Origin of the sequence: Psychrobacter luti (assembly GCF_014192115.1) — a bacterium.
GTDB classification, from domain to species: domain Bacteria; phylum Pseudomonadota; class Gammaproteobacteria; order Pseudomonadales; family Moraxellaceae; genus Psychrobacter; species Psychrobacter luti.
Map to the genome: position 1 here is coordinate 1 of NZ_JACHXL010000009.1, position 49054 is coordinate 49054.

Sequence of the window (49054 nt, forward strand, 5' to 3'; positions counted from 1 at the left end):
TTGCCGATAGTATGCGATAACTTGCATTTTAAAGTCTAGATCGTAACGCATAAAAATACCCCATAAGTTGTGTCCAACTTATGGGGTTCAGTTCAGATAGGCGCTTTTTTTTATGTCTAAACTGAGTGCTCAGTAAATGAAGAAAAGCTAATTTTCTTAGTTACTGTCGAATTAAGCGGCTTGGCTGTGGCAGTAAGCTTATATCACTGACACGACAAGGATTGATATCGATACCACCACGGCGCGTATACCAAGCGCGAACTATCAGCTCAGTTGGCTGATAATACTGACTCAAATCAGCAAATATCTGCTCGACACACTGCTCATGGAAACCATTATGCTGACGGAAGCTTAAGATATAACGCAGGATGCTGGCTTCATTAATTGTTTTATTACTAGTTATAGAAACTGCCAACGTGCCCCAATCTGGCTGATTGGTCACCGGACAATTACTGCGCAACAAGTTAGAATAAAAGCTAAAGGGTTCACTACTGTTTTGAGAGCTTTTTTGAAAATCTTCTAAACTACGCTCAGTATCATTAGATAATAATGACACATCAGGATGTTCCGTTAGTGCTACTTTCTCGCTGCTATTTGCAAGCGCCTCATCAATACAGATGCCATTAGGCTGTGCAATCAACAGCCCTGTTGCCTCACCATATAAATCGTCATCTAAGTTAAACAACTCAACCTGTACCTCTGCTTGTACGCATGCTGATAAATCTTTGACTATCAGCGCTTGCACGTCGTCCCAGCTGGCAAATTCAGTAAAGTTAATACTGTTTAAGTAGAGCTTGAGTGATTTTGACTCAACGATAAATGGTGAGCTTGCTGGAATACCAAATCGGGCAATGGCAACTTGTGAGATACCTTGGGGATTCAACCAAGACAGCTCAAATGCTTGCCACCAATCAACGCCCACTGCTAGCCTTTCATCATGCCAGCTAATGACATCACGCCCCATACTACGAGCAATTGGATAAAGCGTCTCTGGACTATACTCAGTCGGATAGTCGGTAGTTTGCTCACCCAAGATACCGTGAATACTCATTTACCTTCCTAATATTAAAGCGTTAAAATTTAACAAAATATTTAATTACCAATCAGGTCAAATAGGCAGTAAAAGCATGACCTTTTAAACTGCAAATACTACAAGCGCACACGCGAGCCATTACTCAGCAAGCGATAAGCGATGGTATAAAATATCGCACAGAAGACAAAAATAGCTGCCATCGAATACCAGACATTGACATCAGAATACCCTAAGATGCCATAACGGAACGAATTCACCATATAAACAATCGGGTTCAATAATGAGATATTTTGCCAAAGTGGTGACAGATTCTCCATTGAGTAAAATACCCCACCAAGATAGGTCAGTGGCGTTAACACAAAACTTGGAATGATAGAGATATCATCAAAAGAGCGGGCAAAGACAGCATTAATGAAACCGCCCAATGAAAACAAAATAGACGTACCCAATACGGTAAATATCGTTACAAATAAATGCTCAATACCAAGGTCGGTAAAGAATAGCGCCACTATCGAGACTATAATACCAATTGCCAGTCCGCGAAAGATACCACCACTGATATAACCCATCAAAATAGCATGCTTGGACACAGGCGAGACCAAAAGCTCCTCGATACTGGCGGTAAATTTGGCACTAAAGAAGCTCGAAACCACGTTAGAATAGCTGTTGGTGATAATCGACATCATAATCAGACCAGGCACGATAAACTGCATATACGGCACGCCGCCCATTTCACCGACACGTGGTCCAATCATCTTACCAAAGATGACAAAGTATAGGCTCATGGTGATGACTGGTGGCAACAACGTTTGCGGCCAAATACGTAAAATCCGGCGCACTTCTTTGACTAAAATAGTACGAAATGCAATCCACTTTTGGGCAATGGTTAAGCCGTCATGAGGACGAGATACCTGTTGTGCTTTATTCATATCACTCATGTCCTGACTCATAGTCCTGCCTCCTTCATACTGTCTGCACTTTCGATATTTTTATCTACCAAGCGCATAAATAACTCTTCTAAGCGGTTGGCTTTGTTACGCATACTCGCTACGGTAATACCTTGCTCCGATAATTGGTCAAACACGCCGTTTAATGACTCGCCTTCTGTTAAGGTCACTTCCAGCGTCTGCTCATCAGGCTGCGACAATCCCGTTATCCCAGTCAAATCTAATTGACGAGTGAGGGGCGTGTCTAAATCAAAAACAAAAGTCTCAACTGACAATTGAGCAAGCAAGTCCTTCATTTCGGTATTAATACGAATCTCACCATGATCCAAAATTGCAATGCGCTTACACAGCTGCTCTGCTTCTTCTAGGTAGTGAGTGGTCAAGATAATAGTGGTGTTTTCTTCGATATTAATCTGCTGCATAAACTCCCACATAGAGCGGCGCAGTTCGATATCGACACCAGCCGTTGGCTCATCAAGAATCAATAGCTTTGGCTTATGAATCAAGGCGCGGGCAATCATCAAACGGCGTTTCATACCGCCTGATAATTCACGTGATTTACTATCACGCTTGTCCCATAGCCCAAGCGCCGTCAGTAAGCGCTTAGCCCGTGGACGTGCTTCTTTGGCAGAAATACCAAAGTAACCCGCCTGAGTAATCAAGATGTCTTCCACTTTTTCGAACTGATTAAAGTTAAACTCTTGCGGCACGACCCCAAGATATTGCTTGGCCATCGAAGGGTTCTCTAGCAAATCTGTTCCAAAAATCTTCACGCTACCAGTGGTAGGCTTAAAGAGTGAGCTAATAATGCCAATCATCGTTGACTTACCAGCACCATTTGGCCCAAGCAGCGCAAAAAAACCACCCTGCGGGACGGTTAAACTGACATCTTTGAGTGCCGAAAACCCATTGCTATAGGTTTTGGATAAATTCTGGATAGCAAGTGCTGGTACCTCAGACATGAATACCTCTTTATTGGTTATAAATTTATATGAACAGCGATTTTTGGCATACTGTTATTTTTAGTATACTAATATCTAGAAGAGACGATGTAATGTCATAAAATGAGGCTGCCAGCAATGAATTTCAACTGTGCCCTATGAGAAGTATCATATTGATAATACTCATCATTAAAAAAGCGCCTACCTCATTAAATGAAATAGACGCTTTATCAATGCAGGTGCTAAAGGGCTGAATAGACTTACTAGCAATAATCATGCTGATACGGTTTGATTAACCTAAAGCAGCAGTAATGCTAATAAATTTATAAGTCTACAAACCATTTGGCTAAATGCAGCTTATTAACTAATAAAAACTAGCTTGCTTCGTCAATCATATAATCAACCGCGCTTTGCACTTCTTCGTCAGGAATATCCGCGCCGCCTTTGGCAGGCATGGCGTTAAAGCCATTAATAGCGTGGGTATACAAGGTATCTTTACCTTTTGCGATACGTGGTCCCCAAGCGCCAGCGTCACCTAACATAGGTGAGCCAAGTAAGCCTGACGCATGACAAGTTTGGCAAACAGCGTTATAAACATCTTTACCATCACGAGGACCATCGCCTGCAGCTGGACCAGCAGAACGTGCAGTCACATCACACACTTCATCGTCTTCAAAACATACTTTGGCAACAGGCTGAATACGAGCAATCAAATTAGGATACAAAGCAATAAGCTTTTGTACTTGCGGCGTGTCCTCTGGAATTGGCTCTTCAGCAGCAGGTGCTGCAGCGGCATCAGCGCCGTCTGTTGCTGTTGCAGCGTCATCAGCAGGTGCAGCCCCATCGGTGGTATCTGCAGCCGCTTGGGTATCATCACCCAGTTTTTGCGGTGCATTTTCGACAACGTCTTGCCCTTCTGCAACATCAGATATGGTTACAGGAGTGTCTACAACACTTTCAGCTTGGCTCACAGCGATACTAGCGATTCCTAGAATGGCAGCTGCCGATAACATAACTACTTTTCTCATTCGTCACGTTCTCTTATTGCGTATACAAGGGCCGACACGGCTTGGACATTCTGTCTGTCCTCCTTTGACAACCAAACCAGTTATCAATAGCAAACAGCCATCCCGCATGCAGGCGCGCTTGTAATCGGTGATTATAAATATGGATTCTCCCTGACATTATAAGGGAAAAGACAGGTAGATTGCCATGCCTGTTTGCTGACTATAGTGTTTTTTCTTAAAAAACCTCAATAGCGACCTTCATTCGTTGGCTTTATGGCTTTTATTTGTTAGACTAAGCGGTCTTAATTTTTAGACGTCTCGCAGTATTAACGACAGCTAATTATCCTCGTTTATACAGGGCGTTAATTAGTACGGTTTTAGTCAATAAATTATGCGCTCGTAGCTCAGTTGGATAGAGTATCGGTCTCCGAAGCCGAGGGTCGTGGGTTCGATTCCCGCCGAGCGCACCAATCACCATAATCAGTAGTATTTTACCTTTTCCTAATCTCACCCATCACCTCTACAACAGCAGCTCTTGGCGTTCTTAACTGCTGCCTATAACTGTGCCCTAACGTCTATGAAATGTTGTACATAGAGTTGTTAAATCTACTCAATCTATATAATTCTACTCTGCATCCTGTAAATTCGCAGTTAATTGAGCGCGGCTAGGTACACGGTGATAATTAATCACGGGTACGTCACCCAAACGGCGCTGACCGGCGGCAATCTTTTTATCAATCGTAATCATGGCAATCTTTTTATCTTGCTTAGTGATAAGCAAATGATTGGCTTTACGATTGACACGGTAGTCAGGAAAATGCTGCTTTAACAACTCTGAGGTTTTTTGTATCGCATCATTTATCGGTATTTTCATACATTTTGACTTTGGACTATGCTTATCAGCGGTTTTCGGTGCGCGTGATTTTGCCAAAAACCATAATCCAACAACGACTGCGAACAATATGACAAGCCACCACATTCCATCTATCATAGAAGTCTATATCCATCGTTAATAAGGGTTAGGTCATGTTAGCAGAATTATCAGCAGCGTTAATAGCAGAAGTCGAACGTGCTGCCAAACTACTTGGGACAAAACGGCGTATTTGTATTTTAACAGGCGCAGGGATTTCGGCAGAAAGCGGTATTCCCACTTTTAGAGATAAGCAAACAGGCCTATGGGAAAACTACGGCGCTGAAGATTTGGCGACGCCTGAGGCCTTTGTACGTGACCCAAATTTGGTTTGGTCATGGTATCAGTGGCGCAGACAAGTGGTCGCTGATAAAAAACCAAATCCTGCCCATGACGCCTTAGCGCAGTGGCAATACCATAGCCACTCATCTGGCCAGCACATAACACTTATTACTCAAAATGTCGATGACTTGCATGAACAAGCTGGCAGTACGATCACTCATCTGCATGGACATTTATGGCGCAATCGCTGTAGCCAATGTAAGACACCTTATCAAAAGCAGTCTAGAGGCTCATATAGCAGCGCCGACACTATGGATTATAATGAGGAGCTGATTAGCTGCCCGCATTGTGATGGTTATATCAGACCGGATATTGTGTGGTTTGGTGAAGCGTTACCTGTGCAAGCATGGGAGACGGCAGAAGAGGCAGCGGCTAATTGCGAAGTGTTTATCAGTATTGGTACATCAAGTCTCGTCTATCCTGCCGCTGGGCTGGCACAACTAGCAAAAGATAATGCTGCCAAAATCATCGAGATAAACCCAAATCCGACACCCAATACTATTGTTGATATCAACTTAGCGGAAAAAGCAGGAATGGTGATGCCGTTATTAATCCAAAAAATCACGGCGCTGTAGTCGCTTAACCTTAAAAATAATAGCAAATGACAAAACAAAAGTCTTAAAGATTTATATCAACCGTTAAGCCTTTATTATTAAAGATATATGCAGTCAGTGCTTTATTCAATCAGTGCCTTACTAGATCAATGCTTATTGCAGCGCAAGATCAACTCTCGCTAAGTACGTTTCTTTTAATTCATCATCTATAAAAGAAGATCTAAAAGAGTTTTTTACCAAAGTAATGATATCGTTTTCCGTTAGTGGCAGATTCTTAACTAAATTGATAAAATTTTGATTGATATAGCCTTTGAAATAAGCAGGATCGTCGGAGTTGACACTCACATTAAGACCATAATCTAGCAGCGCTTTGATATTATGCTCTTGATAGCTGTCAAAAACTTTGAGCTCGATATTGGAATTTGGGCAAACCGTCAGCGGCATTTGCTCCTCTTTTAGGCGTTGCATCAATGTGGCACTTTTTATCGATTGCACACCGTGATCGATTCTGCTGATATCCAGTAAATCTAACGCTTCATAAATATACGAAAAATCTGCTTCTTCACCAGCATGAGCAACCAATTTAAAACCCGCTTCTTTTGCCTTTTTAAAGACTTCTTTAAACTTGGCAGGAGGGTTACCTAGCTCCGAAGAATCAAGACCAACACCGATAATATCGTCTTTAAATGCCATCGCTTCTTCTAAGGTCTCAAATGCGTCTTCTTGCGATAAATGGCGCAAAAAACACATGATAATGCAAGAGGTGATACCATACTTTTCTTTAGCATCAGCGAGCGCCTCTTTGATACCCGTAATAACGGCTTCAAAAGGCACGCCCCTTGCGGTGTGCGTTTGCGGATCAAAAAATATTTCTGTGTGAATGACGTTGTCTTCCACACATTTTAGAATATATTCCCACGTTAAATCGTAGAAATCGTCTTTGGTAATCAGGACATTGGCACCTGCATAGTAGATATCTAAAAAGGTTTGTAGATTGGTAAAATTATAGGCGCGGCGTACATCCTCAATGTCATTATAAGGGATGTCTATATTATTTTTTTTTGCCAATCTGAACATCAGCTCTGGTTCTAATGAGCCTTCAATATGTAAATGCAGTTCTGCTTTGGGTAATTTCTTTATTAATTCAATCATAGTGTTCCAGTAATGGCTTTTATTAAGCGCTGCGTTTGTCAGCGGTATATATTTATAAAGGCTATTATATTTCAATTGGCCGTAAAACCCTATAGACAAACAGCAAACCCTTGCATTCAGCTATAAACACGACTTCATAAAGGTGACTTTATAATAAGGGCTACTGCATAAAAGCCATTTCAAAAATATAGTATTAAAATACTACTTTAAAAATACCACGGTATCAGATAGCTCATTACCAGCCGGGTCATCGCCTAGATGATAATACTGGCGCAATAACTGACCTACCTCATCTAGCAGCTCCGCCAAGCTTTCTTCAGTTTTTTGATTGGCAATACCTGAGACCGCTTTTTCGCACATAGCGCGCCACACGGTCGGGCTCACATGCGTGCTGATACCGCGATCCGCGACGATTTCCAGCTTATGCTCGCAGATGTTGACGTATATTAAAACGCCAGTATTTTCTTCGGTATCCCAAACGCGATATTCACTAAACAAATCAATCGCCCGATCACGACAGTCAAGACGATAGGCATCTTGAATAGGTAAGTGATTTTCTATAATTAAAAACACCTCACCGCGATGCCCACGCTCAGCCAACGTCACCTGCTCTGTCAAGCGAGCTTTAGCCGCTGGCGTGAGCCATTTGCTATGCAGCATAGGGACAAACAGTACTTGACGCCACCAACGAGCAAAACTTGCCTGCGACGAATTGCTTTTTACCATTATATTATTTCCTCAAGTACGCCATTGCTGGCAGTCATCTAATGTCTGAACCTAACAAGCTTTTACCAAGAACCGCCCGCGCCGCCGCCGCCAAAGCCACCACCGCCACCTCCGAAGCCGCCGCCACCAAAACCACCGCCACTACTACCACCCATACCGGGTAAGAACACCATGCCACCGCCGCCGCGTCCTCCACGACCACCGCGCCCGCCACCTGAGCCGCGCGAAATTAAAAACAGCCATAAAAATATCGCCATAATTAAGGTCATAAAGAAACCGCCGCCCAAGGCAAGCGAACCTGCAAAGAAGCCACCGGCAGTCAGAATAGAGCCGAATATGCGACCAAAGATACTGGTAATAAAGCTACCAAATATCATCGCCATCACGAATAAAAACACCGGTGATGGACTGTCACCGAGATCACTTTGGCTTTGACTACGTTCAGACGCTTGCGCATCGGCACGTGCCAACACTTCAGGGTCAGCTGTCAGACGAGTTTGTAAGGCGCCAACGCCCGCCAATATCCCAGCTCCATAGTCATTTTGCTTAAATAGTGGTGTGATATCTTCACGAATAATACGATTGACCGCAGAATCAGGTAATACACCCTCTAGCCCATAACCGGTTAAAATATACATATCACGGTCGTTGACGGCAACGACTATCAGTAAGCCATCATCAATGTCTTTATTACCAAGCTGCCATTTTTCTGCAACCTGTAACGCATAATCAAATATCGGTATGCCATTAGTCGTCGGTACGATAACAACTGCGGCTTGCGCCAAGCCTTGCTGATAGATATTTCTTAGCTGCGCTTCTAAGCGTTGTTTTTCTTGCGGGTTTAAGATATTGGCTTGATCAATAACGGGTGAATTCAGGATAAGCTTATCAGCATCGACACTTTCGGCACTCGACTGCACAGGTGGTTTAGTGGCTGTCGACGCGCCTGCCGTATTGTCGCTATTACCATTATTAGCGTTTGCCGCATTGGGATTAATAGCATCATTGCCAAGGATAGCCTCATTAATTGCTTCGTTACCTAAGACGGCATCGTTAATGGCTTCGTTAGACTCGGCAGCTTTTGCAATCGCTACCAAATCCTCAACACTACGATTTTGCATATCTGAGGCGCTATCGCTAGCGACAGCAATATTATCGTTGGTATTAGCATCGGTATTGGGCGCAGCATGCAGCACAGAGCCACTAGCGATGCTTAGTGTGAATAACAATGCGGATAAAAGTGCTTTTGAATTATTCATCTAATCTATACCACCTCAAATAACATCTGGACTAAATTAATGGCTACAAAACCAAGCTAACGGCAACGCGGCGGATATGAAAGCCTTCAATAGACATACTCACTATAAACACTCCTTTTTATCCGCCACGATTTTATTTTACTGCACTTTACTGAGCTGTCTTCGTATTGTCATCACCAAAGTCTACACTAGGTGCAGTCGATATCTCTTTTTCATTGGCAACGCTAAAGTTTGGCTTTGCATCCATACCAAATACTTTGGCAGTGATATTGGTTGGGAACTGGCGCACTGTGGTGTTATAGCCTTGAACTTCTTGAATATAACGGTTACGCGCGACAGCGATACGGTTTTCCGTACCTTCAAGCTGAGCCTGCAAGTCTTGGAACAACGCATCTGACTTTAGATCAGGGTAACGCTCAGAAACCGCCATTAAGCGTGATAGTGCCCCAGTCATTTGGTCTTGGGCGGCAGCATAACGCTCCATCGCTTCAGGGTCATTGAGCAGCTCTGGAGTGATGGTGATACCGCCAGCTTGTGAGCGCGCTGCAGCAACTTGGGTAAATACTTCTTGTTCTTGCTCTGCATATTGCTGCACAACTTTAACTAAATTTGGCACCAAGTCTGAGCGGCGCTGGTATTGGTTGACCACCTCCGACCACGACGCAGTGACTTGCTCATCTTGCGCTTGCAGATTGTTATAACCACAACCTGTCAGACCAACGGTAGAAGTGGCCAATACGGCTGATAGCAACATAGGTTTTACGATAGATTTACGCGTCATTTTTGACTCTCCTAAAGATGATAAATAACAAACAAGACGTTTTTTTAAGCACTTTTTTAATCATACACATTTATATAGGCTTATATATCCTCCTCTACAAATGTGTCGCCTGAAATACATTGTGCTAATAATGGCGTTATCACGTTACTTTTACAATTCATCGTTACCAAAACACAACCGCAAAAGCACTGCTCCTAGCAAGAGTTTTAGCGCTTTTTTTGGCCTTTCATGATTCACAACTCCTAACGATATTTCCGAAAGCATCGAATAAGTATTAAAAAAAGCCTGATAAACAAAGGGTTCTATCACTCTCTATAAGAAAACCAGTTCCATTAAGCGCTACTATATAAATGCATTTATAAAGAAAATTCTAGTAATTGGCTAAAAAATATGGCAAATTGCAGTTACGTAGCCGTACGGTTTGAATACATTTGGTAGTGGACTTGTTACCTTTTTGGTACTAGAGGGCCGATAACAGCTCCTTAAAAAAGGATTGATAAGCGAACAGATGCTTGCTTATCAATATTAGCATAGAGATATAAGCGACCGATATGGCTCATAGAAAGTGGATTGCCATCACCTTGAGGATGGAGATTTAATATTATAACCGCCTGCTTTATCCGCTGGTCTATAGATAACTACTTAAGCATTTGTAATGTAATGACAAAATATCGTCGTTATCAGACCGCAAAAAGATAGATAAAAATAGCAACCGTCGCTCATTTATTACCATTTATAAATAAGCAGTTAATAAGGAGCGATTTTGATTACTAGCTAGTGCTAATAAGCGCTTGCCGACGATCAATATTGCTAATAGAGCCAGCGGATAAAGACAGAAAACTACAGTCCATTCTTAGTGGCTAAGCGCGTATGAGACTTAATTGATAGGTTTAAGTAGATGCCGATTATTTGAGAAGTTGGTTTTAATAAGGAAATTAAATAGCAAACTTACTCTAAGCATCATCATATATAGCCACTTTGAGACAGTACTAGGAATATATACATATGGAAAGTTTAGTTAATGTAGTAAACGGAATTATCTGGAGCCCGGCATTAATTTATTTATGCTTGGGCGCAGGTTTATTTTATTCCATCATGACGCGCTTCGTACAAGTACGTTTATTCAGTGAAATGATCAGCTTACTATTTAAAGGTAAGTCGAGTGCACAGGGTATTTCATCATTTCAGGCACTGGCCGTTTCGCTTGCGGGACGTGTGGGTATGGGTAACATCGCAGGGGTAGCAGCGGCTATCGGCTTCGGTGGTCCTGGTGCGGTATTTTGGATGTGGGTTGTGGCGTTCTTAGGCGCATCTACCGCTTATGTCGAATCAACCCTTGCCCAGATTTATAAAGAAAAAGACGTCATCACTGGCGAATATCGTGGTGGTCCCGCTTATTACTTTGAGCGTGCGCTTGGTCAACGCTGGTATGGCATTATTTTTGCCATCGCGTCTATCTTAGCTTGTGGTATGTTCTTACCTGGTGTGCAAGCAAACGGCGTTATCAATGCCTTTGCACAAGTCATGGGTGAAGGCACCGTGATGAATATCGGTAGCTTAGAAGTCGGCTCTATGCGTCTTGTCGCATTGGGCATCATTCTAGTGGTACTTGCGATTATTATCTTTGGTGGTATTAAACGTATCGCAACCTTTACTGAGTATGCGGTTCCTTTTATGGCGCTGGGTTATATCGGCCTAGCATTAGTCATCATGTTTACAAACTACCAGATGATTCCAGAAGTATTTGGCTTAATCATTGGTGATGCATTTACCGCTCAAGCTGGTTTTGGTGCGGCCATCGGTTGGGGTGTAAAACGTGGTATTTACTCTAACGAAGCAGGTCAAGGTACAGGTCCTCATGCTGCTGGTGCGGCCGAAGTTGAGCATCCATCACAGCAAGGTCTAGTACAGGCATTTTCAGTCTATGTCGATACCCTGTTAGTATGTTCTGCAACTGCCTTTATGATTTTGACCATGGGCACTTATAACATTCAAGGTACGCTACCTGACGGTCAGTTCATCGTACAAAATGTTGCTGCGGGCGTTGAGATTAACTCACCTGCCTTTACACAGATGGCAATGGAATCAGTATACGGTCAATTTGGTAACACCTTTATCGCTATCGCCGTATTCTTCTTTGCCTTTACCACCATCTTGGCTTACTACTATATCGCTGAAGTAAACGTTGCGTACTTAACGCGCTTTATCAGCCGCGGTGCCAATAAAACCGGTCTATTCTTAGTTAAAGTGCTAATCATGGTGATGGTTGCCTACGGTGGTCTTAACTCAGCTGGTTATATCTGGGCAATTGGTGATATCGGTGTTGGTCTGATGGCTTGGCTTAATATCGTTGGTATTTTGGTTATCTTCTTTGTGGCACGTCCAACGCTTACCATGCTTAAAGATTATGAAGCACAGCGTAAAGCTGGCGTGAAGCACTATACTTTTGATCCAGCAAAATTCGGTATCAAAAACGCGCCTTATTGGGAAGAGCGTCATCTAAAACAGCAACAAAGAATGGCGGCACAAGATCCGCTACATAAAGAGCGTCTATAATTCACTCTACTGTAGTGCTATCTAAGCCATATCGATGACATCAATAGTATTGCATTGATAACATTGATAGCATCGATAAAAACAAAAAGCCCGAGACCATTGTCTCGGGCTTTTTCATGCGCATAATTTTGTCATAAAGACAGTGACGTATTTTGCGATGAGACATTAAATAAGACATTAAATACAAAAAAAGCCCAGCTCGATGGCTGGGCTTCTTAGATACTTTTATTATTGTTTATAGCGATAAAATCAGCTTATTTAGGTAACAGTACATTATCAATAACATGGACTACACCATTGGTCGCCATCATATCTGTGCCAACGATATTGGCAGTGTTGCCGCTCGCATCAGTAATGACGTTAGCATCGCTGATAGAGAACGTTTGACCATTTGCGGTTTCGATAGCATCGCCATAAGGGATGTCAGCGGCTTTTACTACCATCGGTACGACATGGTAAGTCAGGACGCTAGTGAGCATTTCTTTATCTGCTAATAGCTGTTCTTTGGTGATATTAAGCTTGGTTAGTAAAGCAGCAAAGGCATCATCAGTTGGTGCAAATACTGTGTACTGACCTTCTGCCATCATCATATCATCAAGATCAGCGGCTTGTAGTGCTGCCGTCAAAATGGTTAGATTTTCATTGCCGGCAGCCATCTCGCCAATGCTTTGAGTAGCCATATCTGCTGGCATGGCAGTCGCATCTGCTTCGGCCATCGCTTCAGGGGCAACTTCTGGCTCAACAACGACGTCAGCAGTCGCTTCTGACTCAACTGGCTCGGTAACGGCTTCTTTATCGTTACAAGCAGCTAGTGACAGTGCAGCAGTAACGACGGCGATAGATAATAGGCTCTTCTTTAACATAGGGTATTCCTTTGGATTAAATGGTTGGTGAATGAATGTTTACGAATTGATGAGGGTTGGAAGATGGATAAGGATCTGAGTAAGTAGTTCGTGAATGAGTGCTTATAAATAAGTAATTTAATGGATAGGTAAAATTTTAATAATTAAACACTTAGTTAATAAGTAAATTTTAGAAATAAGCCAACGATTTCAATGACTACCATAGTAGCTGATTGTTTTTTAATTGGTGCTTACTTAGGTAGCAACACTGTATCGATCACGTGTACAAAGCCGTTGTTAGGTTAATAACCATTTTTAGCATATAAACCATTTTCGGTTTATATGCTATCGATAGCATTCGTAGTATGTGAGCTTGTCTTGTGTACTAGCTAAATAAGCAGTTTATTAAATGCTTGTTTGAATTTATATAACTTACTTAATCACCTACTTAGGCATCAAAACTCTGTCAACCACATGCACCACCCCATTACTCGCGGCGATATCGGTTTTTAGAATCTTGGTTATGCGACCATTTTCATCCATGAGTCTTCCTTCTGGCGTAATGACCAACGTATCTGTACTTAGCATGGTGTAATTACCGGGTCTGACGTGTTTTTGATAAACGGGGGTATTACCTTTTAGCACATGGTAAGTTAAAATCTTAGTGAGCAATGGCTTATTGGCAAACAGCTCGGCTTTGGTCATGCCAGTTTCTTGTAATGCTTGAGCAAAGGCGGCATTGGTCGGTGCCAATATCGTATAGCTTGCACTCGTATCAGACAATGCACCTGCCAAATCTGCTGCTTGCAAGGCTTCTACCAATAGTGAAAAATCTGGATTGCTTTGAGCAATTTGTACCACATTCATACTGGCAGTAGATTGGCTATGCATCGGTGCTTTCATAGTTGGGGTTTTGGTTGGCATCATATTATTACAAGCGCTAAGACCTGCGATAGAAAGTGCCAGTGTGCCAAGGGTGGCGATTTTAACTAGTTTCATAACATTGTCCTTAATGATTGAATGACTATAATTTATTGGGTTTTTATGACTGTCTTACAGTCAAATTGTCTTTCCTTAGAGCTATTGCTTAAAAATCATTGCTTAAAAAATCACGGTTCAAAAATTACCCCTTATCTCATGTGCTCGTTCTTAGCCTTTAAGTTTCACTTTTGACAAATCGTCTTCATGAAAATTGCTTAGAGCTTGTCGTAACCTCTTTAATGTTTAAGGTTCGAATTATTAAGCACACACGAATAGAAACTATTAACATTTACTAATAAGCATTGCTTATGAAACATCAATCCTTCTGAATTTAAATTAACATATAGCTAAGCGTTATAAATTTACGTTTACGCTACTTTTTGTGCTATCGATGTAAGTTCTGTCAGTATTTTAGGTGAATAATTAGAGTTTCACGATTGAAAGCAAAGCTTTGTGTAATCATTGCGTGAAAGGATATTCATTTGTACCAAATGTCATTATCTAATAGAATCTATGCAATAGAATCTAAAGCTATCATGCCTGAGCCATGGCACGTTTAATCTTAAAGCAATTTGTAAAACGCCAAATTTTAAATATGCTTGAATGCGATGGCTGTAATGGTTTTACCAAAGCAGAATAAGCGCAATCCCGTGATTCATAGGCATTTCATGCTAGAATAATTCAGATTTACTTATCGGTTTTAAGCCGCTATTTTATGAAGTATATTATTTGAACGCCCTATTTTATTACTCAGTCAACTTATTAAGCTAATGCTAAAAAATATTGAACGATTTTACCTCATCCCCTTTATTATCTTGACTCTATAAGCAGCGCTCCTATGACTCAACAAACCACAACATCATCGACCTCCCCTTCCGCTAATAGCAATACTGATTTAGCCAATGCAGATATAGCTAATGCATCAAACACGGCTAATGACTTTATTCTCACGCCGCCTGCTGTATTCCCCTATAAGGCGCAGCAACAGAACGTGCGCGCTCGTATCACCGAGCAGATGGCGTCACGGATTTTGATGTTAGATGGGGCGATGGGCACGCATATTCAGAACTATAAGTTGGAAGAAGCGGATTATCGTGGTGAGCGTTTTACCGATATTGAGCAAGACGTACGCGGTAATAATGATTTACTGGTACTCACGCAGCCGCAAATGATTAAAGAGATTCATATCGCCCATCTGGAAGCTGGTGCGGATATTATTGAGACCAATAGCTTTAATGGTACGCGTCTGTCGATGGCCGACTATAATATGCAACATCTGGTGCCAGAGCTGAATAAAACGGCTGCCAAAATTGCACGCGAAGCGGCTGATGCATTTACCGCCAAGACCCCAGAAAAGCCACGCTTTGTCGCAGGCGTCATTGGTCCAACGTCGCGTACCTGTTCATTATCTCCTGATGTTAATGACCCAGCTTTTCGTAATATTACCTTTGATGAGTTAGTGCTGAACTATCGTGAGGCGACGCTAGCACTGATAGAAGGCGGCGTTGATATTCTTTTAATCGAGACCATCTTTGATACGCTAAATGCCAAGGCAGCCATATTTGCGGTAACCGGCGTGTTTGATGATATTGGGTTTGAGTTACCGATTATGATTTCGGGCACGATTACCGATGCGTCAGGTCGTACTTTATCAGGTCAAACGGCTGAAGCATTTTATAACTCGATTCGCCATGCAAAACCGCTATCGGTTGGCTTTAACTGTGCATTAGGTGCTGATGCGCTACGTCCGCATATCCAAACATTATCTAATATTGCCAATACTTATGTTTCCGCGCATCCAAATGCTGGTCTGCCCAATGAGTTTGGTGAGTACGATGAAAGTGCTAGAGAAACCACAACATTGCTTGAAGGCTTTGCCAAAGCCGGTATCTTAAACATCGTCGGCGGCTGCTGTGGTACAACCCCTGAGCACATTCGCCAAATCGCTAATATGGTGGCAAATTATCCACCACGCGTCATTCCTGAAATTGCGCCTGCCTGCCGCTTATCAGGACTTGAACCTTTTACCATCAATAAAGACAGTCTATTCGTCAACGTCGGTGAACGTACCAACGTGACGGGCTCAAAGAAATTCTTACGCTTAATCAAAACCGAAGCCTATACCGAAGCACTCGATGTCGCCCGTGACCAAGTCGAAGGTGGCGCGCAAATCGTCGATATCAACATGGATGAAGGCATGCTTGACTCCAAGCAAGCGATGATTCATTTCGTTAATTTGGTCTCGGGCGAGCCAGATATCAGCCGTGTACCGTTGATGCTCGACTCGTCAAAATGGGACATTATCGAAGAAGGGCTTAAACGTACCCAAGGTAAATGTGTCGTTAACTCTATCTCATTAAAAGAAGGTCATGCCGAATTCGTTGAGCGTGCCAAGCTCTGCATGCGCTATGGCGCAGCAGTTATCGTTATGGCATTTGATGAAGACGGTCAAGCTGACACTTATGAGCGTAAAATTCAGATTTGTCAGCGCAGCTATGATGTCTTGGTCAATGAAGTCGGCTTCCCATCGGAAGACATCATCTTTGACCCCAATATCTTTGCGGTTGCGACCGGTATTACTGAACATAATAACTACGGTGCGGACTTTATTAATGCCACCAAATGGATTACGGAAAACTTACCAAATGCCATGGTATCGGGCGGCGTCTCTAACGTTTCGTTCAGCTTCCGTGGTAACCCAATTCGTGAAGCGATCAACTCTGTATTCCTCTATCATGCGATTCAGAATGGCTTAACCATGGGTATCGTTAACCCTGCTATGCTTGAGCTGTATGACGATATTCCAAAGGAAGCACGTGATGCCATCGAAGATGTCATGCTCAATCGCAACCAAGGCGAGAGCGGTCAAGATGCCACCGAACGGTTGATGACCATTGCTGAAAGCTATCAAGACGGCGGTAAGAAAAAAGACAGTACCGTCGATATGTCATGGCGCGAAGGCACCGTCGAAGAGCGGATTGCTCATGCTTTAGTAAAAGGTATCACGACCTTTATCGATGCCGATACCAAAGAGGCGTGGGAGAAATATCCCAAACCGCTAGAAGTTATCGAAGGGCCGCTCATGGACGGTATGAATATCGTCGGCGACTTATTTGGTGCCGGTAAAATGTTCTTACCGCAAGTCGTGAAATCTGCGCGCGTCATGAAGCAGTCAGTTGCTTGGCTAAACCCGTATATCGAAGCGGAAAAAGTCGAGGGCGAAAAGAAAGGCAAAATCCTGATGGCGACGGTCAAAGGTGACGTCCATGATATCGGTAAAAATATCGTCGGCGTGGTACTTGGCTGTAATGGCTACGACATCGTCGATCTAGGCGTGATGGTACCTTGTGAAAAAATCCTTGATACCGCTATCGCAGAGGAAGTCGATATCATCGGGCTATCAGGTCTGATTACTCCAAGCCTCGATGAGATGGTCTATGTCGCTAAACAAATGCAAGAGCGCGGCATGACCCTACCTTTGATGATTGGCGGGGCAACGACCTCTAAAGCGCATACTGCAGTCAAAGTCGAGCCACAATACCAAAACGATGCCGTTATCTATGTATCGGATGCCTCGCGCTCAGTCGGTGTGGTGACTAAACTTCTGTCAAAAGAGCACCGTCAAGGCTTAATCGATGAGACCCGAGAAGAGTACATTAAAGTACGTGAGCGCCTTGCTAAGCGTCAGCCGAAAGCGGCAAAAATATCTTATGCTGAGTCGATAGAGCTTGGTTTTAAAGATGATTGGGACAACTATGTACCGCCAGTACCTAATAAGCTCGGACAAGTGATATTTGATGATTACCCCATCACTAACCTGCTGCCTTATATCGACTGGACGCCATTCTTTATCTCTTGGGGACTTGCTGGTAAATATCCAAAAATCTTGCAAGATGAGGTGGTTGGTGAAGCCGCACGCGATTTGTTTGATAATGCTAATGACTTGATGCAAAAAATGATTGATGAGAAGTTAATCGTTGCCAAAGGCGTCTTTAAGCTCATGCCAGCCCGTCGTACCGGTGCCGATACCGTCACCGTCTATGACAAAGCACCCACTGAGGGCGGCACAGCAGAATATCAATTTGAGCATTTACGTCAACAAAGCGATAAAGCCAGCGGCAAGCCAAACTTTAGCTTAGCAGATTTTATCTCGCCATCGGAAGCTCATACCGATCATCTTGGCGGCTTTACGGTCTCAATCGTTGGGACAGAAGCATTGGCTGAAAAGTATAAAGCCGCTGGTGACGACTATAATGCCATCATGGTGCAGGCATTATCTGACCGCTTAGCTGAAGCATTTGCCGAGCACCTACATGAGCTGATTCGTAAAGAATATTGGGGCTACCAACCGACTGAGTCGCTCAGCAATGATGAGATGATTAAAGAAAAATACGTCGGTATCCGCCCTGCACCTGGCTACCCTGCCTGCCCTGAACATACCGAAAAAGGTAAACTCTTTGACTGGCTGGGTACGGTTGATGCTATTGGCACGAGACTCACTGAAAGCTATGCAATGTGGCCTGCTTCATCGGTCAGCGGCTTCTACTACTCGCATCCTGAGAGTGAATACTTCAACGTCGGTAAAATCAGCACCGATCAGTTAGAGAGTTATGCTGAGCGTAAAGGTTGGGATATGAAAACTGCTGAGAAGTGGTTGAATCCGAATTTGTAGGCTAATAATTTGGTTATGTTCATTTTATAATCAATAAACCACTATTTTTAAAAAACTATAGAGTATTCGATTCAGACCAAGGTTTGAATCGAATTACCTCTAATTCTGTGGAAAAAATAAAACTTTATATAGATCTTCAATACTATCGTATCGAGTAAACTGTCCTTTATTAAGTATACGTATATTGGATCGTTCAGCTTTTAAACCATCCACATTAGCTTTAGTATGTTTTGCAACTTTAGCATTCTCTAGTCCAGTTAGTGGCCTTCCAGCCTCAGCACCAAAAAAATAAAACGAGCACAGCTCTAAAGTATTTTCATCAAATACTATCCAAACAATACATCCCGAAGGCTTAGTGGCTAAGCGAACATTCACTTTTTGGCCTGACGCTTTAGCACCTAATTTTGAAGTTTTTAGTTGAATATGGCGAATAATATTATTGTCTTCAAGAACAACATCGCAACCTGCGTTATCGACTTCAGTTTTTATGATTTCTAATTGACAATCGTCCTTTAGCCACGATAACTTAAGCATTTCACCGATAAATAAATGTTCAATAAGCTTTTCTCGGAAGCTTGAATGTTCAAAATGTTTGCTCATACTTTGCCTTAATATTTTGGAGTAACTTAGTTTACTTTCCCCCGCCGACACCGCTCAGAACAATAAATTACCTGCTCCCAATCTTTTTCCCACTTTTTACGCCATGTAAAAGGACGCTGGCAGACGGGGCAGATTTTTTGTGGTAAGTTTACTTTTTTATGTGCCATCGTCTGCTCCCTTGCTCCCTTATACCTCTAAATGACTATTAACGCCTATTTATCTTCTTTTTGATGATCTAGACCCTCATATTTTTTAATACGGCGACATTGGTCTGAGCAATAGACCATACTTTCCCAGTTTTTATCTAGCTTTTTAGTCCAGCTAAACTCGCGCTCGCAGACTGGACATTCTTTTTTGCGGACGTTCTTCTTTTTGTGCGCCATGATATTTACCTTTAGATTAAAAAAACGTTTAACGACCCCAAATAGGTGAGCGCACTACCCCGCCCGTTTTACTGCTAATCGCATAACTGGTATTCCCAGATAATGAATGAATAACTAAGCTGCCGCCATTTTGACTGCTTACTTGCGAAAGCTTGGTAGGATAGACAGCATACTGTGCAGAAGGTGATAAACGCGCGGGCTCATCCAGCCCGGTTTCTGCTAGATTAAGAACTTGCCCTGTGGCGAGCGTCATTACCGCCGCCTTACGACCATTGAGGTATGCCAAACGCTGACCGTCCAAACTTAGTTGCGGACTGGCGGCATAGCCTGCTGTCGGTATTAGCGCAGCATTACTGGTAGCAAAGTTATAACGATAAATACTTGGGCGACCAGCGCGGACCTTATCACTGGTATAGACAAAGCTTTGCCCATCGGCAGCGTAGCTTGGCTGTACTTCGGTGCTAGGCAAGGTAGTGAGCTGTCTCGTATTACCGTCACTTAGGCGCATCTCATAGATATCGGCATTGCCACCAACCGTTGAGCTATAGAGCAGCTTTTTCCCATCAGGCGAAAATGACGCTGATAAATTACTGCCTTCTACATCTACGATTAAATTTTTCGTATTGCTTTTGCGGTCATAAAGATAAATTTTTGGATGCTGGCGCGCGGCTTGTTTACTGTAGGCCAACATCTGACCGTCGGCTGACCACGCTGGCGCATAAATATAACCATTGAGCTGATCAATTAATTGGCGGTCGCTGCCATCAGGACGAATGCTATAAAGCGTCGATATCTTTGCCGCGCCAAATCCTTGTTCCTCGACATAAGCAATGCGCCCTTGCCCATCTATTGCTGGCATGCGCGCCGTCAGTGGATTGCTTGCACTCATATCAGTAGGCATTTTAGACATCGTGCTCGGCAACGTCTGACAACCCATTAACAAACTAAAAGCCGTTATTGCCGTGATGCTACTTATCGTACGTATATCGAAGGATGACTTTAATACAAAGATTTTTAACATAAGATGACGTCCAATAAAATGTTGATTATTGCGTGCTGAGAATCTTAATAAATAAGGTGGAGAAATTAATAGCATAAAAACATCATAGCTGCCTGAATACTTGTTTTATCAGCTCATGACAGTGTAGCGTAAACCATGGCAAATTTTAGATAAAAAAATGCCCCACTGATGAGTGAGGCATTATTTATATTAGAATTTGAACACTTCTATTTAATAATTATCTATTAAATAAACCAGTTATTTAAAGACTGCTTTATTTAGAAACCGCTTTGAAATGAGCAACTTGATTGCTATTTGTAATGGTTAGGATAGGTGTATTATTCGCATTGTTGCTGATGCTATATTTACCTTGTACCGTCGCCATCGTTGCTGTATCAAAACTTGCTTGTGGCTCAGGGCATGCCATCATAGTCGACATGACATTACCTAATACAACATTGCCATTTACCACGCTATAACTAGCGCCCATGTTATTACAAGTATTAGCAAAGGTTACACGGTTGGTCGTACCGTCTTTAAAGAATTTTAGCGTTAATGGTTTGCTTGGATCAAAGAACAGCTGGCTAACTTTTTGACCATTGGTGCGCTTAGCATCAACAAGCTGCCAGTCATACGCTTGTAACGCATTAGCAGTAATTGGTTGAGTCACTGGTGCAGCAACGGTAGGGGCAGTCTGACAACCCGCAGCCAATGTACCAACAGCAAGGGTTGCAGCCATCATCATTTTAGTCATGTTTTTCATATTGGTTCCTATAATGGTTAAAATTTAAAATAAAAAAATAGTCATCATCTTTTATTTTAAGTATTGATTTTTATTATGATTGATTTATTGTTTTCTTCATTAACCTAAACAATGGCGCTATTATGCACAAACGATAGCTGACTGTCATTATAGATTGGGTATCGGTTACCGCGACATTTGTTCCACTCTACAGTATTTTTGCTAACATCCCTTGCTAAGCTTTCTACTAACTGTTAGCAGACAATCTTTTGTTTTATGCTTAAGCAACTATTTTCTATTTAAAGGCTTATCAAACCATATTGACGTCTGTTTATTCACCCCTAATTAGATACTGGTCGCCAGTCTCTTTCGTTAATTCATCTCGGCAGCTTTTTGCTGCTGTAGAGCGGCATAACCTGTCAGACGCTTGCGTTCAGCTTCACTAAACAGTTGCTGCTCGATCTGATTAATCTGAGTTTGCGCTTGCACTTTATCTGCATTTTCACTCAATAAGCGCTGTTTTTGTGTTTGATACTGCTTAAAACGCTGATCAAAATTAGTATCTTGCTGATCGACTTGGGCAAGCCTTGCTGCTGCTGGCGCGCCAACCAATTCACGTCGCATACTGTATAATTCTTCAGCCGTCGCGCCCTTGGCTTGCATCTGTTCTGTACGACTGATTAACTCATCTAAATTTGCCTGCTGAGTGATATTGGCTTTGGTCGCATTATCAGGCATACGGCTGATGTAATCCTGTCTAGCCGCTTCTCTTTGCGCATCAGACAGCTGTTTATCTTGATTGATTTTCACCATCGCAAGACTATAGTCATCATACTCATCCTCTGCACCAAAAAAGGCTTTAATGGTTTCTTTAGAAAAGTGCTGCTGGCGCAATTTGGCGACATCTTGCTGCTGCTGCGTCACCACATTTAAATCTAACTCGCCACTCTTTGTTGCTTGTAATTGTAGATTGCCATAACGGCTTTCTATAGCAGGAATCGCTTTAAGATAGGCCACATATTGGTCAAATATCGTCACTGCTTGGCTGGCGGCAGGCTCTGGCGTATGACTGCGGATATAACTCTCCACCCGCGCATAAATAACCGCTTCATCCTCTTCACCTAGCGCTGATAAGAAATAATCAAATAAGCGCCGTAGCCCTTCGGTGACGACTAGCTGTTTATTTTCATCAATGATAATCTCACCATCGACATCCGTTCCTTGTAAGGAGCGCGGTAAATTCTCAAGACCTGTCGTAAATTGAGAAGCGTCTTGCTTAGATAATGCGCCAACATTATTATTAGAATTCGCTTCGTCTGTAAAGCTGGTATTAGCTTGGCTATTCAGCGTCGTAGAATCTGTCTGAGAAGAAGATTTACTAGCATTATCAGGCTTAAACCACCAAATAATCGCAACGACTAAAACGATTATCACAGCAATAATAATGAGCAAAAATGGCGAACGACGATTATTTGACATAACGACAATATCTTATTTAATGAATCGATTTAATAGGAAGTTACTATCTATAAAATGGGACAAAATAAAAGGGCCAGTTAAGTAGTGACCCTTTTAGATAAAAGCAGTTAATTTGCTAATTTATATTCAAATCCTAATAACTAGATTTAGAAGCTAGCTTTTTAAATTGGCTTTATAAATTGGCATTTTTTAAACGGTTAACCTGATCACGATAGACAGTTTTAGGGTTAGGTTGTCCCCATGCAACTAAGCCTAATAGTTGATTGACCGAATCCATATGGTTCATTTTGTAATCATCTCGGATGACATAACCTAGGCGGCTCGAGCAAGCGGAAACCAACCCATCATTTGGGTCATTTTTAAACACTTGTGATGTCGCTAATAGCACATAATCTATAGGGTCTAAGATATTGGTCACTTGACCAACACCACTGAATGAATAGTAGTTGATGCCGTTTACTTTAGTGTCTTTTGGTTGTCCACAATAGCTTGATGGCATGGCAGCAGGGAACTCACGGTTAAAGTCGACCATATAGTCAGTAGTTAGCGCCGTAACTGCACCAAATCCGTCTTGTTCTTGCAGCTTATCGATAGGGATACCGGCGTTCAAATCCATGAAGTTACCTAAGAAGCCAAACAAGCTAAGCGCGGCTTTGGTAGCGATATTGTACTCGCCATTGACTCTGTCATTATCAATCTGCTCAACCACCCAATCGGCTAATGCTGCCCCTTGCTCTGGACTGGCAACCGCCGTCACTGACGCCACGTATTTTGGCTCAACGGCAGCGACATAACGAATATCATGGCCGCCATGACTATGACCAATTAAATTCACTTTAGGGCTGCCGGAAATCGCACTAATGGTTTTTACTTGTTGTAGTAGCTGCTCACCGCGTACCCGACTGTCATTAAAAGAAGAGGTTTTGGTAGCATAGACTTCTGAGCCGCCGCTCATGAGGGTTTGCGGGATACCATAAAAGTAGTCGATACCCAGTAGCTTGGTAAATCCGACCAGCCCATGCGCCATTACGATAGGGTATTTGGTATCGGTATGGTTTGAGGTGAAATACTTGCTATCGACCATCTTACAGCCCGTGGCATTGGCACAGTTATAATACTGTCCAGCCGCTTGAGCAGAGGTAGTTTGTAAAGCCATTAGGAGCACACCGGCACCGATAGCACCAAGTGAGGAGACAAATACGCTGGGCGTAAGCGCCACGCGAAGACGATTTTTGAGAGTCATAACAACATCCTTGTTATTGTAAAAAGAAGTCTTAAAGAGGTTCTTTATCGGACTTGTCTTATAACACTTAGCTATTGCGGCCTGCACCAAGCGCTAAAAACCATTGCCCATTCATTTAGCAAACAAAATTACAATACTTCTATAATTGCCAACATTCAACCGCTTTTTTACATTTCAGCTTTATTTCGATGACTTTATAGTCACATTCATGCATATAAACACGCTGAGACGATTGATATCACTATATTGCGTGGATTCGAAGTATGCCTATATACTTGCTAAACACTTAGAAAAACAGCCCCTACTACATTTATGGTATAATTGACAACCCAAATTCTATAACTATAAGTACGACGATGATGACTAAAAAATCCCTTATCCAATCTCCGGAAGCCATAGAAAAAATGCGCGTGGCCGGTAAACTTGCGAGCGATGTGCTTGTGATGCTCGACGAGCACGTTAGAGTAGGTATAAGCACTGAAGCATTAAACCAAATCGCCCATGACTATATCGTTAATGTGCAAGAAGCGATTCCTGCGCCCCTTAACTATAACGGCTTCCCAAAATCTATCTGCACCTCAGTTAACCACGTGGTGTGTCATGGTATTCCAACTGAAAATAAGCTGCTTAAAGATGGCGATATCATCAATATCGATGTCACCGTCATTAAAGACGGCTATTACGGCGACACCTCAAAAATGTGGATTGTTGGCAATGGCTCTATCATGGCGCAGCGTATTTGCAAAGTGGCACAAGAAGCCCTTTATGCTGGTATGAGTGTGGTCAAAAACGGCGCGCGCTTGGGTGATGTCGGCGCAGCTATCCAAGCAGTAGTCGAACCCGAACGCTTTAGTATCGTGCGCGAGTTCTGTGGTCACGGTATCAGTAATGAATTCCATCACGAGCCGCAAGTGATGCATTATGGTAAAAAAGGCACGGGTTTTGAGCTAAAAACGGGCATGACTTTTACCATTGAGCCGATGATTAACGAAGGTAAATGGCAGACCAAGATTCTACCGGATGAATGGACAGCAATCACCAAAGACCGCAAGTTGTCGGCGCAGTGGGAACACACCATGGTGGTAACGGACAATGGCTGTGAGGTGTTTACTACTCGCCCCGAAGAAGATTTAAGCTTTTTGACCCAGTAATATCATAAAAGATCGCCTAGGCGGTCTTTTTTTTGCCTTATAATTCAGGCATATTGACCATGCTACTTATTGATATTTATTTTGATATTTTTAATGGTATTTCTAATGCTAATTTCGATTACAGCACCATTAACACTCTTAGTAACACGTTCGTTTTAGTACCCTTATTTGCAAATTTTTAACTGGATAACACTCATGTTTAATTGTGATGTCGCGGCCATTGACTTAACACCCATGCCTTTACTTTCAACTAATAGCGCGACTCTCTCAGCCAATAGTACGGCAACCGTTTCGCCGTTAGCAGATGACACCAACAATGCAACGAATATATCACTAGCCCCGCTTCCTGCGTGGCTGCTGCAAATCAATGACGATATCAGCCGCGCGCTCGAACGCGGTGTCAATATTCGCCAATTGGTCACGGCGCGCGCCTGTGTTATCGATGACTTACTGATTGCTTTATTTAACTGGTTTGAGCTTGATAAGACCGATTTAGCATTGTTTGCCACTGGCGGCTATGGACGTGGTGAGCTGTCACTATATTCCGATGTCGATATTTTACTGCTGACGCCAAATGAGATTACGGCTGATAGTAGTGAGAAAATTGATAACTTGGTGGCTCTACTGTGGGATATCGGATTGGAGCCTGCCCTATCAGTACGCAGCGTCAGCGAATGTTTGGAGGCAGCACAAGATCATACTATTGCTAGTACCCTGTTAGAAGCTCGGCTGTTAATCGGCAATGACGAGCTGCAAGAAGTACCACATAAAATTGTCAATACCCAATGGTCGCCACGTGATTTTTATGAGGTAAAAATCGCTGAAGCAAAAGCGCGTTACTTACAGCACAACGCCACTGAGTATAATCTTGAGCCCAATATCAAAAATGCGCCCGGTGGTCTGCGTGATATTCATATTATTGGTTGGGTGACCAAGCGCTACTTTCGGGTCAGTAAGCTTTATGACTTGGTACAACAAAACTTTTTGACGGAAAAAGAGTTTGATGAGTTAAATTTCGCCGAAGGCTATTTATGGCAAATACGCCATTATTTACATGAGCTGACCGGACGCAATGAAAACAAGCTATTGTTTGATTATCAGCGTGAAATCGCCCAGTTAATGGGTTATGAGACACAGCCGGATGATCAGCCTAATGCTGCCGTCGAGCGCTTTATGCGTGATTATTATCGCTGCGCCATGCAGATATCGACGCTATCTGAGATGCTGACCAATCATTATTATGAGACGATTATAGAGCCGCAATTGCCGGATGAAGAACGGCCAAAAAAACATCCTATCAACGCCCGCTTCAATCAAGTTGGCGAACAAATCGCGATGTCGCATCATCGCGTATTTGCTCAGCATCCTGAGGCGATTTTAGAGATGTTTTTACTCATGGGTCAATACGGCATCAAAAATGTCCGTACCCATACCCTGCGCGCGCTAAAAATAGCGGCTCGCGGTATTGATCAGGTTTATAGAGACAACCCGACACATCAAGCGCTTTTTTTAGCCAATTTAAAAGAGCAAAACTACCTATTTCATCGTCTGCGCACCATGAATCGTTACGGCGTTTTGGGCAGCTACATTCCTGCTTTTGCCCAAGTAACGGGGCTAATGCAGTACGACTTATTTCACCGCTATACGGTCGATGCGCATACTTTATTTTTAATTCGTATTTTGCACCGTTTTACTGACCCGCGTTTTTCTGAAGAATTTCCGCTAGTTAGTTCTATCTTCCAACGTATCGAGCGCAAAGAGATTTTGGTGTTGGCGGCGATGTTCCATGATATCGCCAAAGGTCGTGGCGGCAACCATAGCCTACTTGGCGAAACGGAATCAATTGAGTTTTGTCTTGCCCATGGTATGAGTACTGCAGACGCGCATTTGGTCGGCTGGCTGACCCGCTATCATCTGCTGATGTCGATGACGGCACAGAAAAAGGACATCTCAGATCCAGAAGTGGTGACGCTGTTTGCAGATTTAGTCGGTAACGTTACCCATCTAAACCATCTATATGTCCTGACGGTTGCTGATATGAATGCCACCAATCCACAGCTTTGGAACAGCTGGCGTGCGACCTTGATGAAACAGTTGTATTCACAAACGCGGCGCATCTTACGCGCCGATATCGACGCGCCGACCAACCGTCAAGATATGATTAGTGCCACGCGCAAACAAGCACTGGCTATGCTTGATAATGTTGACAATCAGCATATGAATCGCGATGAGGTCTTAAGGCTGTGGGATGACTTAGGCGATGAGTATTTCTTGCGCGAGATTGCAGAGGATATCTTATGGCATACCGAAGCTATCTTAAACCATCCGCCCCTTGGTCGCGCCTCTGATGCCGATAGCACGCCACTAGTAGTATTGCGTGAGCATCGTGAGCTGGCATTGGATGCGGTGCAGGTGTTTGTTTATACCCAAGATCAGGTCAATTTATTTGCCGTTACTATGGCAGTCTTTGATCAGATGAACTTAGATGTATTGGATGCGCGCATTATTACCGCCACCCGTGATTTTGCCTTGGATTCCTACGTGCTCCTCGATCGCAGCGGTACGCTATTGGTCGATATCGACAGCCAACAAGAACTCAAGCAGCGCTTAATCGATGCTTTTAAAAACCCAACCGTTCCTAAGCTTACACATCGCAAGATTCCACGTCAGCTGCGAAATTTCGATGTGGCAACGACAATTAACTTTGAGTTTAATGAAGCCTCAAACCAGCATATCATGAGTTTAGAAACGCTTGATCAACCAGGCTTACTTGCCCGCGTCGGACAAGTATTTTTACAACAAAAGATTGAGGTGCATGCCGCGCGCATTACCACGTTAGGCGAGCGCGCAGAAGATATGTTTTATATCAGCGATCAAGACGATTTAGCATTATCGGCTGATAAACTTGAGACGTTAAAAGCGACATTAATAGAAAGTCTTAGCATTCGCAACGAGGCTTAATTTATATTTAGATGCTTTATTTATGTTTTCTTTGAGCTTAAATATTTATCATTAAAAAGGTAAAAGCCTAACCGTTAAATACTGACAAAAAACGCTTAATAGTTAATCACTATCAAGCGTTTTTTTAAGATAAAACCTAATTCATACAAAGACGATGTATATTTTAGAGCAGATTATCCAATCAATGAAGTTATAGACAACCTATCTCTATACTCTATAACACACTTTTATAAATTATCTCACTGGCATTTTCTTTTAGCTCATCATCAGCAAGCTCTAAAGGCAGTGTTTCCGCTTTTAGCTGCTGCCCCAGTATTAAGCGCCCAGCCTGCACTTCTTCTTGTAATAAGCGCTGCAAGCTTGCCAAACGAAACTCTCCATCGTAATATTCATAGATTTGCCGTAAAGAAATTGGTGCCTTGGCATGCACATCACGATATAGGCTATCTGCGGCCAAAATCGTCATCTCATTAAGTAACTCTTCACGTAATATATCTACTTGATTGATTTTACTTTGCAAATGGTTGGCAAATCGACTTTTAGAATAAAGCATCCCGATAAAAATCAGGGTCTGTATGGCAAATAAGCCAATGTACTGCCATAAAGGCAATGAAATATCTAACAGCTTGATTAGCAACATCAGTACCATCGCCACAACGACATAGCTGACCAATTGCCAAAGCAGCCACATCATAAAGCTGTTATCGCCAAACCAAAACATCTGCCTTTCTTTTAACAACGTCAGCTTCTGCCGCGCTTGCCACCATACATGCTCGCGTTGCTTTAATTGCGCGTACAGCTCCGCACGCTGATTCCCATCAAAACCTTTGTCATTGATATCTTTAGCGCTGCGCTCATCAGTTTGTAAAACACTAGACATATCAAAGTATCCTTAAAATAATCTGCCGTTGATGCGGACAGTTATTTTTTGCTTGGTTAATAAGTTACGCCTGCTCAATGTTATCTATAATTAACAGCGTGATAAAAATTGACTAGACTAAAATCTCGTTCTCATTCAGAAAGCACCTACTTAAATCGCTTTAAGAGGCTGCTTTAGATGGACAATGATAAGCATGAGAAGAAAAAGACAAAAAATAAGAGAAGTGCTACACTGCTCAAATGTAATTTTTCTTTATAACTTTATTATTAATTGTCTATTATAGTTAGCCTACTTATGAATCACAACTTAACGACTCTGCATCCTTATCCGTTCGCTAAGATGGCGACTTTACTTGCGAATAGTACGCCAGCCCATAACCACAGTGAAATTAAGCTGGGTATTGGCGAGCCAAAACATGAGCCACCCGCATTTGTGTTGGACGTACTACGCGAAAACTTGGACAAAATAGGCCAATATCCAACCACCAATGGGCTGTTCGAGCTGCGCCAAACCATCGCTCATTGGCTAGAGAAGCGCTTCTTTTTAAATCATCTCGATCCGCATAGCCAAATATTGCCAGTCATGGGTACACGCGAGGCGATTTTTAGCTTGGTGCAAGCAGTGGTTGACCATCCACAAACCGAATTATCCGAAGCCACTACCAATCAGCCAGCCAGTACAAAACCGGCGCAACCACCTATAATTGTTATGCCCAATCCGTTTTATCAGATATACGAGGGCGCAGCGATACTGGCACAAGCAACGCCGTACTTTATGCCTTGTACCATTGATAACGATTTTAAAGGTAACTACCGCGCCGTACCAAAAGACGTCTGGACGCGTACGCAGTTATTGTTTGTCTGTAGTCCGAACAATCCAACTGGCTCAGTGATGACCATGGACGATTGGGAGTACCTATTGCGTTTATCAGACCAATACAGCTTTATCATTGCCAGTGACGAGTGTTATAGCGAGCTGTATTTTGATAGTGCGCCGATAGGTCTATTGCAAGCTTGTGCCGCACTTGGTCGCCATGATTTTAAAAACTGCGTGGTATTTCACTCTTTATCTAAGCGTTCAAACTTGCCCGGTTTACGTTCGGGCTTTGTGGCGGGTGACGCCAATATTTTGCAGCCTTATCTGCAATATCGCACTTATCAAGGCTGCGCGATGCCGATACCGCATCAGCTTGCTTCCATCGCTGCTTGGGAAGATGAAAAGCACGTGGCGCATAATCGGGCTCTCTATCAAGAAAAATTTGCCTTATGGATGTCGGAGCTTGGTGAATTACTTGATTTACGCATGCCGGAGGCAGGTTTTTACTTCTGGATAAAAGTGCCTGAGCAGTTTAAGGGCGATGATGAAATCTTTGTCAAAGCCTTGTACGAACAAGCAAATATTCACGCACTCGCTGGGCGCTACTTATCACGCGAGGTTAATGGAGAAAACCCAGGGCAAGGTTATGTACGCATTGCCTTAGTTGCCAGCGTTGATGAAAGCCGCGAAGCCATCAGTCGCATTCGTAAGCTGCTTAACGCTTAAGAACTCATCTTAAAAATAAGCTTAAAAGCTTGTTGAAAGACAGTTGAAACGCTAAGCGCTATAGTCGATTCTATTTAAAAAGAAAACATTACTGCTGGGATAAATTTTTTGAAGTCTCTGGAGTGCGAAGCACACAGCAAGCGAGGAAAATTTGTACCAGCAGAACACTATTCTGAACCTACCTCTTTTTATATTGGATTCAATATAGAACGAATCAATTCTAATTATTACTATATTACTAAGAAACCGCCAATAACCACAATATAATAATGGTTATTGGCGGTTTCTTACTATGCTGCTTATCAAACAATGCTATAGTAAAAATAACGCTACTCAGTTTCTTTATTATTTAGTATCAGTAAAACTGTAAAACCTTTCTTATTAAACTTCTTAATAAATATGCCATCAAGGATGATGCCATGCCCCATCTTGATTTTACCCAGCCGCCCTTTGATGTATTGAGCGCGGCTGAACGCCAAAGTATCAAAAAAAACACCCAAGTTCGTTATCTTGCTAAAGATGAGTGCTTGCCTGCGGACGGCTTGCAATACTTTTATGTGGTACTCAAAGGACAAATTGAGCAACTGCTTGATGGCGATTTTGTCGCGGCTTATTTAGGCAGCAATCATACCGAACATCTTAATAGTAACGATTGGTTTGACAGTCGGCGTTTACCAAAATTGCTTGTAGAAGTTGATTTACCAGAAAGCAGCGAGTCAAGTAATGCATTTCTTAGTAGTGCTGAGCCTGCAAGTAAAAACCCGATATCGCCCTACCAGTTTCGAGCTATCGAAGACACGCTGCTGCTACAAGTCAATGGCGCGACTATTGATAAAATCAGTGCGCAAAATCATCTAGTGCGCCAATTACTATCAGAAGATTTACCTGAACGACTAAAAGCATTGCAGCAGCGGCGTAGCAGCCAGAGCTTAATTACCGCTAACTACCATGGTTATAATGAGCAGCAAGAAGTGCAGCAGATTATGATGCAGCCGGTGATTGATGTCCGCTTATTGCCGGTGCATATCATTGACGCCACCAGCAGCCTATACGACGCTGCGCATATCATGACTAAGGAAGGGCTTAAGCATGTGTTGGTGCGACCGCTCAACCAATTAAGCCAAAGTAAAACACAAGCACACAAGCACACATTAGATAATGATTTAGATAGCGATTTAAATAGTAACTTAGACAGTGATAATGGCCGTTTGCAAGCTCCTAAGGTTTACTCTGGTCGTACGTTGGGTATTTTAACCGACACCGATATCTGCCGTGCGGTGAGCGACCAGCAAAATCCTGCGACAACGCCTTGCCAGCGTTATGCGAGCTTTAATCTGCGTACTATCGATGCTCATGATGAGATTGGCGATGCGCTATTGACCATGACGCGCTACCGTATCCATAGGCTGCCGGTAATTGATAGCAATGGTGAAGTCGCAGGCGTACTTGGGCAAAGCGATATGCTCGCCCATATTGGGCATCATTCACAACTGATTAGTATTCAAATTGAAAAAGCAAAAGACTTGCCAAGCTTAGATACTGCCGTTGAGCTTATTGGGCGTTATATTCGTGCGCAGCATCAAAACGGGGTAAAAATAGGTAACGTCAGTCGCATGGTACAAACGCTTAACGCGCAAGTTTTTACCAAGCTGTGGCAACTTATCGTACCTGATGAAGTAATGAAAAATACTTGCGTTATCGTCATGGGTTCCGAGGGTCGCGGTGAGCAAATCATGCGTACCGACCAAGATAATGCATTGATTATCCGTGATGGTTATACCCATCCTGATTTGGCCCAGCTCGCCGAAACCTTTAATAATCATTTAGCCGCATTGGGATATCCGCTTTGCGATGGTAATATCATGATGACCAATCCGGTGTGGCGGCAACCGCTTAAGCAGTTTGAAGCGCAGATTGGCTTATGGTTCAGAAATACTGACCCGATACACAGTATTTATCTGTCGGCGATATTAGATGGCGAGTATGTCTGCGGCGATGAGTCGCTGCTAACCCATGTCCGCGAACATTTAAAAATTGCTCACCGCCAGTCAGATCTGATGTTTGTACGCCAGTTTGCCCGTGCCGCACTGCAGTTTGGCGATGTCGGTCAATGGTGGCAAAAGTTTGTCCCGCTACTTAGCGGCAAACCTAGCTCTTATGATATTGACCTTAAAAAAGCCGGTATCTTTCCTTTGGTGCATGGTATTCGTACTTTGGCATTAGAAAACGATATTTTTGATGCGCCTAGCAGTAAAGGACGGCTAAAAGCCTTGGTGCAAGCCCGGGCTTTGACCCAACAGCGGGCTGATACCTTGCTTGAGGCGTTAGAGTTCTTTATGGCGCAGCGTTTGTCCGTTGCCCTATTGACAGATGATAAGTATGCTCGGCACGTTGATCCGACAACTTTATCTGCCCTTGAGCGAGATTTATTAAAAGAGTGTTTGGCCGTGGTCAAAAGCTTTAAAGGTCAGCTCAGTCGGCATTATCAACTGGAATTTGGTTAGAAGTATTTAATGAGGATCATTCATTCAGAACCATTCAGTCAGCCAGTAAATAAAAAAAGGGAGCAAAAATAAAATGAGTTGGCTAAAACAATTATCTTCTCATTGGCAAAAAACACATTTGCAGCGCCCAGAACTGGCATCTATGTTTGATAAACCTTTAGCTAATAAATGGGTAGCAATTGACTGCGAGATGACGGGTCTCAATCCAAAAAAGCATCATTTGCTGTCTGTCGCCGCGATTCATATCAATAGCGATAACATCGATACGGGTAATGGTCTGCATCTGGTTTGCCGGCCGCCTGTCATGCCTGACCGTGATACCATTGTGATTCATGGCTTACGTACCGCTGATGTCGAGCAGGGTATGAGCTACGATGAGATGCTCGCTTTACTGCTGCCCTTTATCGATAATCGACCGATAGTTGGGTTTTGCCCACAGATAGACACAGGTTTTTTAAATCCTTTGGTTAAGCGCTATATGGGCACGACGTTACCAAATAAGGTCATTGATGTGCGGTTGTTATACAGTCGACGCATGGGCAATCTTGCTCAGGGCGATCCCAATCAATCGCAGCATTTGACCAAGATTTTAGCGCATTATGAGATTCCTGAGCTTGGCATTCATGATGCTTATAATGATGCCATTATGACTGCGATGGCGTTTTTGCATATGCGTTAGAATTGATAACTGACAAGTAATAAGCGCTTAGAAAAAACATTAAGCACTATCATTTATAATTTTTATAATTCTTAACTCAAAATTTATCAAACCATTACCTCTAAGCCTCTGTACAAATTTTAGCCGTACGCTGCATTTATGCAAAGGCTGTACCTACGCGAAAATAGCAACTCATGTTACCATAGAGTGTTTTTGCCACCTGATGATAGACTGCTCATGCTACCCACTTCTAAAACTAATAATCGCCCTATTACTACTGCCGAGCTGATACCTGTTAGTCAGCCATTATATTCGCTGAATCAGCCTGCCAAATACCTAGCCACGTTATCCACGCTAGCATTATTTGCCAGTGCTATGTTGACGCCACTATATGCGCAAGCTGCCCTGCCAGAAGCCATTCAAACGGCGCTCACCCGAGCGAACTTAAGCGCTACCGATATCAGCATTGTCATTACCCCAGTTGGTGATAAAAACGCCAGTCGCTTGCCTGCGCCAATTCAGGTTATTAATAGTCCTAAGCAAGGTATTAATAGTTCTCACATCGATAGCCAGCCAAAATCGTTAAGTGCTGATAATGTTGCTGCAGAACCTAGTAGCATGCAAAAACAAGCGCTTAAAAACAATAATGCTAAAGAAGTAAGCGTCCATCAAAGCCCATTAGTGACTATCGAGAAGCAAACGATTAAGCAACATGAGAAACAGCTCCATGCTTATACCGATGATCCTTATACTTATCAAAGTTTAGAAAGCAGCCCATCATTACTGCCAGATGATAGCCAATCAGTGCCTTCAGCGCCTAATCAGAATAGTAAAAATAATGGCAGTAACGTTACGACTAACACTATTAAAATCTCTTTTTCACCACTATTAAGCCATCAAGCCGATATCGCGCGTACACCTGCCAGCACTATGAAACTTGTCCCAAGTTTTATTGCTTTAGATACTTTGGGCGCTGACTTTGTCTGGCACACTCGCGTCTATCATACGGGCATTATCATCGGCGATAAGCTCTATGGCGACTTGATTATTCAAGGTAGTGGCGATCCAAAAATGACCCACGAGCGCTTGCAGCAATTGCTTTATAAAGTACAAACCGCGGGTATTCGTCATATCAACGGCGATATTATTGTTGATAGTGGCGTCTTTAAAAATGTAAGCAAAGACCCTGCTGCCTTTGATAACTCACCGCTACGTCCCTATAACGCCAGCCCTGATGGTTTTTTGGTTAACTTTAGCAGTATCGGTATCCAAACCTATCCGCTAGACAATACGCGCGCACAGCTGACCTATACGCCGCAATTGGCAGACTATCAATTGCCCAGTATGATAAACACACGCTCAGCTGCCTGTGGTCAAGCTCGCTATAGCTTAGCACCACAGTGGCAATCGACCAAGCTGACGCTCAATGCCAATTTACCAGACAGCTGCGGTGAGCATGCCTTTTATGTCGCCTATCCTGATGCCAAAGATTTCGCTGCGCGCGTCATTGCTTCTAAATGGCAAACGCTTGGCAATACATTAACTGGCAAAGTTATCAGCCAAGAAACGCCTTATAGTATAAATAACACTTCTGATAAACAGGCAAAATCGCCACGTGGTCTGGCCGCTATTGCGATATCGCCGTTACCTATTATCAGCTATCCGTCTTTAAACCTTACTCAGCAGATTTATGATATTAATCATTTTTCTAATAATGTGATGACTGAGCAAGTGGCACTCTCTATTGGTGCTTATGACAAAGCCAGTATGAATAGAAATGGCATTAATAGTACTAGTCTTAATAAAGCTGGCAGCGATAAATTAAACACTGATAAAGTGGCCATCAATAAAGTAGACGTGAATAAAAAGAGCGCTGATACGAATAAAATAATTCATCAGCAAGCAACGAGCTTATATCAATTTGGTCAGCCAACAGCGACCGATTATTCGCAAGCGCTACAAACGATTAATACTTGGTGGCAAACCAAGCTGACTACCCCGCCGCCCCATTTAACCAATGGCTCAGGGCTCTGCCGTGACTGTACCATTAGTGCCGAAAACTTAAGCGAGCTATTAACCTACGCTTATGAGCAACCAAGCTTTGATGCTTACGTGAGCTCATTAGGTATCGCTGGTGTCAGTGGCACGATTAGCGCCCATAGCGAGCGCTTGCCCGAGTCACAAGCCATTGGTCGTGCTTGGATAAAAACTGGCACGTTAAATAACGTCACTTCGATGGCAGGCTATGTTAGAGGCTTATCTGGACAGGATTATGTAGTGGTCGGATTGATTAATAGTGACCAAGCGCTGAATGCTTACACTGCCAGACCCGTATTAGATGCGATGCTTGATTGGACCGCGCAGCATTGATGGTCGTTCGTTAACTGCTATTTTTCTAGTGCTATTTATTTTAACAACCTTATGCTCACCCCTTTATAAAGGTCATTTTATGTCACGTAAGCCAACGCAGCTGAGTAAGTCTCCCAGTAGTTCAGGAGATAGTCAATCAGGAGATAGTCGGTCGGGAAGCAATGTAACGCTATCAAACCCAAAAGCCACTCAACCTAAAATGGCGCAATATGTTGGTTTTTTTGCCGTTGGTTATATCCTTGCCAGCGCGATATTTATGATAATTCAAACCAAACTTGCCTTAAACTCGCAGCTGGTCACAGTCGTCTCTATCATCATCGGTGCCTATATTGCTGTACATAAATTTATCAAACATCAGCAGCGCGCTCTGGATAGAGGCGAGATCAACCGCTTAATGTTCGGCGGCGTCGCAGTGGTTTGGCTGCTCACGATTATTTATTTCTTAGGTATCTGGTTTTTCTTATTTGATGCGGTGAGCCGTGATGTGCTGATGGAGATGACCATGCAGCAGCCCCTACCACTGCTTTCGGCTTTAGTTATGATATTGGTGCTGAGCTTAGTCAGCGCGCGTATTAGCATTTGGGCCATCAATCGCTTACTGGACCCTAAGCGCAAAACCGTTTAATTGTTATTTAAATACTTAGCGCTTTTAAATAGTCAGCAACCTTACTTTTTTATCACTATCCAAGCGCATACAAAGTTTTTATCCTATGCATGAGTAAATTACGGTACGCTGTTTCTATAAGGTTTCATGTTAAATAGTATTTAAGTGACATAAATAATCAATAGGAGCTCAAGCAATGGACATGCTTTTTTTCGATAATATAGACAAGCTCGGACGCATCGTGCTGACTGCGGTAACGGTTTACGTTTTGATTGTCATCATTACTAAAGTCTCTGGAAAACGCTCCACCTCGCAGCTTAACAACTTTGATTGGATTGTCACCGTGATGATTGGCTCACTCGGTGCCAGCACCATTTTGCTTAAAGACATACCGCTTATTGAAGGTCTCTCTTCTATCTTGGTGCTGTATGTCATGCAGTTTTTGGTCACTAAATACGCCTCTATTTCACCGCAATTTAGCAGCTTTATTTTATCCGAGCCGCGCATTGTTTTTTATCAAGGGCAGTTTTTACCTGATGCAATGCGTGCTGAGCGCTTGACCCGTCAAGAGATTGAATGTGCCATGCGTTCTGAAGGGGTAAACAGTTTCGATGATGTCGAAGCGATCGTTTTTGAATCGGATGCTCAGCTGACGATTATTCCAAAACCTACTTCTTCTGATAACACTGATGATAATCAAAGCGAAGAAAATACGGTATCAGAAACCATCGCCCCACTTATGTAAGATAATTGGCAAAAGTTAAAGATTGATAAAAGTTAAAACATAAAAAAAGGATAGCCGCTATAAACCGACTACCCTTTTCTTTTATCTTTAATTATTACTAGCCGCTATAATCGCTATTTATCAATAGCAACCCTAGTGCGGATCTAGTGCGGAAATTATTTAATGCGCTGCCACGTTTGCGAACGACCAAAAACCGGGGTACCGACAAAGCCGCGGAGCTTTAGACTTTGACCATTATCACTTAGGGTCAATTTGCCAGAATAGGTTTTTCCTGACTCAGGGTCGACCAGCTTGCCGTCACTCCACTGGTTATTACCATCTGCTTTTAAGCCTGATAGTATCTGTAAGCCTTCAACCGGTTTATTTTTTAGACTACCAGGGCATTTGGTACAAAGCGCATCCGCATTTTCTTTTTTTAGTACCTTAATGATTTTCCCTGACACTTTACCGCCGCTTTCAGTTAACTGAATCACGGCCTTTTTTTCGCCAGTTTTATCATCGATGGTCTGCCATTGTGTGCCATTTAACGAAACAGCAAACACAGAGGTAGAGAGCAGCGCGCCTGCGCTAAAAATAACTAGACTTGATATAGTACGTTTCATGAACGACTCCTTTCGTTTAAAAAAATGTTTCAAACTATCTTTTGGTTTATCATAAAGACCTCACAGCGTTGCTCATTACTTTATGACTGTTTCTATTGGTTGTGTCATTACTCGCTAATTTACTTTATTACTTTTAACATTCTGCCACTATTTTATAGCACAGTATTTAATAATAATAAGCGAAAACCAATAAAATAAAGAACAACTGTTTGTCGAATGCTAGTAAAGCACAAAATTATGCATTGTAAAAGGTCTGTTTGTTACAATATCTTAAGAGCAGAATTCTTTTGTTACATTTAATCAATTATCAAAGTGATGTGTATTATGAAAGTAAGAATATTGACCGTTGGCAATAAAATGCCCAAGTGGGTACAGACTGGTTTTGATGAATACTTCAAACGTATTCAACCGATGCTCAGCACCGAAATCGTAGAAATCGCGGCGGCAAAACGTGCTAAAAATCCATCAGATGCCAATTTGGCGCAGTACCGCGAACAAGAGGGTCAAGCCATATTAGCCGCCCATGCGACAGGAGGGCGTGAGCAACTTTGGGTGCTGGATGTGAAAGGTAAAATGCTCTCTACCGAACAGTTGGCTGATAAACTGGCCGATGGCATGCAGCAAGGCGATGATATTGCCTTAGTCATCGGCGGTGCTGACGGTGTATCGCCAGAAGTGCTGGCAAAAGCCGATGTAAAGTGGTCGTTATCCGCGCTAACATTACCGCATCCGTTGGTGCGCGTGGTGCTAATGGAGCAGCTATATCGGGCGATGAGTATCAATCACAATCACCCATATCATCGCGGTAATTAAAAATAGTATTTAAAAAAACTCCACAGAAGTTGATTTATATAAAAAAGCGTTTGTTTGATCGAGTGAATGCTTTAGAGAAGTAGTGCTTGATACAAAGAATGCTAGGCGAACTCAATGGCAAAAGAGATTGAAAAACAGGCGCGCGCCCTAATACATGCTACATGAAACATCCTAAACCTGCAGTACCTAAAGCCTTGAGCGCTCATCCGCAATCTGATGACAAACGCCAATATCTGACAAATTCAAAACCGCCGCCTATCACAGCAGCGGCTGCTTGGGAAGATGAGCCTACGATATCGAGGTCAGCGAAACTATCGAAGCGACCAAAACTGCCGGCGCTATTTATCTCGCATGGGGCGCCAACGCTTGCAATCGAGCAGTCAGCGACTACTAGCGCACTGGCACGCATTGGGCAAAACTTACCTAAGCCACGTGCCATTATCATTATGTCGGCGCATTGGCAGTCGGCAAAGCTAGAAATCAGCAGTAATCCGCAACCAAAAACTTGGCATGATTTTTCAGGGTTTACGCCTGAGCTATATGATTTGCAATATCCTGCTGCCGGACATCCAGCGCTTGCTGAAATTTTAGCACAGCAGCTGACGGCGCGCGGTATCACCTGCCGTGTAAATCCTTTGCGTGTCAGCGACCACGGAGTCTGGGCACCGCTTTTGCATCTGTATCCAGAGGCGGATATTCCTATCGTGCAAATATCCTTACCGCAGCATTACGACAGTGTCGCTTGTTATCAATTGGGCGCGCAACTGGCGCAATTACGGGATGAGCAAATCCTGTTGATTGGCTCAGGAAGTATCACCCATAATTTGCAAGCGCTACGCTGGCAAGCAGAAAGTGTTGATAAAACCGCTAGAGACTTTAAAGTCTGGCTATTACAACAGCTCAAAACAGACATTCCGAGCGCCTTAGACTGGCAGCAGTATCCTAATTATCAGAATGTACACCCAAGCGATGAACACCTACTGCCGCTATTCTTTACATTAGGTGCGGGTCAACGTGTCTCTGTAGTGCACCAAAGCATGGCGCACCATAGCTTGGGTATGGATATTTATCGTTTTGATTAAGGAGCTGTTGCAACTAAGCTCTATTCCAACAAAGGCGCTTTAATCAAAAAGGCTTTGCTAAAATGCACTTTACAACCTAGCATTTGCCAAAAATCATTCCGAGCATACAAAACTATTTTGCAAAGGCGGGTTTGGTAAATAATCCCGCGCGCTCCATCTCGCCAGCAATACTAAACAACGTCGTTTCATCATTCATACGCCCAATCAGCTGCATACCGATCGGCAAGCCTTTTTTGCTCATCCCAACAGGCAATGACATCGCTGGTAACCCCGTAATATTACCTAACAAGGTAAAACCCATTTTACCGAGTACAGGTGAACTGAGCTTTTCAATCACGCCTGAGCTAAAGGCATATTTACCCATATCAATGCCTTTATTGAGCAATCCGGCACTACGCATGAGCATCTCATCCATACGGCTTGGCGGTAGCACACCATGCTTAACAGCAGGGGTCGGTACGGTTGGGCACAAAATCATATCGTAGGTTTCTAACATCAGACCGGTTTGATATTGACTGTTATGCCAGCCATGCTTAGCATGCGCCAAATCAACGGCAGATAATGAGCGTCCGAGCATTGCCATATTATAGGTTTGTGGCTCAAGATTTTGGATATGCTGCGCGCCATAACAGCGCTCGATATAATCGATGGTAAATGCGGTATGGGCGCAGACTACCACTAAAAAATCGTGCCAAAACTGCTCAATATTAATATTAGGCTCAGCCGGTACCACGCGATGTCCCATTGCTTCTAGCTGCTTAGCAGTCTGCTCTAATACGGCGAGCACCTCTTTGTCGACCACAGTATTGGCCACCAATGGCTGCTGATGCAAGGCGATGGTTAATTGCCGTGGTGCGCGCATCGCTGCTTGCAAAAACGTGCCATCCGGCGGGGCAATGATAAAAGGCGCACCGATTTCCGCACCGCTAGTCGCATCAAGCATCGCTGCGCTATCACGTACTGAGCGCGTAATCACGTGGTCAGCAACCGCCCCTTCCCAGCCTTCACCAACGGCTGGACCCATCGGATTACGACCACGGCTAGGTTTGAGTCCAAACGCGCCGCACCATGCAGCAGGAAAGCGTATTGAGCCGCCGCCATCACCTGCTCCTGCCATTGGCACGATACCACTTGCCACTGCCGCCGCACTACCGCCGGATGAACCACCAGAGCTATAGCCTTTTTTAAACGGATTATGGGTGGCGCCATGAGCTTTTGGTTCAGTGGTGATAATCAAACCAAACTCAGGTGTATTGGTTTTACCAAAGGTATTTACGCCAGTGGCTTTCATGCGTTTGACGATTTCACTATCGCTTTCTGACACGATATTGACGCTACGACTGCCCATGGTAATGGGCTCATCAGCAAAATAGAAAGACAAGTCCTTTAGCAGATAAGGTACGCCAGTAAACGCACCAGCTGGCAAGCCTGTTTGTGCGGCGTTATAAGCGCGCTCATCAAAACGATGGATAATAGCGTTTAATTTGGGATTAAGTTGATTGGCTTGGTCAACTGCTGCATCTAGCAATTCTTTGGCGCTGACTTCCCCTGCATTGACCAATGCAGCCAACGCTATCGCATCATATTGGGTATATTCTTTAAACATAACTGACCTTCCTTGGAGAGTAATTGCGTTAAGGTGTATTCTTAGAATGTGTGCGTATTTATCTGCTAAACCATCACCAGTTTAGTATAAAACATCCCCCTTTATAATCGATAAACAAACTCATTAGTCATTCACATACTAGCGCTATCATATTTTCCCAATAAAAAAGACGAGTAACTTTAGTCACTCGTCTTTTTCGCTATCTAATAAACTCTAAGCACTACATCAAAAGCTCGCGCTTACCGCTTTTGCCCATCGAGCTGACCAGTCCTGCCTCTTCCATCGAATCGACGATACGCGCTGCACGGTTATAACCAATGCTGAATTTACGTTGAATACTAGACGCTGATACTTTGCGTGTTTCCATAATAAATGCCACCGCATCATTATAGAGATCGTCATCTTCGCCAGAAGCATTGGCCGCACTAGCACCACCGCCAGGACTCATTAATTCAAAATTGCCCGCCATATTATCAATATAATCGGGCGCACCACGTTCACGCCACGCGTCACAGACACGGTTGACCTCTTCATCACTGACATATGCACCATGCACACGGTCAGGCTCAATTTGTCCTGGTCCTAAAAACAGCATATCGCCATTACCAAGCATGTCTTCTGCACCGCCGCTATCCAAAATCGTGCGTGAATCCACTTTTGAGTTCACCCGTAATGCGGCACGGACGGGAATATTAGCTTTAATCAAACCAGTAATCACGTCGACCGACGGACGCTGGGTGGCAAGCATTAAGTGAATCCCTGCTGCCCGCGATTTTTGTGCAAGACGGGTAATAAGCTCTTCAGCTTGCTTACCGACCTGCATAATCATATCGGCAAACTCATCGGCGACAATGACAATCATTGGCAAGGTTTTTAGCTTTGGCGCTTGGCTGATACTCACGCTATCATTAGGTCGCCATAAAGGATCAAGCATCGGATTGCCCGATTTCTCAGCAGCGATGACTTTTTTATTGAACTCGTTAAGCTTACGTACCTTCAATAAGCTCATTAGCTGATAACGGCGCTCCATCTCTGCCACGCACCATGACAAGGCACTTGCCGCTTCGGTCATATCAGTGACGACTGGCGTTAGCAGATGCGGAATATCATTATAGTTAGCAAGCTCAAGCTGCTTTGGATCAATCAAAATAAGACGCAGCTCATTCGGCGTATATTTAAGCAGCATGGATAACAGCATCGAGTTTACTAATACCGATTTACCAGAACCTGTGGTACCAGCAACGAGCATATGCGGTGCGCGAGCAAGGTCGGTAATAATCGGATTGCCGCCGATATCTTTACCCATCGCCATACTAATTTGGGCTTTAGGGTCGTTGAATTTTTCCGTATTTAACAACTCAATCAAACGTACCATTTCGCGCTGCTTGTTTGGCACCTCAATACCAATATACGGCTTACCAGGGATGACCTCGACCACACGCAAAGACGCCATTGATAGCGAGCGTGCCAAATCGCGCGAAATGCCCGTAACCTTGCTGGCTTTCACTCCAGCAGCAAGCTCAACTTCAAAGCGCGTTACTACCGGACCTGGAATGGCATTAACCACGTTTGCTTTTACATTAAACTCTTGCAGTTTAATCTCTAATAATTCAGACAACTGCTCAAGCTCAGCCAATGTATAGCTTGGCTTACGATCAGGGTCAGGTTTATCTAAAATAGAAATCTCAGGAATAGGCGTCAGACTACTGCGATAAGCGGCCGTTTGCATCGAACGTGATTTTTGGCTGAAGGCGGCATCATCACTGATATGCGGCATCACAGGCAGGTCAGTGTCGTCAGCTCGACTGTTATCTTCTGGCATCATGTCAGCAATATGATTACTACTATCGCCTTCTGGCACTGCAAAGCTTACCGTAGGTTTAGTCGCGGTGACAGGCGAAGTATTTGTCTGTGCAATGCTAGCTGTAGTGCCTGCTGCAATACCAGTTTCTGCTGTCGGCGCGAGTTTAGGATTAGCAGGCGGCGTATTGGTCGGTGTCATATCAGCGATTTCGGTAACTTTAGCAACCTCGACCATCTCATCGACTGGCGTAGCAAAATCTACTGCTGATGTCCTGACTACTTCAGGCTTTACTAAAGGCTCAGCATCATAAGAAAAATCAGGTTGTTCAATAGACCAACTTTCAGAAAGGTCATCTATTGATTCATCAACCACATTATTTAATGTATGATCAGCTTTCTGTTCCTGTGCCGCGGTGTCAAATGATGTTTCTAACACGGGCGCTTCAATCAAGGGGTCATTTTCTTCTAACTCAGGCGCAACTGGAACCGCCGCATTTTCTGCTAGCCAAGCATCAACTAAGGTGTCAACTGCTAAGCTATCAACGCTTTCTGCCATTTCATGCTCATCATCATTAACAATATGATCAGAAGTATTAGACGACGCAACAGATTTATCAAAGTCTTGGACGTTCGGGTTTGAAGCAGCAGCTGTACCATAAACAAGCGTATCTTGCCCAGCAATGGCCTCACTTGCCAACAAATCATCGACCGTATCAGCATCATTCCAAGCAAAACTTGGTTCGACTTTACGGGTAGGCGCCATAACTGAGGTTACTACAGGCGCTGATGTTTGCTGTTGGTTAACATGACTAAAACTGCTTGCATTCGCTGAAGCCGTTTGTAATTGCTCATCCTGTCCAGTGCTGTTGGTTGCAGTTTGTGCCACTGCTGCAGCGGCTGACATGGACGCTTTGACGCTAGCACCTAGACCTGACGTCGCTAAAAAATCTTTCAACACGTTATTAAAACGACCGCTCTTATCTGCTGTTTGGGCATGACTTGCATGGTCAGTAGCTGACAAATCCAGTGGTAATTGCTCAAAGGCTGCAGCGGCTTTTTCACCTGTTACATTATCGTCATCATTTTGCTGTTGCTCAGCTGCTGCCTGCACAGCTTGTCTATTATCCTGCTTACTATCATTATCTTGAACCGCAGCATCGCGCCATGACCACGTTTTGATTTTCTGATAAATCGCCAGCCAATGAATATTAAAGGCAAAAGTTGCAGTAATCACTACAAATACCGCTAAAAACGTCACACTGCCCCACTGCGATAAGAGCTGTGCCAAACGTGCTTGCAGCTCAAGACCAATAATACCGCCAGCAACGCCTTTAAGGCCTGACACCATTGGATCTGCCACTTGCTGTACTAGCGCTACCAATTGCGCAAACAAGGCACTGGCACTTAATAGCAAAAACACATAAGCAACCAAACGTAGCAACCAAAACGTTGGTTTGTTATCCCACCAGATCAGCACCGACTCATAAACCAAAAACGCCAGCAACCACCAGGCACCAAAACCAAAGAAGCTATAAAGCAAATCTGATAGCCACGCGCCCATCTCGCCACCCATATTATTCACGGTAGTCATATCACTACTGATGTGCGACCAGCTCGGATCATTACCGGTATAAGTCATCAAAATGACGAATAAATAAACCGCCAGTATTAATCCAAGCAGGGTAAATATGCCCTTTTTTAAATACTCAATAAGTGGTGCTGATATCACGTAAGATCTGCCTTGTTGTTAATACTCGTTATTAATATTAAATGGTCGCCAGTTTCTGAATAAAGCCAATTATTCTCACTACGCTGAAATGGTTTTGTGCTGTTAAGTGACAATATACCAATATAAGTAAATCATTTACTCTAGCCACTACTACCCTTGCATAACTTCTTATAATAACAAATACATAGGCGTAGTGGCGACAGTGTTATCAAGAAAGAGGGTAAGAAAATAAATCCATCAGTGGTTTAGCAAAAAATGCTGCCATTAACCGAACATTCGCCACATATTTGCGTAATAAATGGCTGCCCTATAAAAGAGATGCGGTTATTTTTGGGAATCGTTTTTTCAGGTACTATGTTTTCAAATTCAGTATTTTTAGATGCCGTACTTTTAGTTGGCATGTTTTCAGGCACATTTTTCAAGGTCATGATGCTTTGATTCTAATGATACCCATATTCGTTTTAGCAAACTTGCACTTTTTGCCATCTGCCCTTATGTTATTATCACATAGCAATGATAAAAACCATATTCTTCGCTACTTTTGGCGAATATCTTTTATAATACTTGTCATTTATACGATGCATTTTCATTATTCTAATTTTTATATTCTCATTCCAATCCTTTTTATTCTGATAGTTAGCAAGGAAATTTTATGGCAACTGATAATACAGCTCCACGCCACGAAAAATTGATTATTTTAGGTTCAGGTCCTGCCGGTTACGCCGCAGCCGTTTATGCTGCACGTGCCAACCTAAAGCCAGTGATGGTGACTGGTATGGAAGTGGGAGGTCAGCTGACCACCACCACTGAGGTCGATAACTGGCCGGGCGATGCTCATGATTTAACGGGTCCTGCGCTTATGGATCGCATGAAAGCCCATGCCGAGCGCTTCGGTACTGAGCTGGTCTATGACCACATCAATGAGGTCAATCTTAATGAGCGTCCTTTTACCCTGGTCGGGAATAACGGTAGCTATACTTGTGATGCCCTAATTATCTCAACGGGTGCATCTGCGCAGTATTTAGGCTTAGAGTCAGAAACCAAATTTCGCGGTTTAGGCGTGTCGGCTTGTGCCACCTGTGATGGCTTCTTTTATAAAGACCAAAAAGTCGCCGTCATTGGCGGTGGTAATACCGCCGTTGAAGAAGCATTGTACTTATCCAATATCGCTTCTGAAGTCACTTTAGTCCATCGCCGCGACCGCTTACGCTCAGAAAAAATCCTGCAAGATAAGCTATTTGAAAAAGCTAAAAATGGCAATGTTAAAATCGAATGGAATCACAGTGTAAAAGAAGTGGTTGGTGATGATATGGGTGTTAATGGCGTGGTCATAGAATCTATGATTGATGGCAGCACCAAAAAACTTGATGTTTTCGGTATGTTTGTTGCAATTGGTCATAAGCCAAATACTGACTTATTTAAAGGTCAGTTAGAGATGAAAGATGGTTATCTGATCGTCAATAGCGGCTTAAATGGTAATGCCACCCAAACCAGTATTGAAGGCGTATTTGCCGCAGGCGATGTTGCCGATCATGTTTATCGTCAAGCTATTACTTCTGCGGGCACGGGCTGTATGGCTGCGCTTGATGCTGAAAAATACTTGGATGCTATTGGTGAGGCTGTTGCTCAAGATCATACGTATGCCTCAACGTTGACTGCTGATAAAGAAGCATAAATGAGTAACTTTGCTAACGATGACGGTCGCATTGTTATCGACATCAATACAACTGATATAACGCCTGAGACCTTCCGTAAACACGTTAAAAGTCTTGGGCGTTATAACTTTCCCGACCCTGTGATGGTTGATCCTGATGGCATCGGTATCGTTGCCGTCGGCGGAGATTTGGCGCCTACAACGCTGATTTCTGCTTACGCGCAGGGATTATTTCCGTGGTTTAATGAGGATGAACCTATCGCGTGGTGGTGTCCAGAGCCGCGCTGTATCATGCTACCCACTGACTATAAGCCTAGTAAATCGCTGCGCAAGCAAGCTGGAAGGTCTCGTTGGCAATTAACTATAAATAAAGCGTTCGATGACGTTATCCATGCATGTAGTTTGCCGCGTAGCGACGCTATTAATGACACGCTGACCGAGGGCGAACATACTTGGATTCATGATGAAATGATTGAAGCCTATACCGAGCTACATGCTCAAGGCTTTGCGCATAGCATTGAAGTTTGGGATGATAATCAGCAGTTGATTGGCGGGTTATATGGCTTAAAGATAGGCGGGATTTATTTTGGCGAATCGATGTTTCATGTCGCTTCTAATGCGTCAAAGCTCGCCTTTTGGGGCTTGATGTGTTTATGTGCCCAAAGCAAAGTGGAATTGGTAGACTGTCAGTTGCCAAATGAGCATCTGATGAGCTTAGGGGCAGCGACCTTGCCGCGTGCTGACTTTTTAGCACAGCTAGATACACTGATTGGCAGCCGTTCAGTCAAATGGCAAAGAGATTCTCATCAACCTTTAGCCGTATCATTACTCGATAAGCCACAACCGTGGCAATTAAAAATCTAAAGCAAACTCCCTTTACACTGCGTTTCCAATCATCATTTATACAATAAGTAAGTTAAATATTTTACTTACGAGGTTATCATGGCACCTGATACAGCATTTTTACTTATTGGCACACTGGCGACGCAAGCCAATACAACTAAGGACACGGTGCGTCATTATGATCAGTTGGGTCTACTCAGATCACGTAAGCGCCAAGCGGGCTCACGGCTGTATACTGAGTTTCATCCTGAATGCGTTGAGCGCATTGAGTTAATCAAAAGCGCACAAGCAATTGGCTTTACCCTTACTGAAATCAGAGACAGTCTAAATGACTATTACGATGGACAGTTAGATATTGGTTTACAGCTGACGCTTACTCAACAAAAACTTACACAAGTCAAAAAACAGCAAGCCAATATTAACGTGATGGTAGAGCTGTTAAGCGAACGTATAGAGGTGCTCGAATGCATGAAAGCAGACAGTAACCATCAACTCAATATTGAAATCTGCAAAAAGAAAACACTCAAATAACCTCCGAAATATTAAGAAATCAACAGATTTTGTTCATTGATATTTTTTAGTTAAATAGTATCAGTTCTATTCATGGCTAATATACATAAGTATGCTGCATGATTAACGCATCAATAGCTGGCTGATGCGGGACTTGATAATAGCCCTTTCGCGTATGAATCACGGCAAACCCTTGTTGTTCATATAAAGCAATTGCGGCAAAATTATCTGCCCGCACCTCTAATAATAAGCTCTCTACCTGATTGATCATTAACTCTGCATTTAATTTGGCAAAAATCTGTGAGGCGATACCTTGACGCTGATAATCAGGATGGGTACCGATACGCAATATTTCTGCTTGCTCAAAGAGTGATTGATATAAACAATAGCCAATTACCTTTTCAGTATCGGCTTTATCTTCTCGTTTATAAACTATCAGCATATGCATACTATCTTGTTCAACCATCTCAACTAGCGTCTGATACGTCCATGCGTCGTACGGCTGTACTAGCGATTCGATATTTGCGACTGCCTCAATCGTTTTTTGCAGCTTTGATGCATTGGTTGCTAGCTTCTCGATAATAAACACAGTTATTCCTTTTGTTTTTCTTATCTAATAACGGTTATGTTATCGTAAATGTTTATGGTTATTGGTATTTACTCATCTATTTAACCCAAAAAAAAGCCACCCTCTTTCAAGGATGGCTTTTTACTTACTGCTTAACGTTATCAGATTGCTCTGATAGCGTTAGTGCTTAGCTAAGTACGTTAGCAACAACACCAGCGCCTACAGTACGGCCGCCTTCACGAATAGCGAAGCGTAGACCTTTGTCCATAGCGATTGGGT

The 49054-nt window shown here is 43.2% G+C and carries 40 protein-coding genes and 1 tRNA gene; 17 read left to right on the forward strand and 24 right to left on the reverse strand.

From position 1 onward, the window contains the following. Positions 1-160: 160 nt before the first annotated feature. The 4 genes from queF to FHS24_RS11885 all read right to left on the reverse strand — a co-directional run bounded on the left by queF (position 161) and on the right by FHS24_RS11885 (position 3949). Positions 161-1051: an NADPH-dependent 7-cyano-7-deazaguanine reductase QueF gene (gene queF, locus FHS24_RS11870; protein WP_183621334.1), complete on the reverse strand. Its 891-nt coding sequence runs from the start codon at positions 1049-1051 to the stop codon at positions 161-163. A 98-nt stretch (positions 1052-1149) separates the two neighbouring features. Next, the gene (locus FHS24_RS11875) at positions 1150-1962 is read right to left on the reverse strand and encodes an ABC transporter permease (RefSeq protein ID WP_183621371.1); all 813 of its coding nucleotides are present in this window, start codon (positions 1960-1962) and stop codon (positions 1150-1152) included. A gap of 17 nt (positions 1963-1979) precedes the next feature. Further along, on the reverse strand, positions 1980-2942 hold the full coding sequence (locus FHS24_RS11880; protein ID WP_183621335.1) for an ABC transporter ATP-binding protein: 963 nt from the start codon (positions 2940-2942) through the stop codon (positions 1980-1982). 353 nt (positions 2943-3295) lie between these two features. Beyond that, the gene (locus FHS24_RS11885) at positions 3296-3949 is read right to left on the reverse strand and encodes a c-type cytochrome (RefSeq protein ID WP_183621336.1); all 654 of its coding nucleotides are present in this window, start codon (positions 3947-3949) and stop codon (positions 3296-3298) included. Between the two features lie 372 nt (positions 3950-4321). Here FHS24_RS11885 and FHS24_RS11890 point away from each other — a divergent pair. Then, positions 4322-4398, forward strand: a tRNA-Arg gene (locus FHS24_RS11890). A 155-nt stretch (positions 4399-4553) separates the two neighbouring features. Here the strand turns inward: FHS24_RS11890 and FHS24_RS11895 are convergent. Next, positions 4554-4919 carry a hypothetical protein gene (locus FHS24_RS11895; RefSeq protein ID WP_183621337.1) on the reverse strand — a complete coding sequence of 122 codons (366 nt, stop codon included), beginning with the start codon at positions 4917-4919 and terminating at the stop codon, positions 4554-4556. Positions 4920-4954: 35 nt separating this feature from the next. On the opposite strand from FHS24_RS11895, the gene FHS24_RS11900 reads away from it, so the two are divergent. Further along, positions 4955-5755, forward strand: a complete 801-nt coding sequence (locus tag FHS24_RS11900) for an SIR2 family NAD-dependent protein deacylase (RefSeq protein ID WP_183621338.1) — start codon at positions 4955-4957, stop codon at positions 5753-5755. A gap of 132 nt (positions 5756-5887) precedes the next feature. Here FHS24_RS11900 and FHS24_RS11905 read toward each other — a convergent pair whose 3' ends face one another. The 4 genes from FHS24_RS11905 to FHS24_RS11920 all read right to left on the reverse strand — a co-directional run bounded on the left by FHS24_RS11905 (position 5888) and on the right by FHS24_RS11920 (position 9652). Then, positions 5888-6886 (reverse strand): adenosine deaminase, encoded by a 999-nt coding sequence (locus tag FHS24_RS11905; protein WP_183621339.1) that lies wholly within the window; start codon positions 6884-6886, stop codon positions 5888-5890. 201 nt (positions 6887-7087) lie between these two features. Then, positions 7088-7612: a TPM domain-containing protein gene (locus FHS24_RS11910; protein ID WP_183621340.1), complete on the reverse strand. Its 525-nt coding sequence runs from the start codon at positions 7610-7612 to the stop codon at positions 7088-7090. A gap of 62 nt (positions 7613-7674) precedes the next feature. Then, complete coding sequence (locus FHS24_RS11915; protein WP_183621341.1) at positions 7675-8871, reverse strand: TPM domain-containing protein; 1197 nt, start codon at positions 8869-8871, stop codon at positions 7675-7677. A gap of 148 nt (positions 8872-9019) precedes the next feature. Continuing rightward, positions 9020-9652 (reverse strand): LemA family protein, encoded by a 633-nt coding sequence (locus FHS24_RS11920; protein WP_183621342.1) that lies wholly within the window; start codon positions 9650-9652, stop codon positions 9020-9022. A gap of 1005 nt (positions 9653-10657) precedes the next feature. On the opposite strand from FHS24_RS11920, the gene FHS24_RS11925 reads away from it, so the two are divergent. Further along, positions 10658-12208 (forward strand): alanine/glycine:cation symporter family protein, encoded by a 1551-nt coding sequence (locus FHS24_RS11925; protein ID WP_183621343.1) that lies wholly within the window; start codon positions 10658-10660, stop codon positions 12206-12208. A 254-nt stretch (positions 12209-12462) separates the two neighbouring features. Here FHS24_RS11925 and FHS24_RS11930 read toward each other — a convergent pair whose 3' ends face one another. Next, positions 12463-13071 carry a fasciclin domain-containing protein gene (locus tag FHS24_RS11930; protein ID WP_183621344.1) on the reverse strand — a complete coding sequence of 203 codons (609 nt, stop codon included), beginning with the start codon at positions 13069-13071 and terminating at the stop codon, positions 12463-12465. Positions 13072-13494: 423 nt separating this feature from the next. Continuing rightward, a complete protein-coding gene (locus tag FHS24_RS11935) occupies positions 13495-14049 on the reverse strand; it encodes a fasciclin domain-containing protein (RefSeq protein WP_183621345.1) in 555 nt (184 codons plus the stop codon). 820 nt (positions 14050-14869) lie between these two features. Here FHS24_RS11935 and metH point away from each other — a divergent pair. Beyond that, on the forward strand, positions 14870-18703 hold the full coding sequence (metH, locus tag FHS24_RS11940) for a methionine synthase (protein WP_183621346.1): 3834 nt from the start codon (positions 14870-14872) through the stop codon (positions 18701-18703). Between the two features lie 99 nt (positions 18704-18802). On the opposite strand, the gene FHS24_RS11945 is transcribed toward metH, so the two are convergent. The 7 genes from FHS24_RS11945 to FHS24_RS11975 form a co-directional block, all read right to left on the reverse strand. Then, entirely contained in the window at positions 18803-19303 is a 501-nt protein-coding gene (locus FHS24_RS11945) for a hypothetical protein (protein ID WP_183621347.1), read from the reverse strand. A 26-nt stretch (positions 19304-19329) separates the two neighbouring features. Beyond that, a complete protein-coding gene (locus FHS24_RS11950) occupies positions 19330-19470 on the reverse strand; it encodes a DUF2256 domain-containing protein (RefSeq protein WP_183621348.1) in 141 nt (46 codons plus the stop codon). 45 nt (positions 19471-19515) lie between these two features. Further along, the gene (locus FHS24_RS11955) at positions 19516-19686 is read right to left on the reverse strand and encodes a DUF2256 domain-containing protein (protein WP_021813321.1); all 171 of its coding nucleotides are present in this window, start codon (positions 19684-19686) and stop codon (positions 19516-19518) included. A 28-nt stretch (positions 19687-19714) separates the two neighbouring features. Further along, entirely contained in the window at positions 19715-20707 is a 993-nt protein-coding gene (locus FHS24_RS11960; protein WP_183621349.1) for a PD40 domain-containing protein, read from the reverse strand. A 253-nt stretch (positions 20708-20960) separates the two neighbouring features. Next, positions 20961-21449, reverse strand: a complete 489-nt coding sequence (locus tag FHS24_RS11965) for an META domain-containing protein (protein WP_183621350.1) — start codon at positions 21447-21449, stop codon at positions 20961-20963. Between the two features lie 351 nt (positions 21450-21800). Then, positions 21801-22907: a lipase secretion chaperone gene (locus tag FHS24_RS11970; RefSeq protein WP_183621351.1), complete on the reverse strand. Its 1107-nt coding sequence runs from the start codon at positions 22905-22907 to the stop codon at positions 21801-21803. Positions 22908-23079: 172 nt separating this feature from the next. Beyond that, positions 23080-24150, reverse strand: a complete 1071-nt coding sequence (locus tag FHS24_RS11975; protein WP_183621352.1) for a lipase family alpha/beta hydrolase — start codon at positions 24148-24150, stop codon at positions 23080-23082. A gap of 359 nt (positions 24151-24509) precedes the next feature. On the opposite strand from FHS24_RS11975, the gene map reads away from it, so the two are divergent. Beyond that, positions 24510-25301: a type I methionyl aminopeptidase gene (map, locus tag FHS24_RS11980; protein ID WP_406947795.1), complete on the forward strand. Its 792-nt coding sequence runs from the start codon at positions 24510-24512 to the stop codon at positions 25299-25301. A 195-nt stretch (positions 25302-25496) separates the two neighbouring features. Continuing rightward, on the forward strand, positions 25497-28262 hold the full coding sequence (gene glnD / locus FHS24_RS11985; protein ID WP_183621354.1) for a [protein-PII] uridylyltransferase: 2766 nt from the start codon (positions 25497-25499) through the stop codon (positions 28260-28262). A gap of 214 nt (positions 28263-28476) precedes the next feature. Here the strand turns inward: glnD and FHS24_RS11990 are convergent, their stop codons facing one another. Then, a complete protein-coding gene (locus FHS24_RS11990) occupies positions 28477-29142 on the reverse strand; it encodes a hypothetical protein (protein WP_183621355.1) in 666 nt (221 codons plus the stop codon). 294 nt (positions 29143-29436) lie between these two features. Between FHS24_RS11990 and dapC the strand changes: the two genes are divergently transcribed. From dapC to FHS24_RS12020, 6 genes are all read left to right on the forward strand, one after another. Continuing rightward, the gene (gene dapC / locus FHS24_RS11995; RefSeq protein WP_183621356.1) at positions 29437-30684 is read left to right on the forward strand and encodes a succinyldiaminopimelate transaminase; all 1248 of its coding nucleotides are present in this window, start codon (positions 29437-29439) and stop codon (positions 30682-30684) included. A gap of 419 nt (positions 30685-31103) precedes the next feature. Beyond that, positions 31104-33188, forward strand: a complete 2085-nt coding sequence (locus tag FHS24_RS12000; RefSeq protein WP_183621357.1) for a DUF294 nucleotidyltransferase-like domain-containing protein — start codon at positions 31104-31106, stop codon at positions 33186-33188. 73 nt (positions 33189-33261) lie between these two features. Continuing rightward, positions 33262-33867 carry a 3'-5' exonuclease gene (locus FHS24_RS12005; RefSeq protein WP_183621358.1) on the forward strand — a complete coding sequence of 202 codons (606 nt, stop codon included), beginning with the start codon at positions 33262-33264 and terminating at the stop codon, positions 33865-33867. 216 nt (positions 33868-34083) lie between these two features. Then, a complete protein-coding gene (locus tag FHS24_RS12010) occupies positions 34084-36216 on the forward strand; it encodes a D-alanyl-D-alanine carboxypeptidase/D-alanyl-D-alanine-endopeptidase (RefSeq protein ID WP_227671810.1) in 2133 nt (710 codons plus the stop codon). 79 nt (positions 36217-36295) lie between these two features. Continuing rightward, complete coding sequence (locus FHS24_RS12015) at positions 36296-36841, forward strand: ABZJ_00895 family protein (RefSeq protein WP_183621360.1); 546 nt, start codon at positions 36296-36298, stop codon at positions 36839-36841. Positions 36842-37016: 175 nt separating this feature from the next. After that, positions 37017-37565, forward strand: coding sequence for a DUF421 domain-containing protein (locus FHS24_RS12020; protein WP_183621361.1), 549 nt, complete (start codon positions 37017-37019; stop codon positions 37563-37565). 155 nt (positions 37566-37720) lie between these two features. Here FHS24_RS12020 and FHS24_RS12025 read toward each other — a convergent pair whose 3' ends face one another. After that, on the reverse strand, positions 37721-38167 hold the full coding sequence (locus FHS24_RS12025) for a DUF2147 domain-containing protein (protein ID WP_183621362.1): 447 nt from the start codon (positions 38165-38167) through the stop codon (positions 37721-37723). A 324-nt stretch (positions 38168-38491) separates the two neighbouring features. Here FHS24_RS12025 and rlmH point away from each other — a divergent pair, with 324 nt between their 5' ends. Both rlmH and FHS24_RS12035 read left to right on the forward strand, forming a co-directional pair. Further along, complete coding sequence (gene rlmH / locus FHS24_RS12030) at positions 38492-38980, forward strand: 23S rRNA (pseudouridine(1915)-N(3))-methyltransferase RlmH (protein ID WP_183621363.1); 489 nt, start codon at positions 38492-38494, stop codon at positions 38978-38980. Positions 38981-39141: 161 nt separating this feature from the next. After that, on the forward strand, positions 39142-40062 hold the full coding sequence (locus FHS24_RS12035) for a DODA-type extradiol aromatic ring-opening family dioxygenase (protein ID WP_183621364.1): 921 nt from the start codon (positions 39142-39144) through the stop codon (positions 40060-40062). A 112-nt stretch (positions 40063-40174) separates the two neighbouring features. Here FHS24_RS12035 and FHS24_RS12040 read toward each other — a convergent pair whose 3' ends face one another. Continuing rightward, on the reverse strand, positions 40175-41668 hold the full coding sequence (locus tag FHS24_RS12040; RefSeq protein WP_183621365.1) for an amidase: 1494 nt from the start codon (positions 41666-41668) through the stop codon (positions 40175-40177). A 220-nt stretch (positions 41669-41888) separates the two neighbouring features. Beyond that, the gene (locus FHS24_RS12590; protein WP_183621366.1) at positions 41889-45200 is read right to left on the reverse strand and encodes a DNA translocase FtsK; all 3312 of its coding nucleotides are present in this window, start codon (positions 45198-45200) and stop codon (positions 41889-41891) included. Positions 45201-45852: 652 nt separating this feature from the next. Between FHS24_RS12590 and trxB the strand changes: the two genes are divergently transcribed. From trxB to FHS24_RS12060, 3 genes are all read left to right on the forward strand, one after another. Continuing rightward, positions 45853-46875 carry a thioredoxin-disulfide reductase gene (gene trxB / locus FHS24_RS12050; RefSeq protein ID WP_183621367.1) on the forward strand — a complete coding sequence of 341 codons (1023 nt, stop codon included), beginning with the start codon at positions 45853-45855 and terminating at the stop codon, positions 46873-46875. Then, entirely contained in the window at positions 46876-47718 is an 843-nt protein-coding gene (gene aat, locus FHS24_RS12055) for a leucyl/phenylalanyl-tRNA--protein transferase (protein WP_183621368.1), read from the forward strand. A gap of 78 nt (positions 47719-47796) precedes the next feature. Then, positions 47797-48228 (forward strand): MerR family transcriptional regulator, encoded by a 432-nt coding sequence (locus FHS24_RS12060; RefSeq protein WP_183621369.1) that lies wholly within the window; start codon positions 47797-47799, stop codon positions 48226-48228. Positions 48229-48304: 76 nt separating this feature from the next. Here the strand turns inward: FHS24_RS12060 and rimI are convergent, their stop codons facing one another. Both rimI and FHS24_RS12070 read right to left on the reverse strand, forming a co-directional pair. Then, the gene (gene rimI / locus FHS24_RS12065; RefSeq protein ID WP_183621370.1) at positions 48305-48796 is read right to left on the reverse strand and encodes a ribosomal protein S18-alanine N-acetyltransferase; all 492 of its coding nucleotides are present in this window, start codon (positions 48794-48796) and stop codon (positions 48305-48307) included. A 166-nt stretch (positions 48797-48962) separates the two neighbouring features. Further along, on the reverse strand, positions 48963-49054 hold a 92-nt coding region (locus tag FHS24_RS12070), incomplete at its 5' end, for an EF-Tu C-terminal domain-related protein (RefSeq protein ID WP_459213797.1).

What these genes read in the sequence shown, in the direction of transcription:
- FHS24_RS12010 (WP_227671810.1), top strand. Translation starts at nt 34,084, where the DNA reads ATGCTACCCACTTCTAAAACTAATAATCGCCCTATTACTACTGCCGAG.
- FHS24_RS11915 (WP_183621341.1), bottom strand. Translation starts at nt 8,871, where the DNA reads ATGAATAATTCAAAAGCACTTTTATCCGCATTGTTATTCACACTAAGC.
- FHS24_RS11920 (WP_183621342.1), bottom strand. Translation starts at nt 9,652, where the DNA reads ATGACGCGTAAATCTATCGTAAAACCTATGTTGCTATCAGCCGTATTG.
- metH (WP_183621346.1), top strand. Translation starts at nt 14,870, where the DNA reads ATGACTCAACAAACCACAACATCATCGACCTCCCCTTCCGCTAATAGC.
- FHS24_RS12040 (WP_183621365.1), bottom strand. Translation starts at nt 41,668, where the DNA reads ATGTTTAAAGAATATACCCAATATGATGCGATAGCGTTGGCTGCATTG.
- FHS24_RS11950 (WP_183621348.1), bottom strand. Translation starts at nt 19,470, where the DNA reads ATGGCACATAAAAAAGTAAACTTACCACAAAAAATCTGCCCCGTCTGC.
- map (WP_406947795.1), top strand. Translation starts at nt 24,510, where the DNA reads ATGACTAAAAAATCCCTTATCCAATCTCCGGAAGCCATAGAAAAAATG.
- FHS24_RS11965 (WP_183621350.1), bottom strand. Translation starts at nt 21,449, where the DNA reads ATGAAAAACATGACTAAAATGATGATGGCTGCAACCCTTGCTGTTGGT.
- FHS24_RS11945 (WP_183621347.1), bottom strand. Translation starts at nt 19,303, where the DNA reads ATGAGCAAACATTTTGAACATTCAAGCTTCCGAGAAAAGCTTATTGAA.
- queF (WP_183621334.1), bottom strand. Translation starts at nt 1,051, where the DNA reads ATGAGTATTCACGGTATCTTGGGTGAGCAAACTACCGACTATCCGACT.
- FHS24_RS11970 (WP_183621351.1), bottom strand. Translation starts at nt 22,907, where the DNA reads ATGTCAAATAATCGTCGTTCGCCATTTTTGCTCATTATTATTGCTGTG.
- rlmH (WP_183621363.1), top strand. Translation starts at nt 38,492, where the DNA reads ATGAAAGTAAGAATATTGACCGTTGGCAATAAAATGCCCAAGTGGGTA.
- FHS24_RS11885 (WP_183621336.1), bottom strand. Translation starts at nt 3,949, where the DNA reads ATGAGAAAAGTAGTTATGTTATCGGCAGCTGCCATTCTAGGAATCGCT.
- aat (WP_183621368.1), top strand. Translation starts at nt 46,876, where the DNA reads ATGAGTAACTTTGCTAACGATGACGGTCGCATTGTTATCGACATCAAT.
- trxB (WP_183621367.1), top strand. Translation starts at nt 45,853, where the DNA reads ATGGCAACTGATAATACAGCTCCACGCCACGAAAAATTGATTATTTTA.
- FHS24_RS12025 (WP_183621362.1), bottom strand. Translation starts at nt 38,167, where the DNA reads ATGAAACGTACTATATCAAGTCTAGTTATTTTTAGCGCAGGCGCGCTG.
- FHS24_RS12005 (WP_183621358.1), top strand. Translation starts at nt 33,262, where the DNA reads ATGAGTTGGCTAAAACAATTATCTTCTCATTGGCAAAAAACACATTTG.
- FHS24_RS11975 (WP_183621352.1), bottom strand. Translation starts at nt 24,150, where the DNA reads ATGACTCTCAAAAATCGTCTTCGCGTGGCGCTTACGCCCAGCGTATTT.
- FHS24_RS11935 (WP_183621345.1), bottom strand. Translation starts at nt 14,049, where the DNA reads ATGAAACTAGTTAAAATCGCCACCCTTGGCACACTGGCACTTTCTATC.
- FHS24_RS12000 (WP_183621357.1), top strand. Translation starts at nt 31,104, where the DNA reads ATGCCCCATCTTGATTTTACCCAGCCGCCCTTTGATGTATTGAGCGCG.
- FHS24_RS11900 (WP_183621338.1), top strand. Translation starts at nt 4,955, where the DNA reads ATGTTAGCAGAATTATCAGCAGCGTTAATAGCAGAAGTCGAACGTGCT.
- FHS24_RS11875 (WP_183621371.1), bottom strand. Translation starts at nt 1,962, where the DNA reads ATGAATAAAGCACAACAGGTATCTCGTCCTCATGACGGCTTAACCATT.
- FHS24_RS11910 (WP_183621340.1), bottom strand. Translation starts at nt 7,612, where the DNA reads ATGGTAAAAAGCAATTCGTCGCAGGCAAGTTTTGCTCGTTGGTGGCGT.
- FHS24_RS12020 (WP_183621361.1), top strand. Translation starts at nt 37,017, where the DNA reads ATGGACATGCTTTTTTTCGATAATATAGACAAGCTCGGACGCATCGTG.
- FHS24_RS11905 (WP_183621339.1), bottom strand. Translation starts at nt 6,886, where the DNA reads ATGATTGAATTAATAAAGAAATTACCCAAAGCAGAACTGCATTTACAT.
- FHS24_RS11990 (WP_183621355.1), bottom strand. Translation starts at nt 29,142, where the DNA reads ATGTCTAGTGTTTTACAAACTGATGAGCGCAGCGCTAAAGATATCAAT.
- dapC (WP_183621356.1), top strand. Translation starts at nt 29,437, where the DNA reads ATGAATCACAACTTAACGACTCTGCATCCTTATCCGTTCGCTAAGATG.
- FHS24_RS11895 (WP_183621337.1), bottom strand. Translation starts at nt 4,919, where the DNA reads ATGATAGATGGAATGTGGTGGCTTGTCATATTGTTCGCAGTCGTTGTT.
- FHS24_RS11930 (WP_183621344.1), bottom strand. Translation starts at nt 13,071, where the DNA reads ATGTTAAAGAAGAGCCTATTATCTATCGCCGTCGTTACTGCTGCACTG.
- FHS24_RS11925 (WP_183621343.1), top strand. Translation starts at nt 10,658, where the DNA reads ATGGAAAGTTTAGTTAATGTAGTAAACGGAATTATCTGGAGCCCGGCA.
- glnD (WP_183621354.1), top strand. Translation starts at nt 25,497, where the DNA reads ATGTTTAATTGTGATGTCGCGGCCATTGACTTAACACCCATGCCTTTA.
- FHS24_RS11955 (WP_021813321.1), bottom strand. Translation starts at nt 19,686, where the DNA reads ATGGCGCACAAAAAGAAGAACGTCCGCAAAAAAGAATGTCCAGTCTGC.
- FHS24_RS12060 (WP_183621369.1), top strand. Translation starts at nt 47,797, where the DNA reads ATGGCACCTGATACAGCATTTTTACTTATTGGCACACTGGCGACGCAA.
- FHS24_RS12015 (WP_183621360.1), top strand. Translation starts at nt 36,296, where the DNA reads ATGTCACGTAAGCCAACGCAGCTGAGTAAGTCTCCCAGTAGTTCAGGA.
- FHS24_RS11960 (WP_183621349.1), bottom strand. Translation starts at nt 20,707, where the DNA reads ATGTTAAAAATCTTTGTATTAAAGTCATCCTTCGATATACGTACGATA.
- FHS24_RS11880 (WP_183621335.1), bottom strand. Translation starts at nt 2,942, where the DNA reads ATGTCTGAGGTACCAGCACTTGCTATCCAGAATTTATCCAAAACCTAT.
- FHS24_RS12035 (WP_183621364.1), top strand. Translation starts at nt 39,142, where the DNA reads ATGAAACATCCTAAACCTGCAGTACCTAAAGCCTTGAGCGCTCATCCG.